The sequence below is a fragment of the Streptosporangium sp. NPDC049078 genome (assembly GCF_040648855.1).
Lineage (GTDB): Bacteria > Actinomycetota > Actinomycetes > Streptosporangiales > Streptosporangiaceae > Streptosporangium.
In genome coordinates this window covers 283996-341666 of sequence record NZ_JBEZEL010000007.1, presented here as the reverse complement: position 1 = coordinate 341666, position 57671 = coordinate 283996, and the positions used below count along the sequence as shown (strand labels likewise).

Annotated in this window: 46 protein-coding genes (2 of these 46 only partly in view); 27 read left to right on the top strand and 19 right to left on the bottom strand. The window is 71.2% G+C overall.

What is annotated here, in order from left to right; genetic code table 11:
* The 4 genes from AB0B90_RS14440 to AB0B90_RS14425 all read left to right on the top strand — a co-directional run.
* Positions 1 to 678 carry the end of an RAMP superfamily CRISPR-associated protein gene (locus AB0B90_RS14440; RefSeq protein WP_362922787.1) on the top strand. Its footprint begins 939 nt before the window's first position, so the window shows 678 of its 1617 coding nt (coding positions 940-1617); its start codon lies beyond the left edge, outside the window; it ends in the stop codon at positions 676 to 678.
* Positions 675 to 1277 (top strand): CRISPR-associated protein Csx19, encoded by a 603-nt coding sequence (gene csx19, locus AB0B90_RS14435; RefSeq protein ID WP_362922785.1) that lies wholly within the window; start codon positions 675 to 677, stop codon positions 1275 to 1277. Before AB0B90_RS14440 ends, csx19 begins: the two co-directional genes overlap by 4 nt.
* Positions 1277 to 3622 (top strand): TIGR03986 family CRISPR-associated RAMP protein, encoded by a 2346-nt coding sequence (locus AB0B90_RS14430; protein WP_362922783.1) that lies wholly within the window; start codon positions 1277 to 1279, stop codon positions 3620 to 3622. The genes csx19 and AB0B90_RS14430 overlap by 1 nt, the downstream gene beginning before the upstream one ends.
* 145 nt (positions 3623 to 3767) lie before the next feature.
* Positions 3768 to 6086 carry a hypothetical protein gene (locus AB0B90_RS14425; RefSeq protein WP_362922781.1) on the top strand — a complete coding sequence of 773 codons (2319 nt, stop codon included), beginning with the start codon at positions 3768 to 3770 and terminating at the stop codon, positions 6084 to 6086.
* Between the two features lie 1261 nt (positions 6087 to 7347).
* Here AB0B90_RS14425 and AB0B90_RS14420 read toward each other — a convergent pair.
* Together AB0B90_RS14420 and AB0B90_RS14415 are read right to left on the bottom strand one after the other, a co-directional pair.
* Positions 7348 to 8445 carry a DUF5685 family protein gene (locus tag AB0B90_RS14420; RefSeq protein ID WP_362922779.1) on the bottom strand — a complete coding sequence of 366 codons (1098 nt, stop codon included), beginning with the start codon at positions 8443 to 8445 and terminating at the stop codon, positions 7348 to 7350.
* 169 nt (positions 8446 to 8614) lie between these two features.
* The gene (locus AB0B90_RS14415; RefSeq protein ID WP_350947778.1) at positions 8615 to 9223 is read right to left on the bottom strand and encodes a TetR/AcrR family transcriptional regulator; all 609 of its coding nucleotides are present in this window, start codon (positions 9221 to 9223) and stop codon (positions 8615 to 8617) included.
* A gap of 86 nt (positions 9224 to 9309) precedes the next feature.
* Here AB0B90_RS14415 and AB0B90_RS14410 point away from each other — a divergent pair, with 86 nt between their 5' ends.
* Positions 9310 to 10050 (top strand): SDR family oxidoreductase, encoded by a 741-nt coding sequence (locus AB0B90_RS14410; protein WP_362922776.1) that lies wholly within the window; start codon positions 9310 to 9312, stop codon positions 10048 to 10050.
* A 99-nt stretch (positions 10051 to 10149) separates the two neighbouring features.
* On the opposite strand, the gene AB0B90_RS14405 is transcribed toward AB0B90_RS14410, so the two are convergent.
* A complete protein-coding gene (locus AB0B90_RS14405) occupies positions 10150 to 13014 on the bottom strand; it encodes a BTAD domain-containing putative transcriptional regulator (protein WP_362922774.1) in 2865 nt (954 codons plus the stop codon).
* A 216-nt stretch (positions 13015 to 13230) separates the two neighbouring features.
* Here AB0B90_RS14405 and AB0B90_RS14400 point away from each other — a divergent pair, with 216 nt between their 5' ends.
* Both AB0B90_RS14400 and AB0B90_RS14395 read left to right on the top strand, forming a co-directional pair.
* Complete coding sequence (locus AB0B90_RS14400) at positions 13231 to 13674, top strand: hypothetical protein (RefSeq protein WP_362922772.1); 444 nt, start codon at positions 13231 to 13233, stop codon at positions 13672 to 13674.
* A 361-nt stretch (positions 13675 to 14035) separates the two neighbouring features.
* The gene (locus tag AB0B90_RS14395) at positions 14036 to 15991 is read left to right on the top strand and encodes a Xaa-Pro dipeptidyl-peptidase (protein ID WP_362922770.1); all 1956 of its coding nucleotides are present in this window, start codon (positions 14036 to 14038) and stop codon (positions 15989 to 15991) included.
* Positions 15992 to 16042: 51 nt separating this feature from the next.
* Here the strand turns inward: AB0B90_RS14395 and AB0B90_RS14390 are convergent, their stop codons facing one another.
* Both AB0B90_RS14390 and AB0B90_RS14385 read right to left on the bottom strand, forming a co-directional pair.
* On the bottom strand, positions 16043 to 17302 hold the full coding sequence (locus AB0B90_RS14390; RefSeq protein ID WP_362922768.1) for an MFS transporter: 1260 nt from the start codon (positions 17300 to 17302) through the stop codon (positions 16043 to 16045).
* Between the two features lie 39 nt (positions 17303 to 17341).
* Complete coding sequence (locus AB0B90_RS14385; protein ID WP_362922766.1) at positions 17342 to 18166, bottom strand: MBL fold metallo-hydrolase; 825 nt, start codon at positions 18164 to 18166, stop codon at positions 17342 to 17344.
* Positions 18167 to 18661: 495 nt separating this feature from the next.
* Here AB0B90_RS14385 and AB0B90_RS14380 point away from each other — a divergent pair, with 495 nt between their 5' ends.
* The gene (locus AB0B90_RS14380) at positions 18662 to 19843 is read left to right on the top strand and encodes an AAA family ATPase (RefSeq protein WP_362922764.1); all 1182 of its coding nucleotides are present in this window, start codon (positions 18662 to 18664) and stop codon (positions 19841 to 19843) included.
* Positions 19840 to 20439, top strand: a complete 600-nt coding sequence (locus AB0B90_RS14375) for a DUF4276 family protein (protein ID WP_362922762.1) — start codon at positions 19840 to 19842, stop codon at positions 20437 to 20439. The genes AB0B90_RS14380 and AB0B90_RS14375 overlap by 4 nt, the downstream gene beginning before the upstream one ends.
* Before the next feature lie 18 nt (positions 20440 to 20457).
* Here AB0B90_RS14375 and AB0B90_RS14370 read toward each other — a convergent pair whose 3' ends face one another.
* Entirely contained in the window at positions 20458 to 22071 is a 1614-nt protein-coding gene (locus AB0B90_RS14370) for an amidohydrolase (protein ID WP_362922760.1), read from the bottom strand.
* Between the two features lie 284 nt (positions 22072 to 22355).
* Positions 22356 to 23756 (bottom strand): FAD-dependent oxidoreductase, encoded by a 1401-nt coding sequence (locus AB0B90_RS14365; RefSeq protein ID WP_362922758.1) that lies wholly within the window; start codon positions 23754 to 23756, stop codon positions 22356 to 22358.
* A gap of 178 nt (positions 23757 to 23934) precedes the next feature.
* Between AB0B90_RS14365 and AB0B90_RS14360 the strand changes: the two genes are divergently transcribed.
* Complete coding sequence (locus AB0B90_RS14360) at positions 23935 to 24966, top strand: GNAT family N-acetyltransferase (RefSeq protein WP_350947768.1); 1032 nt, start codon at positions 23935 to 23937, stop codon at positions 24964 to 24966.
* A 210-nt stretch (positions 24967 to 25176) separates the two neighbouring features.
* Positions 25177 to 26211 (top strand): adenosine deaminase, encoded by a 1035-nt coding sequence (gene add / locus AB0B90_RS14355; protein ID WP_362922755.1) that lies wholly within the window; start codon positions 25177 to 25179, stop codon positions 26209 to 26211.
* Positions 26212 to 26250: 39 nt separating this feature from the next.
* Here add and AB0B90_RS14350 read toward each other — a convergent pair whose 3' ends face one another.
* From AB0B90_RS14350 to tkt, 7 genes are all read right to left on the bottom strand, one after another.
* Positions 26251 to 26388: a hypothetical protein gene (locus tag AB0B90_RS14350; protein ID WP_362922753.1), complete on the bottom strand. Its 138-nt coding sequence runs from the start codon at positions 26386 to 26388 to the stop codon at positions 26251 to 26253.
* Between the two features lie 135 nt (positions 26389 to 26523).
* Positions 26524 to 27276 (bottom strand): 6-phosphogluconolactonase, encoded by a 753-nt coding sequence (gene pgl, locus AB0B90_RS14345; protein ID WP_362922751.1) that lies wholly within the window; start codon positions 27274 to 27276, stop codon positions 26524 to 26526.
* Between the two features lie 57 nt (positions 27277 to 27333).
* Positions 27334 to 28245, bottom strand: coding sequence for a glucose-6-phosphate dehydrogenase assembly protein OpcA (locus AB0B90_RS14340; protein ID WP_350947765.1), 912 nt, complete (start codon positions 28243 to 28245; stop codon positions 27334 to 27336).
* Positions 28246 to 29769, bottom strand: a complete 1524-nt coding sequence (gene zwf / locus AB0B90_RS14335) for a glucose-6-phosphate dehydrogenase (protein ID WP_350947820.1) — start codon at positions 29767 to 29769, stop codon at positions 28246 to 28248.
* 169 nt (positions 29770 to 29938) lie between these two features.
* The gene (locus tag AB0B90_RS14330; protein ID WP_350947764.1) at positions 29939 to 31567 is read right to left on the bottom strand and encodes a glucose-6-phosphate isomerase; all 1629 of its coding nucleotides are present in this window, start codon (positions 31565 to 31567) and stop codon (positions 29939 to 29941) included.
* Positions 31568 to 31574: 7 nt separating this feature from the next.
* Positions 31575 to 32678 carry a transaldolase gene (gene tal / locus AB0B90_RS14325; RefSeq protein ID WP_350947763.1) on the bottom strand — a complete coding sequence of 368 codons (1104 nt, stop codon included), beginning with the start codon at positions 32676 to 32678 and terminating at the stop codon, positions 31575 to 31577.
* A gap of 2 nt (positions 32679 to 32680) precedes the next feature.
* Positions 32681 to 34792 carry a transketolase gene (gene tkt, locus AB0B90_RS14320; RefSeq protein ID WP_350947762.1) on the bottom strand — a complete coding sequence of 704 codons (2112 nt, stop codon included), beginning with the start codon at positions 34790 to 34792 and terminating at the stop codon, positions 32681 to 32683.
* Positions 34793 to 35094: 302 nt separating this feature from the next.
* Between tkt and AB0B90_RS14315 the strand changes: the two genes are divergently transcribed.
* On the top strand, positions 35095 to 36048 hold the full coding sequence (locus AB0B90_RS14315; RefSeq protein ID WP_350947761.1) for a heme o synthase: 954 nt from the start codon (positions 35095 to 35097) through the stop codon (positions 36046 to 36048).
* Between the two features lie 346 nt (positions 36049 to 36394).
* The gene (locus tag AB0B90_RS14310) at positions 36395 to 37657 is read left to right on the top strand and encodes a PrsW family intramembrane metalloprotease (RefSeq protein ID WP_350947760.1); all 1263 of its coding nucleotides are present in this window, start codon (positions 36395 to 36397) and stop codon (positions 37655 to 37657) included.
* Positions 37658 to 37905: 248 nt separating this feature from the next.
* Here the strand turns inward: AB0B90_RS14310 and AB0B90_RS14305 are convergent, their stop codons facing one another.
* The gene (locus AB0B90_RS14305) at positions 37906 to 38910 is read right to left on the bottom strand and encodes a COX15/CtaA family protein (protein ID WP_362922748.1); all 1005 of its coding nucleotides are present in this window, start codon (positions 38908 to 38910) and stop codon (positions 37906 to 37908) included.
* A 242-nt stretch (positions 38911 to 39152) separates the two neighbouring features.
* Between AB0B90_RS14305 and AB0B90_RS14300 the strand changes: the two genes are divergently transcribed.
* The 11 genes from AB0B90_RS14300 to AB0B90_RS14250 all read left to right on the top strand — a co-directional run bounded on the left by AB0B90_RS14300 (position 39153) and on the right by AB0B90_RS14250 (position 50455).
* Complete coding sequence (locus AB0B90_RS14300; RefSeq protein WP_362922746.1) at positions 39153 to 40397, top strand: FAD-dependent oxidoreductase; 1245 nt, start codon at positions 39153 to 39155, stop codon at positions 40395 to 40397.
* A 106-nt stretch (positions 40398 to 40503) separates the two neighbouring features.
* The gene (locus AB0B90_RS14295) at positions 40504 to 40983 is read left to right on the top strand and encodes a (2Fe-2S)-binding protein (protein ID WP_362922744.1); all 480 of its coding nucleotides are present in this window, start codon (positions 40504 to 40506) and stop codon (positions 40981 to 40983) included.
* A gap of 7 nt (positions 40984 to 40990) precedes the next feature.
* Complete coding sequence (locus AB0B90_RS14290) at positions 40991 to 42505, top strand: FAD-dependent oxidoreductase (RefSeq protein WP_362922742.1); 1515 nt, start codon at positions 40991 to 40993, stop codon at positions 42503 to 42505.
* Complete coding sequence (locus AB0B90_RS14285) at positions 42502 to 43395, top strand: dihydrodipicolinate synthase family protein (protein ID WP_350947755.1); 894 nt, start codon at positions 42502 to 42504, stop codon at positions 43393 to 43395. The genes AB0B90_RS14290 and AB0B90_RS14285 overlap by 4 nt, the downstream gene beginning before the upstream one ends.
* 130 nt (positions 43396 to 43525) lie before the next feature.
* Positions 43526 to 44527 carry a proline racemase family protein gene (locus tag AB0B90_RS14280; protein WP_350947754.1) on the top strand — a complete coding sequence of 334 codons (1002 nt, stop codon included), beginning with the start codon at positions 43526 to 43528 and terminating at the stop codon, positions 44525 to 44527.
* 377 nt (positions 44528 to 44904) lie between these two features.
* On the top strand, positions 44905 to 46077 hold the full coding sequence (locus AB0B90_RS14275) for a branched-chain amino acid ABC transporter substrate-binding protein (protein ID WP_362922739.1): 1173 nt from the start codon (positions 44905 to 44907) through the stop codon (positions 46075 to 46077).
* Positions 46074 to 46967, top strand: coding sequence for a branched-chain amino acid ABC transporter permease (locus AB0B90_RS14270; RefSeq protein ID WP_350947752.1), 894 nt, complete (start codon positions 46074 to 46076; stop codon positions 46965 to 46967). Before AB0B90_RS14275 ends, AB0B90_RS14270 begins: the two co-directional genes overlap by 4 nt.
* The gene (locus AB0B90_RS14265; protein WP_350947751.1) at positions 46964 to 47998 is read left to right on the top strand and encodes a branched-chain amino acid ABC transporter permease; all 1035 of its coding nucleotides are present in this window, start codon (positions 46964 to 46966) and stop codon (positions 47996 to 47998) included. The genes AB0B90_RS14270 and AB0B90_RS14265 overlap by 4 nt, the downstream gene beginning before the upstream one ends.
* The gene (locus AB0B90_RS14260) at positions 47995 to 48906 is read left to right on the top strand and encodes an ABC transporter ATP-binding protein (protein WP_362922736.1); all 912 of its coding nucleotides are present in this window, start codon (positions 47995 to 47997) and stop codon (positions 48904 to 48906) included. The genes AB0B90_RS14265 and AB0B90_RS14260 overlap by 4 nt, the downstream gene beginning before the upstream one ends.
* Positions 48899 to 49624 (top strand): ABC transporter ATP-binding protein, encoded by a 726-nt coding sequence (locus tag AB0B90_RS14255; protein WP_350947749.1) that lies wholly within the window; start codon positions 48899 to 48901, stop codon positions 49622 to 49624. The genes AB0B90_RS14260 and AB0B90_RS14255 overlap by 8 nt, the downstream gene beginning before the upstream one ends.
* Positions 49625 to 49762: 138 nt before the next feature.
* Positions 49763 to 50455 (top strand): GntR family transcriptional regulator, encoded by a 693-nt coding sequence (locus tag AB0B90_RS14250; protein ID WP_350947748.1) that lies wholly within the window; start codon positions 49763 to 49765, stop codon positions 50453 to 50455.
* Between the two features lie 224 nt (positions 50456 to 50679).
* On the opposite strand, the gene AB0B90_RS14245 is transcribed toward AB0B90_RS14250, so the two are convergent.
* From AB0B90_RS14245 to AB0B90_RS14230, 4 genes are all read right to left on the bottom strand, one after another.
* Positions 50680 to 51597 (bottom strand): EamA family transporter, encoded by a 918-nt coding sequence (locus tag AB0B90_RS14245; protein ID WP_350947747.1) that lies wholly within the window; start codon positions 51595 to 51597, stop codon positions 50680 to 50682.
* Between the two features lie 228 nt (positions 51598 to 51825).
* Positions 51826 to 53253: a glycosyltransferase family 39 protein gene (locus tag AB0B90_RS14240; RefSeq protein ID WP_350947746.1), complete on the bottom strand. Its 1428-nt coding sequence runs from the start codon at positions 53251 to 53253 to the stop codon at positions 51826 to 51828.
* A gap of 179 nt (positions 53254 to 53432) precedes the next feature.
* Positions 53433 to 54200, bottom strand: coding sequence for an ABC transporter permease (locus tag AB0B90_RS14235; protein WP_350947819.1), 768 nt, complete (start codon positions 54198 to 54200; stop codon positions 53433 to 53435).
* 35 nt (positions 54201 to 54235) lie between these two features.
* Positions 54236 to 55144, bottom strand: a complete 909-nt coding sequence (locus AB0B90_RS14230) for an ABC transporter ATP-binding protein (RefSeq protein ID WP_350947745.1) — start codon at positions 55142 to 55144, stop codon at positions 54236 to 54238.
* 240 nt (positions 55145 to 55384) lie between these two features.
* On the opposite strand from AB0B90_RS14230, the gene AB0B90_RS14225 reads away from it, so the two are divergent.
* The 3 genes from AB0B90_RS14225 to sufB form a co-directional block, all read left to right on the top strand.
* Positions 55385 to 56617, top strand: a complete 1233-nt coding sequence (locus tag AB0B90_RS14225; RefSeq protein ID WP_350947744.1) for a multidrug effflux MFS transporter — start codon at positions 55385 to 55387, stop codon at positions 56615 to 56617.
* Between the two features lie 105 nt (positions 56618 to 56722).
* Complete coding sequence (locus tag AB0B90_RS14220; protein ID WP_350947818.1) at positions 56723 to 57502, top strand: metalloregulator ArsR/SmtB family transcription factor; 780 nt, start codon at positions 56723 to 56725, stop codon at positions 57500 to 57502.
* Positions 57499 to 57671, top strand: partial view of a Fe-S cluster assembly protein SufB gene (gene sufB / locus AB0B90_RS14215; protein ID WP_344920891.1) — the 5' portion only. The gene runs 1240 nt beyond the window's last position; the window shows 173 of its 1413 coding nt (coding positions 1-173); the start codon lies at positions 57499 to 57501; its stop codon lies off the right edge, out of view. Before AB0B90_RS14220 ends, sufB begins: the two co-directional genes overlap by 4 nt.

Genomic DNA, 57671 nt, shown 5'->3' with positions numbered 1-57671 from the left:
GCGCCTTCCGCCGATCCCGGCGCTTCGGCGGGGAGGCACAGCGCGGTGTTCAGAGCGCAGCTCGACCAGTTGCCCGCCGTACGGGCGCTGTTCGGCTCGGCCCGCGACGACGGCGCGGACCGGCGGGCGGGCGCGTTGCGCGCGGAGGAGTGCATCGCGCAGACGATCGTCTCCGAAGCGCTCTGGGACCTGGTCACCGGGGCCGAGGGACCTGCGGAAGCGAATGGTCGACACCCCGAGCTGACCGAGTCCGTGCACGACCGGCTGGAGGACCTGGGCATGGCGCAGGCCGACCACGTCGCCCTCGACCGCTGGACCGGCGGAGCGGCCGACGGACGCCTGTTCAGCGTGCTGGAACCGCACGCGGTGAACTGGGAGCCGATCCGGCTCTGCATCGATCTCACCAGGCTCGACACCGAGCGCGAAAGCGCGTTGGCCCTGCTGCTGCTCACCCTCAGGGACCTCGCCGCCGGGCGGATCCCACTCGGTGCCCTCACCAACCGGGGGTTCGGCGACATCGACGTCACCGAGATCATCCTGACCGGTGGCCCGTGGCCTGAGCCGGTCACGCTCTCCGGGGCACTGGGCTCCCCGGAGATCTCGGCCATCGCCCAGGCCTGGACCGACTACCTGGCGCGGGAGCTCGTGGAGACCTCCGCGCGGGAGGGACTTCGATGACCATCCTGTACGGCGGCGCCGCCGTCGGCGCCACGCTGCCACGGGCAGTCCAGGCGGCCGGGCTGGTGGGGGGATGCGCCCTGCTGACCGCGCCCTCGGCCCACCACGTGGCCAGGGTCGAGGAGCATGGCTGCGCGACCCCGACCGGTCCTGTCGACCTGTCCTGCGTCTACGAGGCGCGGGTGTTCACCCCGAAGGTGGAGCTGCGCTGGGTGGAGGCCGGGTACGCGGTCCTGCTGACCGAGGATCGGAGCCTGCTGCCCGCGTTCTTCGGTGAATCGGTCGCACCCCTGTCCGCCGTGGCGACCCCGGATGCCCACTACCTGCTCTGGGGCGAGGTCGGTGCGCCCGCTTCAGATGGCGGGCGCGATTCCGGACGGGTCTCGGGGAAGGCGGAGGTCGCCGCGCAGGGCTGGGTCACGCTTCGCAGTGCCCGGATCGGCACCCTGACGGTGCCCATGGCGCCTTTCCCCGTGAAGAACCGGGTGCGGCTGGTCGCCCGCGAGTACGTCGTCGCGGACGAGGTGCACGGCAACGCCTATGTCGCGGAGGAACGCCTGATGGGATTCGAACCTTACGCGCCGGAGGAGGACGCGTGATGAGCGATGACATGAAATTTCTTAATCCCTACACATTCGTCCCGGCGTTTCCCAGGAAAGGACTGCCGGAGCCGCTCGGCGACGGATCGCCGCTCGGCGGAGAGGCGGGGCAGGTGGCCAGGGGGCGGCTGCACCCGGACCGTTGGACCGGGAGGATCGGGGTGAGGCTCATCGTGGAGACGCCGCTGCTCCTGCTGGACACCGCGCGCAGGACGGCGCTGTCCGAGGGGGCGGACGCCCACCGGGTCTATCCCGTCCAGGTGCGCGGGGGGCGTCCCCATCTGGCCGCGACCTCGCTCAAGGGCATGTTGCGCTCCGCGTACGAGGCCGTCACCAACTCCCGGTTCGGCGTCTTCGACGGACATGACACGCGGCTGGGCTTCCGTCGTGGCGCGGACTACGCGCTGGGCATGGTGCCCGTGCTCGTCGGATCCGGCGGGATGGTGTACGGGTTCGAGCAGGCGGCCCTGGAGATGTACGACCGTGACTCCGGCGAGAGCGTCTATCCCCGTGACGGCCAGGAAGTCCCCCGGCATCTGGAGCGGCTCCAAGCCGTGATCAGGAGCAAGGGAGGGGCGACCAGCGTGGTGCGATTCGTCCGTAAGGGAGGTCCCGAGAAGCTGGTCGTGGCGGACGGGGAACGGGTGGTGGAGGGGATCGCCTTCATCACCGGCCCCAACATCGAGAAAAAGACCTCCGAGCGGCTGTTCTATCTGGACGGGCCGGAGCCGCGGAGGATTCCGCCGGCCAGGGCGTGGAGCGAGATCGAAAAGCAGTGGAACGACCTGATCGCCGACTACGGAAAGGCGCACAAACCCGCCGAACTGTACGACCGCGAGCGACCCGACGGAAGCATCGCGGGACCGGGGGAGCGGATCGGTGACGGTCCCGGCCAGCTCGCCTGGAGCCCTCACCTGCACGACGAGAGCAGGAAGGACATAAAGGGCGGAAGGCTCTGCTATGCCCGTCTCGTGTGCGATGACCGCGCTGAGCGGCGCTGTGCCGGTCGCCTCGAATGCGACGGCGGTAACAGGGACTGCGCCGACCGTCTCAGGAAAGAAGGCCGCGTCGACCGGCTCTACCCGGTCCTGATCCCCCGAGACCTTTACCCCGTCTCCCCGGCCGAGTTGCTGGACGAGTCGCTCTCCCCCGCCGCCCACATCGGCGAGCTCTCCCCTGCAGATCGGGTGTTCGGCTGGGTCGCACCTGACGGGAAGGGCGTGCGGCCCTCGGCCTACCGTGGGCGGCTGCGCGTCGGCCCGGTCACCTGCGAGCAGGACACCGACGAGGCGGTGGAGCGGTTCGGCGGCGACGGGCTGCCGCTGGCGATCCTGGGGCGGCCCAAGCCCCAGCAGGGACGTTTCTATCTCGCGGAGTCGATGGAGGAGCCCGATCGGCCGATCAAGGACGGGACACCGAAGGAGAAGCTGTATCGGCCCGGCCATGGACTGCGTGGCCGGAAGGTGTACTGGCACCACGCCGGGCTGAACCGGCGAGATCACTGGAGCGAGGGGCAGGGAACGCACGACCCCACGCAGGTCCGGATCAACGGCTACTACCGCGAATACCGGCGCCCCCGCGCCCCGTACGACGATAAAGGCACTCCGACTCCCGACGGGAAGCGCTACCGGACGAAGGAGACCGAGCAGCAGCGTGACACGCAGAACCGGTCGATCAAGGGATGGGTGCGGCCGGGCACGACCTTCAGGTTCGTCGTCGAGGTCCGCGATCTCGACGACCACGAGCTGGGAGCGCTCGCCTGGCTGCTCACCCTGCCGCCCGGGCACTTCCATCGGCTCGGGCTCGGCCGGCCGCTCGGGTTCGGCAGCGTACGGCTCGACATCGACGAGGAGAGCACCGAACTGCACTCCGGAGCGGAGTACGCGGACCACTACCGGAGCCTTTCCGACACCCTTCCGGACACCGACGGCGTGAAAAGGCTGATCGGTGCGGGGGAGACGTTCAACCGGATGGTCGAGGGCGTGGACTCCCTGAGGAAGGTTTGTGACGCGATGCTCGCCGTTGCGCGTGGTAATCCGAAACTCCCGGTGCACTATCCCCGTACGCGCCCTGACTGGGCTCAGGAGGGCGTTCCCGCGCCGCCGGATCCGCGCGGTGGCAACTACGCGTGGTTCACCGAGAACGAGAGATCGGAGGGCAGGAGGATCGCCCCGGACAGGGGACGGTCGCTGCCCGCTCCGGGCGAGGCCGCCACGCCGCTGGTCGTCTACCCGGTCAAAAAGGAAGACGAGCAGCCGAAGAAGGGAAATAGGACCAGCAAAGGCGCCTCTCATTACAAATGGGGAGAAAAAGGGCAGAAAAGCGGTGGCAGGAAACGGTACTGACATTCAGTACCACTCGTGATCACGTCCACCGGACCGATGGGTGAGAAATCCCATGGACAACATTCGCCGCTGATCGCTGTTTATCTCACGATTTCACCCTGAGTTCCATCGGAGATGACTTACCGTTAACCCGGTTGGTTCCTTTTTGCCTGCTACGCAGGGGGACGCGCTGGTGGACAAGACCGAGGGCACGCTGCTCGTGCACGCGATCGGCGGCGGGGATCTGGGGTTCGCGGGGGAGCGGAACCTCGCCGGGGTCACCCCCGACTTCGAAGGCGACCCCGGCGCGTCGGGCAAGGACCGCCGTCCGCTGCGGAAGATCTTCGAAGGTCTGGCGGCGGCGGACCTCCCGGTCTCCATGGTCGTCCTGCTGGGCACGACCAACACGTACGGCTCCGGAGGCGAGACCTTCGCCGGTTGGGCCGACAAGATCCGGGCGCGGCTCGTCTCGGAGACGGGACTGTGCGGTGCGCGCTTCGACCCGGAGGCGGTCTTCATCGTCCGGGTCGAGGCTCCCCGGCTCAAGGAGACCTCGAAGGCGCTGAGCCGCTGGCTGGCGGAGCGTCATCCCGAGGACATCCTGGTCACCTGCGGTTCGGGGGCGTTCGCGCTCAGCACGGGCGCTCTGTGCGCTGCTCTGGAGACCCGCCGTCCGGCACGGATCGTGCACATCGACGATCCGGGGCGACCGTACTCGCTGGACCGGCCACGGGACATGGACGCGCATCTGGAGTCCTGGCTGCTTCGCTACCGGTTCTGGGACGCGTTGGCCGAGGTGGACCCGGCCAACCGAACGCTCTGGGAACTGCTCGCGGCCAGGCAGGCCGGGGACACGGAAACCGCCAGAAGACTGAAGAAACGCCCCTCGGTCCCCGAGATGCCGGGTCTCACCCCGGGAAAGATCGATGACTTCACCAGGCCGTGGCTCACCGTGCGGGCGGCGCTCTTCGAACGACTCGGCCGCGGAGAGGCCGCTGACTACGGTCTGTTCCGCGCCTGGTTCGCCGAGCATCTCCGGAGGTTGTTCGAGGTCGAGCAGGAGAAAAGAGACGAACGGGGCAGGAAGGTCCTGTCACCGCACACCGAGCGGGAGATCGGAGACCTCGTCGCCGACCTGGGCGATCGGGCCAAGGGGGAGGGCAGGCTGGCCGAGCGGATCGCGACGACGGCTCGCGCCGTCATGAGCGACATCACCAGCGCCAGCGCCAGAATGATCAAAGACGCCGAGCTCACCTCGCTGTACCGGGCGGCTTCCAGCCATCGGGCGCACCTGAAGCCGGAACGCCTCGACGCCGGGCCATTGCCGCCGACCCTGCTGGAGGCGGCGGCCCAGTGGGAGCGGGGCGACCCCGGGGTCAAACTCGTCGCCGAGACGGGCAGGGTCGGCTGGCCCCTGCTGGGCAGCGGCGACGTCCTCGGCCTGCTCGCCGTCGGGCTGGAGCGGCAGGGCAGGGAGAGCGAGGACCGGCTGGCGGTGACGACGGTCCTCAATGAGCTGCACGCCCGGCGCGAGTCGCTGCTGCACCGGGGGAGGTTGCGGCTGCGCCTGCTGGCCAGCGCCGAGACCGTGGAACGTGCCCGCCGGCTCGCCGCGTCCTTCGACGGTGCGGCGGACGTGGATGTGCGGGTGATCGAGATCGTCTCGGAGGATCTCGGCTCGATCAGGGACGCCCTGGTCGCCGCGCTGCGATCCGAGGCGGCCCCCACCGGACGGCCCGGTTCCGGCAGCCTGCGTGACGTCGACGAGGTGGTGCTGGTGCTCAACCCCGGGCTGCCGCTGACGAACTACGGCATGATCGCGGCGGCGGTGGAGTGGTCGCTGACCGCCGCGTGCCCGCTCTGGGTGACGGAGCTGGTCCGCAGCCAGGTAGGGCGGTCCGAGCTGCGCAGCGGCCAGCCAGTGGTGGCGCGTCTCGGCGCGGACCGGGTGCTGGCCGGTCTGGCGGCCGACGCTGTCAGACGGCTGGACCTGCGCACGGCCCGCCGCCTGATCGAGCGCGGCTCGGACACGCTGCGCGAGGTGCTGCCCACGCTGGCGAGGCTGGAGAACGACCTGTTCGGCCCCAGGCAGGACGGCTGGAGCGAAAGAGAGTTGTCGGCCGTCGCCCGGCGGCGGCTGCTGCTGGTCGCCGACGTGTGGCGTGACCGCCCGGCGCTGGCCGCGTACCTCGCGGTGGCGGCCCTGCGTCCCGCGCTCTTCGGGTGGGAGGCGTGGAAACGCCTGTGCAAGGAGCGTCCCGCCCTGAAGGACCTCGGAAGGAGGGCGAACGGGGCGTTGCAGGGGCATGCCCTGGACCAGCGAGAGCGCGGGGAGCACCGTGCGCGCGGCCACGCGGACGTTCGGGACCTGCTACAGCGGGCGGTGCGGGAGCTGGGAGGGCCGGCCGAAAACGACAACGCACTCATTGTTCACCATGAATCGGTAATAAACGCGCTTGATGCCATGTATCGGGAAACCGCTTGACCCTCTTCGCACCTCCTGACAGCCTGGTTTCCGTTCAACGGCGATGCCCGCGAGCTTGAGTGGTTCATGACCGCTCCTTCTGAGGGCCTCGGTTTTCGAGGCCGATGTGATGAGAACGCGTCTTACGGCGCGTTCTTCCGCCACGCCTCGGAAGGGCCGCATGATGAACCTCGCCGCCGTCGCCTCCCCTCACCCGGAGATCTCGTTTCCCGCCTTCTCCGCCCTGGTCGCTCCCGCCGTGCGTGACCTCGCGCGCGGACCGCTGCGCCGGGCTCGCCACGACGGTGGGCACTGTGCCGGAGTCGAAGGGAGGACGCGCTGGTGTGACGAGTGCGAGGTGACGATCAACGAGATCCTGCTCGGCGTGCACACCAGGCTGGGCGAGGCCCTGGCGGGCTCGCCGCTCCTGACCCGGTCCGGTGAGCCGGTGCGTGAGATGAAGCTGATCGTCGAATGGCTCACCTCGCCCCAGGCGATCACCGAAGAGGTCGGTCCCGCGGCCCGCCGTCTTCGCGGGCGTCCCACCGCCGGGGAGCCGGCCGGGCTTCGCGCGGCCCGCGCCCAACTCGTTCACCATCCGCTGAAGAGCCTGGAGGCACGCGTACGGCGCGAGATCGCGGTGAGCCGTGGCGCCTCCGCCAAGCCGGAACGGGATCTCAGGACGTCGAAGTGGGCCTCGCCGCTGCGTGAGGACGAGGTCGCCTTCGAGTTGCTGGTCGACGCCCTGACCCGGTTGCGAAACGGTGCCCGTGACCCCTACGAGATCCCCGTCGGTCGTCACGGACTCGACCCGCTCATCGCGGTGCGTTCGCTTCGCGCCGCGCTGGAGAGACTCCGCGCGCTGCGGCCCGACTTCTACCAGGTCAACGTGACCGTTCACCTGGAGCGGGGGGCGTTCTTCACCGAGTCGTCTCCCGCGTCGAGCCCGTCGCCCGAGGACCTTCTCATCCACGACGAGGAAGCCGAGCTGGCCCGTCGTACGCTGACCATGCTGCTCGCCGGGGAGCGCGCGGCGGACCGGCATGTTCACCACCGGCTGCTGCTGAGCGGCATCTCCGCGGACGTCCCGATGTGCGGCACCGACCTCATCGCCTACGCCGCCCAGAACCTCGGGCTCGATTCCACGGCGGCGGAAAAGTTCGTACGGTGGCTCATCCGGCTCGCCTCCCTGGCGGGAACGGACTGGGTCGCCGAGCGGGCGGAGGCGTCGAAAAGCGACGACACCGCAGGTGAAGTGGATCCGGCGAGTTCGCCGGTGCGGTCAGCCGCAGTCGCAGTTGCAGCACTCACAGCAGTCGCAGCACCCGGAGCAGCCGTTGCAACACTGCCCGCAGGCGTCGCAGCCGGTGGGGTCGCAGCGCTCGCCGCACGACCGGTAGCGGTCCTCGTCCCACGGCGGCCGGTACAGGCCGCAGGTGCAGCAGGCCGCCGACATGCACAGCAGCGACAGCAACCCACCGGGATCCGGCTTCAGTCGTGGGTCACGAGAGGGGGCCTCGGGGCTCTCCCGCTCGGCCTCGGCGAAGATCCGGTCGACGGCACGGCCGGTCTCGGTGACCAGCAGGGCGTTGACCAGGCGACGTCGCTCCAGGTCAAGCTCGGCCGTCGCGAGGCGCAGCCCGTGCACGGCGTCGTCGCAGTGCCGCCGCGCGGCGGCCAGGTCGGTGCCCGAGGCCGTCAGCGGGTTGTAGGCTCCGCGCTCGTGGTCGCGGGCGAGGTCCTCGACGGCGTCCAGCAGGTGTGCCAGGCGGCCGAAGTAGCGTCCGGCCTCCTGCAGGGTCTCCCGGTTGTGCGGCTTGCCGGCCAGGACGGCGGTGTGCCCGAAGGCGGCGGCGACCGCGGCCTCGGTGGGGGCGGTGAGCTGGAGCAGGCTCGGGTCCGGCAGGCGTTCCAGCCGGGTCTGCTCCTCGACCGCGCCGAGGAGCGGGGCGGGGTCGAAGCCGAGGGCGGCGGCCGTACCCGATCCGGCGGCCGACCAGCGCGCGGCCACCCGCCCGGCGCCGGCCGCCACCAACCGGCGGGCGTAGACGCCGTCGCCGTCCTCGACGTGGTCCTTGACCTTCCCCGCGGCCAGGATCAGCGAGACCGCGGCGGCGAGCCGTACCCCCTCGGCCTGGGCGACGTCGGCGCCCTTGAACCCGCGCAGCGCGCAGGCGGCCGCACGCCGGTACGGGGAGGGGGCCGCTGCCTGTGCCTCGGTGAGCACGGACACCAGCAGGCCGTCGTAGTTGGTCACCAGCCGGGAGGCGTGCCCGTGCTCATCCCGCAGGGCCAGGCAGAGCCCGCACAGGTGCGCCATCCACTCCTTGAACAGCCCGCCGCACATCCCGTGCCTGCATGGGCGAACGATCCCAAACATATGCCCCTCTTCCGCCTGCGACCGATGCCCAGCCTGACGGCCCCCACTTGTCGCACACTTGCGGATGGCGGGTCAGCCTGTCAGAGCGCCCATGCCGCTCCGGGATCTTGGACTCATTGTCGGGGCCGCGAAACGTACATTATCGGTCTGATGTTTCCGGTAAGCCGTTTTATCGGGCACCGCCGATCCCGGCGAGCAGGTTCCGGACGAGGGCCTCGGCGAACTCGTCGGTGAGAGGCTGGTCGGGGATGAGGAGGCGGTGGTAGCAGGCGCCCCAGAGCTGGTCGACGACCACCTCGGGGTCGACGTCCTCGCGTAGCTGCCCGCGCCGCTTGGCGCGCTCCAGCGCCTCGACGGCGAGTGCTCTGCGCGGTGCCGAGTAGCGCTCGCGGAGCAGCGCCGACAGCTCGGGGTCGGTCTGGGCGTGGCCGACGAGCTCGGGCATCACGCGCCCGGCCTGGGTGTCGCGCATCAGGTGGACGAAGGCCCGCAACTGCGCGGTGAGGTCGGCGGCGATGTCGCCGGTGTCGGGGAAGGCCAGGGTGGGGCCGACGGCGGCGAAGTAGCCGTCCAGCGCGAGCGCCCCCTTGGACGGCCACCACTTGTAGAGCGTCACCCTGCTCGCGCCCGCCAGCGCTGCGACCCGTTCGATGGTGAAGGCGGCCATCCCCTCGGTGAGCAGGAGTTCGCCGGCCGCCCGCAGGATCTCGCGGCGCACCTCGGCGGCCGGGCGGCGTCCGCGCCCGCGACGCTCGGGTGCGGGGGATTGCTGCGTCACCGTCCACCTCCGTGGAATATATGGACATTGTGTTTACATTCGTATATATACATAGTGTACATAAGTTCTTGGAGGAGTGACCGATCATGAGCAGCACAACAGCTCGCGTCGCCGTCGTCACCGGAGGCTCACGCGGCATCGGGCGCCAGGTCGTGGGCAGGCTCGCCGCCGACGGATACGCGGTCGTGGTCAACTACGCGAGCAACGACACCGAGGGCAAGGCCGTCGTCGCGGAGATCGCCGACGAGGGCGGCCGGGCGATCGCGGTCCGAGCCGACGTCGGTGACGAGCGGGCGGTCGCGGAGCTCTTCGACACGGCCGAGCGGACCTTCGGCGGCGTCGACGTCGTCGTGCACGCCGCCGGGATCATGAACCCGCCCACCCCGGTCGCCGAACTCGACCTGGACGTGCTGGACCGCGTGCTCCGCGTCAACGTACGCGGCACCTTCGCCGTGGCCCAGCAGGCCGCCAGGAGGCTGCGCGAGGGCGGCGCGCTGATCACCTTCTCCACCTCGGTGATCGGACTGGCCGCTCCCGGTTACGGCGCCTACGCCGCATCCAAGGGCGCCGTCGAGGGGCTGACCCTCATCCTCGCCCGCGAGCTGCGCGGCAGGGACGTCACGGTCAACACCGTCGCCCCCGGGCCCACCGCCACCGATCTCTTCCTGGAGGGCAAGGACGAGGAGACCGTCGCCAGGCTGGCCGCCCAGCCGCCGCTGGAGCGGCTGGGCCTGCCCACGGACATCGCCGAGGCGGTTGCCTTCCTCGCCGGTCCCGCCCGCTGGGTCAACGGCCAGGTGCTGCGGGTCAACGGCGGACTCGTCTGAGCCGAGACCGGCCAGGAAGGGGACCTGCCGCCTGTCGTACATCGATCCGGGGCGGAGACGACACCGCTCGTCGCCGTGGTGGCCGTCGGCCGTGCCGGCTCACGGGGGCGCGCACGCGAGGCCGATGACGTCGGTGTTCCTCGCCCCCCGTTCGAAGGCCAGGGAGTATCCGCACGCCCCGAGCGCGTTCTTCATCAGCCGTTCGGCCTCGGCGTGGGCGTCGTGAAACGGCCGCAGGCCGATGAGCGCCACCCCGGTCGTACGCCGTAGCCGGTGCGCGGCGCCGAGCAACTCGGCGGCGCGGTCGTGACGGCCGGTGGCGGCGACGGTCCAGGCGAGTGTCTCAAGGCCCCACACCGGTCCCCAGCGGTCGTCGATGTCGTACTGGCGGCGCAGCGAGTCGCGGAACAGGGTGGCGGCCCGTACCGGGTCGCCGTGGCGCGACTCGGCGAGACCGAGGCCCCACAGCGCCCAGGAGTGGGCCCAGGTCCCGCCGAGGGCCTCGGCGTCGGCGAGGTAGGTCTCGGCGGCGGTGACGGCGAGCTCCCGGTCTCCGAGGAAGGCGCAGGCCATCGCCCAGAGCATGGTGGCCATGTGGGCGTCACCGATCGCGCCGTCGGCGAGGAACCGGTCTCTCGCCTGCGCCAGCAGCGGGATGGAGCGAGGGCTGCCGTGGACGAGCATCGCGTGGGCGCCCTCGACGCAGGTGACGGCGGCGGGGACGTCGGTGTCGGGGAGCTGTGCGGCGAGGCGGCGGCAGCGGGCCATGAAGGCGTCGGCACCCTGCCTGTCGCCCTGGCAGAGGGCGATCCAGGCGACCATGGCCACCGCGCCGACCTGGAGGGGATCCGGCCGGCGGGGGGAGAGCGCGAGCCCGCGCTCCAGCCAGTGACGGCCCTCGCCGATGGTGCTGTCGAAGAACCAGAACCGGGTCCTGGTGAGATTGACGGTGATCTCCAGACCGCTCCGCGCCTCGCCGGGCTCGGTGAGGCAGAAGTCCAGCGCCGCCCGCAGGTTGGGGAGCTCCTGCCGCAGTCGTGACAGCCATCCGACCTCGTGAGGGCCGCACCAGTCGGCCGCGGCCCGTGCGGCGGTGCTCCGAAAGTGGTCACGGTGACGCCGCCGCATCACGGTCTCCTGGCCGAGGTCGATCAGGCGCCGTCTGCCGTACCGGCGGATGGTCTCCAGCAGGCTGTAGCGCGTCCTGCCGTCCTGGCCGTTCACGACGAGGATCGACTTGTTCGCCAGGCCCGTGAGGAGGTCGAGGACGTCGTGGCGGTCGATGCCCGTCCCCGAGCACACCACCTCGGCCGCCTCCAGGTCGAACTCACCGGCGAAGACCGACAACCGGGCCCACAGCAGCCGTTCGTGTTCGGTGCACAGGTCGTGGCTCCAGTCGACGACGCCGCCCAGGGTCCGGTGGTGGCGTGGGGAGTTCTCGGCGTCGGTGTCGGCGAGCAGCCGGAAGCGGTCGTCCAGCCGGTCGAGTATCTCCTGGACGGAGAGCGTTCCCAGCCGGACCGCGGCCAGCTCGATCGCGAGTGGCACGCCGTCCAGCCGTCCGCACAGCTGCGCGACGACATCGCGGTTGTGCCGCGTGATCCGGAAGTCCGGTGCCGAGGCCGCGGCGCGGTCGGCGAGCAGTCTCACCGCCTCGTAGTGGGTCAGCGCCGGCTCGGCGTCCGTGTCCGCCGATGTCGTGGGCGGTACGGAGAGGGGCGGCACCGGCAGGACGTGCTCGCCCTGGACGCCGAGCCGCTGCCGGCTGGTGGCGAGCACCCGCAGACCGGGCGCCGAGCGCAGGAGCGCGGTCACCAGCGTCGCGGCGGCGTTCACCAGGTGCTCGCAGTTGTCCAGCACCAGCAGTGTCCTGCTGTCGCTCAGGTGCTCGACGAGGATGTCCAGGCAGGGGCGCGCGGAGTGGTCGCGGATTCCGAGAGCCTGGGCCACGGTCCGGTCGAGCAGAGCGGGGTCGGTCAGCGGGGCGAGGTCGGCGAGCCACGCTCCGCCCGGGAAGGTGGGCGACACCTGCGCGGCCAGTCGCAGCGCCAGCCGGGTCTTGCCGACTCCGCCCACCCCGGTCAGCGTGACCAGGCGGCTGGTCTCCAGCAGCCGCGCGGCGTCGTCGAGCTGCCGCTGTCTGCCCACGAACGTGGTCATCTCGCCGGGGAGGTTGCCGGAAGATCTCCTGGCGGTGAGCGCGGGATCGTCGTCGAGAATCCGCTGGTGCAGTTTCCGCACCTCGGTGCCGGGGTCGACGCCGAGCTCCTCGGCGAGGACCTCGCTGAGGGATTGGTAGCAGCGCAGCGCCTCGGCCTGGCGTCCCGACCTGCACAGCGCGAGCATCCGCTGCGCCCAGAACCGCTCTCTGAGCGGATACGCGGCGGTCAGCCGGCGCAACTCGGCGAGCACCTCCTCGTGGCGGCCCAGTGCGAGGTCGGCCTCGATGCGGGACTGGAGCGCGTCCAGCCCGCGCTCGGCCAGCACGGGCACGACCTCCCGCCGCAGGGTCTCGGACGGCACGTCCTGCAGTGGCTCCCCGCGCCACAACCCCAGGGCCTCGGCCAGCAGCGCGGCGGCCCGCTCCGTCGCGTCCGCGGCGAAGGCGGCCCTGGCACGGAGGGTGAGGGCCTCGAAGCGGTGCAGGTCGAGCCGGTCGTCGGCCACCCTGAGCAGATAACCTCGCGGGCAGGTGAGCAGCGGACCCTCGTCCCCGGCGCACCCCAGCAGGCGCCTGATCCGCAACACGTAGTTCTGCAGGGTGTTTCTCGCCCCTGTGGGCGGGTCGTCTCCCCACAGATGGTTCGTCAACGTCTCGACGGAGACCGTCTTGTTGGCGTCGAGCAACAGCGAGACGAGCAACGTCCGGAGCTTGGCCGCCCGGATCGGCACCGGGACGCCGTCCCGCAGCACCTCGAACGGCCCCAGAATCCTGAACTCGAGATCCGAGCCTCTCGTTTCCATTACTCAATGTAATCATAAAATCGCCGTTCGTGATCAGGAGTGTACGTCAAATGCGCCTTGAATGCGCGGCAATCGCTTGGCGTGACAGGCTCCCGCGAAGGTCAACCGTGACTCTGGGTAATCACGAAGTGACCGTCGAGTGAGTGGCCCGCGGAACGGTGTGTGACGGCGGGGCGACATGTCCCGCTGATCCTCACGCGACAGGAAGGGCATCTCATGTTCAAGCGCGTAACCGGGATCGTGGCGGCGGTGATCGCGGCGGCGGTGATGGTCACCGCCGCTCCCGCTCCCGCCGGCGCGACCTCGTTCTCCCGGGAGCTCGCGGCCGCGGCGCGGGCCGCGGGCGTCTCGGAGGCGACGGCCCGCTCCATGGCGATGTCGCTGGTGAGCGGCGACCCGCAGGACGAGTACCGCTTCCCCGACGAGGAGTTCCAGGACGCCCCCCGCTCCTGGAGCGCGATCGTGGCGTTCGTCAAGAGGTTCTGGCGCCAGATCGTCGACGCGGCGAAGGCCGCCGGCGAGTGGGTGTGGTGGAAGGCGGGCAGGTGCGCCACCGGTGCCGTGAGCGAGGTCTGGAACAGGTTCGGCACGGACCTGACCGACCCGCAGGCGGTGCTGGCCGTGGCCGTCTACGGATGCCTGAAGGGTCTGCGCGGCTGATCGTCCCGTCCTGTGGGCGGCATCCCCGATCACCGGATCGGGGGTGCCGCCCCTGAGTCCGGGAAGTGGTGGGCGGCCTGCCGGGCCGGGTCTCGCTCGCTTGTCGGATGGTCCGGGGCTCGCCGTGCGCCCTGTGATGTCCCGGGGGCGCCCGGTTCCTGATCTCCCCGGAGGTGGTCGATTCACCGATATCTAGCTCGATAGATGTCGAAATTATCCTGATCAAGACAGGGTGCTCATCCATAGACATTTCGTACTTCCGACCCATAACATCAAGCCTTCTTGGGGCAGTCTTTACTGTCCCTTGAACTTTGGTCGGGGTTTTTTCCCGCCCCGAACTGATCGTTCTGGAAGGTTTTTGATGTCTGTACCACCTCTGGCGACGGGCCCTGGGGCGCCGGCCAACCTCCGCAGTTCGAGATCGACGCGTCGTGGCGCGGCGGCGCTGGGTCTCGCCGTCGCCATGACCCTGGCCGGGGTCGCGGCGCCCTCGGCCTCCGTCGGCGCGGCCGCCGACCCCACCGTCGGACCGGTCTTCGTGGACGGCATGGCCCAGCCGGTGTTCTCGACGAACCGCAACGACTGGATCCGCGAGGAGATGTGGGTCGAGACCTCGAGCGACAGTGACGGCGACGGGCGGAACGACCGGGTACACGCCGAGGTCACCCGGCTGCGGGAGACGGAGACCGCCGGTCTGAAATCACCCGTCGTGTACGAGGTGAGCCCCTACTACGCGGGCGGCAACGCGGTCGCGAACCACAACGTCGACCACGAGCTCCACGAGGCGCTCCGCCCGGGCAAGGGCTGGATGAACCGCGGTGGTCCGACGAAGGACCCGGCGGCCGACGAGCGGCTCGCCGCCGCCGGTGTGGCCGAGGCGGCCAGGGGTGACGAGGCCGTCACGGGCACCGGGCCGCAGCCCGTCATCAGCACCAGCCACGAGGCCAACTGGCTGCCTCGCGGTTTCGCGGTGGTACACGCCGAGTCGCTGGGCAGCGGTAAGTCCGACGGCTGTCCCACCACCGGTGGGCGCAACGAGACCATCGGCGCGAAAGCGGTCGTCGACTGGCTGAACGGTCGCGCGAAGGCGTACGACGCCGCGGGCAGAGAGGTCAGCGCCACCTGGACGACCGGCAAGGTCGGCATGATCGGCACCTCGTACAACGGCACCCTGCCCAACGCGGTCGCGAGCACCGGCGTCGAGGGTCTCGAGGCCATCGTGCCGATCTCGGCGATCTCCAACTGGTACGACTACTACCGCGCGAACGGCGCCGTCGTCGCGCCGGGCGGCTACCAGGGCGAGGACGCCGACGTGCTCGCGGAGTACGTCTACACCCGCGCGGACAGGCAGGCGTGCCGGAGCGTCATCGAGGAGCTCGCCAAGGAGCAGGACCGGGTCACCGGCGACTACAGCGCCTTCTGGGACGAGCGCAACTACCTGAACGACGTCGACAAGGTCCGCGCCGCGACGCTGGTCGCGCACGGGCTCAACGACTGGAACGTCAAGACCAAGCACGCCGCGCAGTGGTACGAGGCGCTCAAGGCGCGCGGAGTGCCGCACAAGATCTATCTGCACCAGGGCGGGCACGGCGGCTCCCCGAGCGTCAACGTGCTCAACCGCTGGTTCACCCGCTACCTGTGGGGCCAGCAGAACGGCGTGGAGAACGACCAGCGGGCGCTGATCCAGCGCGAGAACAGGACGCTGGTGGAATACCCCGAGTGGCCGGAACCGACCTCGGCGGACACCGAGCTCAACCTCGCGCCCAGCACGGACGGCACCGCCGGTGTCCTCACCGCCGACAAGACCCGCCAGGGCAAGCCGGTGACCGAGACGATCGTCGACGACGCCTCGAAGCGGGCGCTCGCCCTCGCCGACGCGGTGACGTCCCCCAACCGCCTGGCCTACAAGTCGGGGGCGCTGACCGACGCGGTCCGGCTCAGCGGCACGCCGCAGGTGTCCCTGCGGATGTCCTTCGGCCAGCCGGCCGCCAACGTCACGGCGCTGCTCGTCGACTACGACCAGAACGGCAAGGCGAAGATCATCACTCGCGGCTGGACGGACCCGCAGAACCGCAAGTCGATCTCGAAGACCGAGCCGGTCAAGCCGGGCAGCCCGTACCGCCTCGACTTCGACATGCAGCCGCACGACTACGTGTTCGCGGCGGGGCACCGCATCGGCGTCGTGCTGCTGTCGAGCGACTACGAGTACACCATCCGGCCCACCCCCGGGGCGAAGCTGCACCTCGACACGACGAAGAGCACGGTCACGCTGCCGCTCGTCGGCGGGGCGACCGCGTTCACCGCGGCGAACGGCTGATCCGTCGCTCCCCTCGACAGGGCGAGATCGCCCTGTCGAGGGGAGCATGCCTCATGAGGTGGCGGGCCCCGGGCGTTCGGGGGCGGGCCGGCGGATGGGGGTGAAGAGCGCGACCGTCGCGAGCAGGAGGCAGGCGGTGCCCGCGAGCAGGCAGATCACGGTGACGCCGTAGCCGCCCGCGCCCCAGGTCAGGACGGCCGCGCCCACCGGGCCCAGGGAGAAGTGGATCGTCCAGAACGCCGAGGTGACGCGGCCCAGCAGATGGTCGGGGGTCACCTGCTGGCGCAGGGACATCGAGCAGATCCCGGCCACGCTGACGCCGCAGAGATAGACGGCCATCAGGGCGGCGATCACCGGGACGCGGCCCGAGAGTCCGACGCCCGCCATCGCGAGCCCGCTCGTCGCGAGGGCGCCGATCCAGGTCACGCCGAAACCGAGCCTGCGGCGGACGGGTGCCACGAGCACGGCCCCGGCGATCGTGCCCACCGCGGCGACCGCGAGGACCGTGCCGACGGTGCCGTCGGAGCGGCCCAGGTCGTGCTTCAGGTGGTAGATCAGCACGTCGGTCATGCCGAGCGTGAAGAAGATGAAGAAGGAGAGCAGGACCGTCAGGGAGCGCAGCACCGGGTGCCGCCAGAGGAACCGGGCACCGGCCAGCATCTCCTGCCAGGGCCGCTGGCGCGGCGGCGCCGCCGCGCCGGCCTCGGGCCGCCTGAACCGGACGAAGTACAGGCCCGCCGCCGACAGCGCGAAGCTCGCCGCGTTGACGGCGATCGCCGCGGTCGGGCCGAACTGCCCGGAGACCACTCCGGCGAGCAGCGGGCCGCCGACACCGGCCGCCGCCGCGGTCGCGTAGAGCCGCCCGTTCGCCTCGGTGATGCGGTCGCCCTCGACCAGGTTGCGCACCGCGGTCACGTAGGTGACCTGGAAGACCATCCCGATCGCCTCGCTGAGCGGCAGCACCACGTACAGCAGCCAGACCTGCGGGCCGAACGCCCAGACGAGCGGGATGAGCCCGTACAGCGCCAGGCGTGCGAGATCGCAGCAGATGAGCAGGGTGCGCCGGTCGAGCCGGTCGGCCAGGATGCCGGCGAAGATCCCGGCGAAGACCGACGCGGCACCGGCCACGCCGGTCAGCAGGCCCATCTGTGCGACCGACCCGGTCACGTTCAGCACCAGCAGCGGGATGGCGATGTAGGCGAACGAGTCCCCGGCGACGGAGAGCGTCTGGGAGCCCCAGAAGACGTTGAAGTTGCGGTCGCGCCACAGCGGGCGCCCGCCCTCGCCCTCCAGCCCTCCTGCCTGTGCCACGGGGTGACTATCGCGCATCCCGGGCGAGCTTCCCAATGATTAAAAGGGTGTATTGGGGGATTCGTCCAGGGCGAAGGAGAGGTAGCGGTCGGCGGAGCGGCGGACGGCCTCGGCGCCGTCGGCGCGCACGATCCGCTTCCACCAGCCGCCGTAGACGCGGTCGAAGGCGTACGGCTCCAGCAACGACAGGGCGCGGCGGACGGTCGCGGGGCGCTCGGGGATCAGGTTGGGATAGCTGTACATGAAACTGACCCAGCGGCGGTCCTGGACGACCTGGAGGATGTCACCGGAGAACAGCGAGCCCCGGCCGTCCTCGGCGTCGCGCCAGTGCATGACCTGGCCGCCGTCGAAGTGCACGCCCGCGTTGACCAGCGTCACCCCTTCGAGGATCTCGTGGGTGTCGCCCTCCCAGAAGAGCACCGACTCGTCGGGACGGGCCACCCAGTCGCGGTCGGCCGCGTGGATGTGGATCGGCGCGTCGAAGGCGTGTGCCCACTCGACCATCGAGCCGTAGAAGTGCGGGTGGCTGATCGCGATGGCGTCGACCCCGCCGAGCTCGCCGACCTGCCTGATCAGCTCGTCGTCGAGGTGGGTGACCATGTCCCACAGCACGTTGCCCGCGGGGGTGCGGACCAGCAGGGCGCGCTGCCCGATGGCGGTGGCGGGATCGGTGCCGATGCCGACGACCCCGGTGCCCTCCTCGGCGAGGTGCGCCCTGTGCCCGCTGTCGCGCAACTCGTTGAGGGAGGTCCAGCGCTGGCCCTCCCAGCCGACGTACTGCCGCTCGTCCTCGCAGATCGGGCAGTCGTCCCGCGCCTCGGCGTACTGGACCCCGCAGGTGACGCAGATGGGCAGATCGTTCACGGCGGCCTCCGCTGATCGGCTGGCGGGGAATGGTAAGGCGTCGTTGTCTTACGGTAGTCGCCGTCGTTGCGCTGCCCGGTGCAGCGTAAGGGAGTGACGTCGTCGTCGCCGGTCGCGGGGGGCGTTGTGTCGGCTGGTCGTTTTCCGGTCGCTTCCATCGGCGGGCTAGGTGTGAGGACCGCTGTCATTGACAATGGGTTGATGGTTCATCGCTCTTGTTGCCTCGCACTCGAAGAATCACGCGATGGCCGTCCTCGTTTCACGACGCCACGCTCACTACCTGGGGAAACCCGTACACCACCTCCATGGACGCAACCGTGTCCCCTGATCCCACGCGTATCGCTCCCGGAGATTTGAGGGCGCCTGGAAGCAGACCGCCATGCCGATCTCCGGACCGGTCGAACCGCTATCGTGGTGGCGCCGGTTTCCTGGCGGAACGCAGGTGGGCGCCGGTCACGGTCGCTGCCACAGGACAGATCGACATGGCGGGGTGTGATGGGGCAGGTTGTACCGTTTCTGCGACGTGTGAAGGTGGAGAACTACAAGAGCATCGCGTCGTGTGACGTCACCTTCACGCCCCTCTTGGTTCTGCTCGGTCCCAACGCGGCGGGGAAGAGTAATTTCCTCGATGCGCTCAGCTTCGTGGCGGACGCGCTGGAGACGACGCCGGCCGACGCCCTGATGAGGCGCGGTGGCCTGGATGAGGTGAGCCGACGAGGGCAGGGAGATACGGAGGGGTTCGGTATCTTGCTGGAGTTCGTGATCCAGCCGGATGAAGAGCCGCTGTCGGTCACGTACAGCTTCACCATCAGCCGGGACCCCGCCGTCCGCCGTCCGCTTCTGGTGCTCGGAGAGCAGTGTCTCGTCCGGGGCACGCGGCCGCAGTCGAGTTTCAAAGAAGCGGGCTTCGTGATGACCCATGGCTTCTTCAACAAGAAGGGAGCGGGGGGTGTCGAGCCGGACCGGCTATACCTCCCGTTGGCCGCCACCCAGGGCGTTTTCAGTGAGGTCTACCGCAGTCTGCGCCGCATGCTCTTCTATCACCTGGATGTGGGCCTGATGCGGCAGGTTCAGTCCAGGTCCGCCGGCATCACGCTGGATGACGCAGGAAAGCAGCTGGGATCGGTACTCGGGGCCCTCGAGCAGCGGTATCCGGCGTTCAAAGCACGGATCGACGACTACATGGGCGCCATCGTTCCCGGGGCCGCGGGGATCGATGAGCGGCTTCTGGACCCCTATTCCACCGTCGAGCTCTTCACCCGTCACGCGGATCGCGAGATGGTGTTCGGCCCTGAGGCCATGTCCGAGGGGACGTTGCGTGCGGCGGGGCTGCTGGCCGCGCTGTTCCAGCCTGCCGTACTCGAAGGCGAGGCGACCCTGCTGGGATTCGAAGAACCAGAGACCTCGTTGCACCCGGCAGCCGCAGGGGTGCTGTTCGACGCGCTGAGCGAGGCGAGCGAGCACGTCCAGGTGGTGGTCACCACGCAGAGCGCGGACCTGCTCGACCGAGACGACTTCGATCCGGCATCCGTACGCGTCGTGACCATGACGGATGGGCTCACCACGATCGGTGAGATCGACGACATCAGCCGCCGCCTCGTCGACGACCGGCGAGCCACCATCGGAGAGCTGATGCGGGGCAACCAGCTTCGGCCCAGCACGGGGGAGACCGAATGACCGAGGCGGTCACCATCGCCGCCATCGTCGAAGGGGAGGGAGAGGTCGCCGCGCTCCCCGTCCTGCTCCGCAGGATCGCGGAGGAACTCTCGGCCTGGGCGGTACGGATTCCGACACCGCGCCGGGTTCCGCGTTCCAAGCTGGTCGCTCCGGGAGGGATCGAGAGCGCCGTACTTCAGGCCTCCTACCAGGTCGCTGGGCGAGGTGGGATCCTGTTACTGATCGACGCTGATGACGACTGTCCCGCGACGACCGGTCCGGCGCTCCTGGAGCGGGCCCGACGGGCGCGGGACGATCGGGAGATCTCGATGGTCCTCGCCAATCGGGAGTTCGAGGCGTGGTTCCTTGCCGCAGCCACGTCGCTCGCGGGCCGACGAGGGCTGGCGGACCCCCTCGAACCACCCGCTGATCCTGAAGGGCCCCGCGATGCGAAGGGATGGCTCTCGGCCCGCAAGACCGATGGCACCTCCTACCGCCCAACGGCTGATCAAGCGGCCCTGACCGCGATTTTCGACATGGCACAGGCACGCAAGAACGCGCCTTCCTTTGACAAATTCTGGCGCGATGTCGAACGCCTCATACGGGGCGGTCCGTAGGCGACCGGGCTCGCGAGGTCAGCGCTGGTAGACCTGTTCGCCGTCGAGGAAGGTCATCGCGACCTTGGTGCGCCAGATGTCGGACTCCGGTTCGGTGAACGGGTCGCGGTCAAGGACGACGAGGTCGGCGCGGTTGCCGGGGACGATGGTGCCCGCGTCGTCGTCGCGGTTGATCCTGGCCGAGCCCGCGGTGTAGGCGGTCAGCGCGGTGGCCAGCGTGAGTCTCTGGCCGGGCAGGAACGGGGTCTGCGCCGTCGGGTAGCCCGCGTGCAGCGAACCGCCGGGCTCTGTGCGGTTGACGGCCACGTGCATGCCCTGGATCGGGTCGGCCTCGGAGACCGGCCAGTCGCTGCCCGCGCAGAACAGGGTGCCGTGGCGCAGCAGGTCGGCGAACGGGTACTGCCAGCTGGAGCGCTCCTCGCCGAGGAAGGGGAGGGTGAGCTCGTCCATCTGGGCGTGGTGGGTGGCCCAGAGCGGCTGCAGGTTGGCGGTCACGCCGAGCTTGGCGAAGCGCGGCACGTCGGACGGCTCGACGATCTGCAGGTGCGCGATGTGGTGCCGGTTGGCCGGGTCGGTCCCCTCGAAGCTGTCCAGCGCCTCGCGGACGGCCCGCTCGCCGATGGCGTGGAAGTGCACCTGGAAGCCGTGCCGGTCCAGCTCGGCGACGCACTCCTTCAGCAGCACGGGGTCCACGTACGACAGGCCGGTGCCGCCGCAGCGGCAGTAGGGCTCGATCACCGCCGCGGTGAAGTTCTCGGCGATGCCGTCCTGCATGATCTTCACCGAGGTCGCGCGGAACCGCTCCAGTCCCTCGGCGGAGCGGCGCCGCTCCAGCAGCTCGGGGATCTGCTCGGCGCCGCGTGCCCGGTCCCACCACAGCGCGCCCACGACGCGGGCGCGCAGCGCGCCGGAGGCCGCCGCCGAGACGTACGTGGGCAGCTGGTCGTCGTAGCCCGCGTAGGAGCCGACGATGGCGTCCTGCCAGCCGGTGATACCGAGGGAGAACAGGTGGTCCTGGGCCGCGAGCAGCGCCTGGTGCATGTCCTGGGCGCTGGGACGGGGGGTGAGCAGGCCGACCAGGTCCATCGCGCCCTCGTGCAGCACGCCGCTCGGCGTGCCGTCGGCGTCGCGCTCGATCCTGCCGTCGGCGGGGTCGGGGGTGTCGCGGGTGATCCCGGCCAGCTCCAGGGCCCGGCTGTTCACCCAGGCGGCGTGGTGGTCGCGCTGGATCAGGTAGACCGGGCGGTCGACGACGTCGAGCTGGGAGCGGTGCGGCAGGCCGCCGGGGAATGCCGACATGTCCCAGCCGCCGCCGTCGATCCACTCGTGGCCGGGGTGGGAGTCGGCGTAGGCGGTGATCAGCTCCAGATACTCCGGCAGGCCGTAGACCCCGGACAGGTCACACCTGGCCCGCTCCAGGCCCGCCTGGACCGGGTGGATGTGCGCGTCGGTGAACGCCGGGGTGAGCAGGCGGCCGTCCAGGTCGACCACCTCGTGGCCGGGGGCGGCGAGGCCCGCGACGTCGGCCTGCGTGCCGACGGCGGCGATCCGGCCGTCACGGACCAGCACCGCTTCGGCGAAGGCGTCCGCCGCGAGGAAGACCCGGCCGCCCCGGAAGAGCAGGTCGCTCACTTTCGTACCATCCTTTTGCCGATGTCCCGAAGGCCGCTGAGGCCACGGAATGCCGCTTGATCACCACATTGCACGCTCGACCGGCCGAGGTCCAGCATGAGTTTTCTCCCGGCGTCGGCCGAGGTACGGAGACGTCGGCCCACACTCACCGACGGCCGCCGCCCCCTCCACCACCCGTCGCTGCCCGTTCACCGACGTCCGCCGACACTCATCGACGTACGCCGACGTTCGGTGTTCGAGGGGCGGTGTCGTCCGGGGCCGCCCGAGGAGCGTCCGCCCCGCGTTCAGCGTCCGGTGATGGAGTCGGCGACGCGGGCCAGCACCGAGGTGCGGCCGAGCCCGGCCTTCTCCCTGGCGTCGGCCCGGCGGTAGAGGTCGTACATGGTGTGCACGCCGATCCACCGCAGCGGTTCCACCTCCCAGCCGCGCACCTTGCGGTCCACCCAGGGCAGGGAGGTCAGGTCGGTGTCCTCGCGCAGGACGAGGTCGCGCAGGGTACGGCCGGCGAGGTTGGTCGTGGTCACCCCGTGGCCGGTGTAGCCGCCCGCCCAGCCGATGCCGGTGGTGTGGTCGACGTGCACGGTGGCGCACCAGTCGCGGGGCACACCGAGCACGCCGGACCAGGCGTGCGCGACGCGGGAGGCCCTGACCGCGGGGAACATCCCGGTGAGCAGCTCCCAGAGCGCCTCGATCGTCCACTCGTGGGTGCGGCCCCGGTCGTCCACGCGGGATCCGTACAGGTAGGGCTTGCCGCGCCCGCCGAACGCGATCCGGCCGTCGGCGGTGCGCTGGGCGTACATGTAGTAGTGCGCCATGTCACCGAGCAGCTCGTTGCCCTCCCAGCCGATCTCGTCCCACAGCGCGCCCAGCGGCTCGGTGACGATCATGGAGCTGTTCATCGGCAGCCACGTCCGGTGATACTGCCTCAGCTCGGCGGTGAAGCCCTCGGTGGCGCGGATGACGTATTCGGCGCGGACCGTCCCCTGCGGCGTGCGGGCCTCGCGAGGGGCGATCTCGGTGACCGGGGTGCGCTCGAAGATCTCTACCCCGAGCCTCCTCACGGTCTCGGCCAGACCTCTGGCCAGCTTGGCGGGCTGGATCCTGGCGCAGTGCGGGCTCCAGATCGCACTGACCGCGCCGTTCACCCGCAGGCGCCCTTCCCGCTCGGCGGGGTCGAGCAGCCGCACGTCCTCCTCGGTCCAGCCCCAGTGGCGCTCGTGGGCGAGCAGCCGGTGCAGCCGCCGGTCCTGGGCGGCGTTGGTGGCGACCGTGGTGACACCGCCCTTGACGATCTCGGCGTCGATGTTCTCGTCCTTGGCGACGGCGACGACCTCGTCGATCGTGTCGAACATCACCCGCTGCAGCCGCCTGGCCGCGTCCGCGCCGTGCGTCTTGGCGTAGCGCTCGGGGGTGCCCGCCAGCTCGCCGACCAGCCAGCCGCCGTTGCGTCCGGAGGCGCCGTATCCGGCGAACTCCTTCTCCAGCACGACGATCCGCAGACCGGGGCTCGCCTTCTTCAGGTAGTAGGCGGTCCACAGGCCCGTGTATCCGGCGCCGACGATGGCGACGTCGGCGTCGAGGTCTCCGGTGAGAGGGGCGCCGGGGGAGGGGATGCCGAGGGAGCGATACCAGAAGGAGACGTCTCCGTTGACGAAGTCCCCGGCCAGGGGAACGCGCGTGCTCATGGCCTCACATTCTGCTGTATCCGTCTATCTGGGTGCACCTGTCAACGGAAACCGTTGCAGAAACGCCGTCCGGCCGCGTAATGAGTGATCTTCTCAGACGTAACGATGGGCTCACTCATGTGTAGCAGTCCCGTAACAGCTCCAGGACAGGCTATGCCCTGACGGAAGGGGCATTCTGATGGGGTTTCTGAGGATTCGTACGACCGTTGACGAGAGGCCGGGACGGCTGGCCTCGCTGACCGCCGCGCTCGCCGCCAAGGGCGGCAACATTCTGGGCCTGAGCGTGCAGACCGACGTGGACGGCACGGTCGACGAGTTCGTCACGGACATCCCCGCCGGAGCCGAGGCGGTACGCGAGGCGCTGGAGGCCGCCGGGGGACGGCAGGTCCAGGTCGTCGCCGCCACCGCCCACGAGCTGACCGACGAGCCCACCCGCGTCCTGCTGCTCGCCTCCCGGCTGCGCATGACGCCCTGGCGCCTGCCGGAGCTGCTGGGAGAGCTGCTGCGCGCCGACGACTCCCGCTGGGTCTACGGTGCGGAGATGAGTGATCTTCCGGACCCGACCCTGCTGACCGTGCCCGTGGCTCCGCGCCGCGCGATCAGGGTCCGCAGGGCCGAGCTGCCCTTCACACTGACCGAGGCCGCCCGTGCGGCCTCCTTCGTCCGCCTGGCGCAGCCACCCGTGGAGGAGTCCGGGGCCGACCGCGACATCACGCTCTCCGACGGCGTCGAGGTCAACGTCCGCCCGCTCACCCGCCTCTACCGCGAGGCCGTACGCGACCTGCACGACCGCTGCTCGCCCGAGGCCCGCAGGTTCCGCTACTTCACCTCGGCGCCGGTACTGCCGCCGAAGGTCTTCGAGCGGCTCTGCGACCGGGCCCGGGGGCAGTCGGTCGTCGCCGGACACGACGGCCAGGTCGTCGGTCTCGCCAACCTGATGTTCACCTCCGACCCGGGCACCGCCGAGATGGCGTTCCTGATCGAGGACCGCTGGCAGGGCAGGGGGCTGGGAACGGCTCTGGCGGGAATGCTCGTCCGCCAGGCCCGCGACCTGGGCTTCGCCGAGGTCAGGGCGACGCTGCTGTCCGACAACATCCGCATGCGCAGGCTCCTGATCTCGCTCGGCGCGACCTTGAGCTACACCGAGGACCCCGGCGTGGTGGAAGCCAGGCTGGCCGTGGGCGTGATGGCGACGGCATCCCCGAGCTGAGCCCCATCACGCGACCTTCCCGTTTCGAGATCGCTCAGGGATCCCGAAGCGGGGAGGTCGCACCTTTCGGTTTCTCCGTGGAGCCACAGTCCTCCTCGGGAGAGGTCGGGGTGCGCGGCCTCGACCTCTCCCGGGGAAAAATGACATTTTAGTGTCAGCTTCGTGGTAAATGGCTTTCGTGGCCGGGGGCGGCGTGCGTAGGGTCCCCGCATGACGATCAACACCTTCATCGACGCCCTCCCCAAGGTCGAGCTCCACGTCCACCTGGTCGGCTCCGCCTCCGTGCCCACCGTGCTCGAACTCGCCCGCCGCCACCCCGGCGGCGGCGTCCCCACGGACGAGGAGGAGCTGCGCGCCTTCTACAGGTTCACCGACTTCCCGCACTTCGCCCGCATCTACCAGGCGATCAACGCCCTCGTCCGCGAGCCGGAGGACGTGGCCACCCTGGTGCTCGGCCTCGCCTCCGACCTCGGGGGGCAGAACGGCCGCTATGTCGAGCTGACCGTCACGCCGTACGCGCACCACGTCGTGGGCATGCCGATGCGGGAGGTCACCGAAGCGCTCGACCTCGCCGCCCGCCGCTCCCACGAGGAGCACGGGGTGCGGATGGCGTACGTGTTCGACATCCCCGGCGAGTACGGCGCCGAGGCGGCCCGCGTCACCCTGGACCACGCGCTCGGCGAACCTCCCCAGGCGCTGGTAGGTTTCGGGCTGGCCGGCATCGAACAGGACCGCCCGAAGTATCGGGACGCCTTCGCCGACGCCTTCCGCGCCGCCACCGCCGCCGGGCTGCGCAGCCTGCCGCACGCGGGCGAGATGACCGGCCCGGAGACCATCTGGGAGGCCCTCGACCTCCTGGGCGCCGAGCGGATCGGCCACGGCATCGCCTGCATGGACGATCCCCGCCTCGTCGCCCACCTGCGCGAGACCCGGACCCCCCTGGAGGTCTGCCCCACCTCCAACGTCTGCACCGGCCAGGTCGCCCGCATCGAGGAGCACCCGCTGCCCCGCATGATCGAGGAGGGCCTGTTCGTCACCCTCAACAGCGACGACCCGCCCATGTTCGCCACCACGCTGAGCCGCGAGTATCGCGTCGCCGCCGACCACCTCGGCCTGGACCACGCCACCCTCGCCACCCTGGCCCGCAACGCGGTCGAGGCTTCGTCCATGGATCCGGCGGGCAAGCAGGAGATCCTCGCCGAGATCGACACCGTCGCCGCCCGGCACTCCGAGACGGCACCCTGACAGCCTGCGACGGCCGTCTCGAAGATCGCGATCGTCAGGTCATGCCGATTCGCGATAGACGCGCCGTCGCCGCGCGGCCTGGCGGAGCACGGGTGCCTCGTCCGGCTCGTCGAGTGAGGCGACCAGCTCGTCGAACTGCTCGGCGGGCATCAGCGTGACGTCGGACGGTTCGGACACCATCCCCTCCATTCCGCGGTGTGCGTGCGGCCCTTCCGATGGCCACCGTAGCGGTCATCGCTCGATCGCACACCGTGAGCACGGTGTTCGGCGTGGCCGGATGTGAAGGACCGGGCTCAGCGGGGGAGATACGGCTCAGGGGGAAGGGATCTTGGAGGCGGCGGCTCTGTCCAGCAGGAAGAGGGTGTTCCGGCTGCCTCGGGCGCCGGCCGCGGGGACCTGCATCGTCCCCGAGTCCGACAGCGCGAGCCGTACCGCTTCGGCCTTCTCCTCGCCGGCGGCGATCACCCACACCTCGCGGGCGCCCTGGATCACCGGCAGCGTGAGCGAGATACGGGTGGGCGGGGGCTTGGGGGAGTCGTGCACCGCCACCACGGGTCGGGTGTCGTGCAGGGCGGGCAGGCCGGGGAAGAGCGAGGCGACGTGGCCGTCGGGGCCCATGCCCAGCATCATGAGGTCGAAGGACGGGGCCGGGCCGTGGTCCTCGGGACGGGCGGCCTTGCGAAGCTCCTCGGCGTAGGCCTCGGCCGACTCCTCGGCGGTCATGCCCGAGTCGGGGCCGCGCATCACGTGGACCCGCGCGGGGTCGAGGTCAAGCTGGTCGAGCAGGGCCTCGCGGGCGCCGGTCTCGTTGCGCTCGGGGTCGCCGTCCGGCAGGAAACGCTCGTCGCCCCACCAGATGTCCACGTTGCGCCAGTCGACGGCGTCCCTGGCGGGGGAGGCGGCGATCTCGGCGAGGGTGGCGATGCCGACACTCCCGCCGGTCAGGACCAGGTGGGCCGAGCCCTTGGCCGACTGGGCGTCGACGAGTCGGACGATCACCCGGGCGGCGACGGCCTTGGCGAGCACGTCGGCGTCGCGGTGGGTGATCACAGTGGGAACGCTCACGGGGCTTCTCTTTCGAAAGGAGGCGCCCCGCGGCGATCGCCGCGGGGCGCTCACGGCTCAGGACTTGTGGGTCCGGGCGAGTCGCTGGATCGCCGACGCGTAGATCTCGTCGGGGTCCAGCCGCCGCAGCTCCTCGGCGAGCAGCTCCGACGTCGGGCGCCGGGCCAGGGCGACCCTGCGGTCAGGCTGGCCGGGACGCGACAGCGTGCCCAGCCGGCCGTCGGGGCGGGTGATGGTGATGTCGCCGTCCGCCGCGATCAGCTTGACCATGGTCAGGCCGGGCCCGCTGGAGTCGGAGACCTTCACCGGGGCGTCGAGACGCTCGCCGAGCCAGGCCGCGAGCAGCAGGGCGCTGGCATGGCCGGGTACGGCCTCGATGGCGCCCCGCTTGACCTTGCCCACCGGCTGGTCGAACGCGGCGGCCAGCAGGCTCCGCCACGTCGTCAGCCGGGTCCAGGCAAGGTCGGTGTCGCCGGGCACGTAACCGCGGGCCCTGCCGACGATCGCCTTGACCGGGTCGGCCGCCGACCGCGCGTCGACGATGCGACGCTGGGCCAGCATGCCGATCGGGTCCTTGGACGGCACCTCGGGGCCGTCGGTGGGCCACCAGGCCACCACCGGGGTGTCGGTGAGCAGCAGCGGGCTGACGACCGAGTCGGCGTGCCTGGTCAGCTCCCCGTACAGGCGCAGCAGGATCACCTCGCCCGGGGTCGACTCACCGAACCGGATCTCGGCGTCGAGCCGGTTCGGCTCCTCGGAGTCGCGGGGAATGACGACCAGGATCCGGGAGGGGTGCTCCCTGGCGGCCTCGGTCGCGGCCCGGACCGCGTCGTACTGGTCGCTCTCGCCGCAGACCACCACGAGGGTCAGCACCATGCCGACCGCCGGGGTGCCCATCTGGTGGCGCAGGTGGGTGAGCTGCGAGGAGATCTTCGAGGCGGTCGTGCCGCTGAGCATGAAGCTGGTCATCTACAGCCGCCTCCAGACGCGCCCGTCGCGGGCCATCATCTCGTCGGCCGAGGCCGGCCCCCAGGTGCCCGAGGGATACTCCTCCGGCGGGCCCTGGGAGCTCCAGAAGTCCTCGATCGGGTCGAGGATCTTCCATGACAGCTCGACCTCGCGCTGGTGCGGGAAGAGCGGCGGGTCGCCGATCAGCACGTCCAGCAGCAGCCGTTCGTAGGCCTCGGGGGAGGACTCCATGAACGACTCGCCGTAGGCGAAGTCCATCGAGACGTCCCGCACCTCCATCGCGGTGCCCGGCACCTTGGAGCCGAATCGCACCGTGATGCCCTCGTCCGGCTGAACCCGGATGACCAGTGCGTTCTGCCCCAGGATCTCGGTGTCGTCCTTGCTGAACGGCAGGTGCGGCGCCCGCTGGAACACCACGGCCACCTCGGTGACCCGGCGGCCGAGCCGCTTGCCGGTGCGCAGGTAGAACGGCACCCCGGCCCAGCGCCGGTTGGCGATCTCCAGCTTGATGGCCGCGTAGGTCTCGGTGATCGAGTCGGGCGGGATGCCCTCCTCCTGGGTGTAGCCGATCACCGGCTCGCCGCCCTGCCAGCCGGGCCCGTAGCGGCCGCGCGCGGTGGCCTGGGACAGGTCGGACGGCAGCCGCACCGCCTTGAGGACCTTCTCCTTCTCCCTGCGCAGCGAGTCGGCCCCGAACGACGTCGGATCCTCCATGCCGACCAGGGCGAGCAGCTGCAGCAGGTGGTTCTGGATCACGTCGCGGGCCGCGCCGATGCCGTCGTAGTAACCCGCCCGGCCTCCGATGCCGATGTCCTCGGCCATCGTGATCTGCACGTGGTCGACGTAACCGCGGTTCCAGATCGGCTCGAACAGGTTGTTGGCGAACCGCAGCGCCAGGATGTTCTGGACGGTCTCCTTGCCCAGGTAGTGGTCGATGCGGAACACCGAGCTCTCCGGGAAGACCGCGCTGGTGATCGCGTTGAGCTCCTGGGCGCTTCGCAGGTCGTGCCCGAAGGGCTTCTCGATCACCACCCGGCGCCAGGATCCGGGAGGGCCGTCGGCGAGGCCGGTCCGCTTCAGCTGCTGGACCACGACCGGGAAGAACTTCGGCGGCACCGAGAGGTAGAAGCCGTAGTTGCCGCCGGTGCCCCGGGTCTGGTCGATCTCCTTGAGCATCATCGCCAGCGTGTCGAACGCACCGTCGTCGGTGAACTCGCCACGGCAGAAGAAGATGCCCTCCGACAGCTGCTTCCAGACCTCCTCGCGAAACGGCGTCCGCGCGTGCTCCTTGACCGCGTCGTGGGTCAGCTGCGCGAAGTCCTGGTCCTTCCAGTCGCGGCGGGCGAAGCCGACCAGGGAGAAGCCAGGGGGCAGCAGCCCGCGGTTGGCGAGGTCGTAGATCGCCGGCAGCAGCTTCTTGCGCGCCAGGTCGCCGGTCACACCGAACAGCACCAGCACGCACGGCCCGGCCACGCGCGGCAGGCGCTTGTCGCTGGGGTCGCGCAGCGGGTTGGCCTCGATCATGGCCTCGGTGACACCGGCGGTCGCGACGTCGGTGGCCGTGATGGTCGTGGGCGTGTTGTCCCCCTGCGCGTCCGTCGCGGGGACGACCGTGTCGGCGGCCGACGCCGGGGCGCCGGCCGCGTCGCCCGCCCGGGAGCTCCCCTTGCTCATGCGAACCTCCGGCGATCCATCAGACCTCCCGCGAGGCGGCGAGCAGGCGCGCGACTCCGGCGGCGCGGTCGGTCAGGTGCAGCCGTACGGCGGGACGCCCGCGGCTGGCCAGCGCGCCCAGGTCGCCCAGGGCCTGGGCGAGCTGGAGCCGGCCCAGGGTGTAGGGCTTGCCGGGAACCTCGACGTCCTCCTCGACCGCGCCGGTGATCTGCAGGAACACTCCGTTCTGCGGGCCGCCCTTGTGGTACTGGCCGGTGGAGTGCAGGAAGCGGGGCCCCCAGCCGAAGGTGACCGGGCGGTCGGTGCGGACGGCGAGCAGTCCGCGCAGCGTCGCCGGGTCGGCGCCGCTCCACACGTCCGTCATCTCCTCGAACGAGGCGCCCTCGGCGTAGGGGGCGTCGAAGGCCGCCTCACGGTCGAGGTAGGCCATCACCGCGAGGTAGCCGCGCTCGGGGATCGCCTCCAGCAGCCGGGTGAACACGTCCGACAGGTCCTTGACGTCCTCGGAGCCGGGGAACTCGCCGTACACCTCCACCGGGCCGTCGACCAGGATCGGGGTGCCGACCGGCAGCTCGGCCTGGTCGAGCAGCTTGGCGGTGTTCTCCTTGGACTCGGCCACGTTCGGCTGGTTGAACGGGTCGATGCCGAGGACGCGGCCCGCGACGGCCGTGGCGTACTCCCAGACGAGGAACTGCGCGCCCAGCGGGCCGGCGACGGTCACGACGCCGTCGGTGTCGATCCCGGCGAGCAGCTCGTCGTCGGCGTCACCGGGGTCGGCGCCCACGACGGGCAGGATGCCCTTGCCGGACTTGCCGGTGGACTCGGCGACCAGCTGCTCGATCCAGTCGGGCAGTCCGTTGATCTCCGACAGGCTGTCCTCGATCACGAGCTTGTCGCGCCCGGCCGCGGCCGCGGCGCCCAGGGCCGCGCCGAGGTCGAGGCCGGGGTTGCCCTCGGTCCGCGACAGCAGCGGCGCCACCTCGGCCGCGTCGTCGAGCAACCGCTCGACGTCGGCGCCCGCGAGCGCGCTGGGCACCAGGCCGAACGCGGTCAGGGCGCTGTAGCGGCCGCCCACGTTCGGGTCGGCGAGGATCACCTGGTAGCCCGCCTCGCGGGCGCTCGCCTCCAGGGGCGAGCCGGGGTCGGTGACGACGACGATCCGCTTCGCCGGGTCGATCCCGGCGTCGCGGAAGGCCTTCTCGTAGATCCGCCGGTGGCTGTCGGTCTCGACCGTGCCGCCGCTCTTGCTCGCGACGACCAGGATCGTGCTCTCCAGCCGGTCCTCGAGCGCCCGGCGCACCTGGCCGGGGTCGGTGGTGTCGAGAACGGTGAGGGGCACGTCGGCGGAGGTGGTGATGACCTCGGGCGCGAGGGAGGAGCCGCCCATGCCGGCCAGGACCACGTGGTCCAGGCCCTCGGCGCGGGCCCGCTCCACCAGCGCGCCGATCTCGGGAAGCAGCTGCCTGCTCGTCAGCGGGAGGTTGAGCCAGCCGAGCCGGATCGCCGCCTCGGCCTCGGCCTCGGGACCCCACAGGGTGGGGTCGCCGGAGGCGAGGGCCTGGGGGACCCCCTCGGCGGCGAGCTGTCCTGCCGTCTCCGCGGCCTGCTCGGTGAAGTCGTCCTCGCTGAACGTCACGGACACTGACATATGGTCCTCACGCCTTCTTCAGCTCGGAGGAGACGGTCTCCAGCAGCTCTTTCCAGGAGGCCTCGAACTTGCTCAGGCCGTCCTCCTCCAGGAAGCGCACGACATCGTCGTAGTCGATGCCGGCGTCCTTGAGCGCCGCCATGGTGTTCCAGGAGTCCTCGTAGGAGGAGCGGACCGTGTCGCCGGTGATGTTGCCGTGGTCGCCCGTGGCGTCCAGGGTCTTCTCCGGCATCGTGTTGACCGTGCCGGAGGTGACCAGCTCGTCGACGTAGAGGGTGTCGGGGTAGTCGGGGTTCTTCGTCCCGGTGGAGGCCCACAGCGGACGCTGGGCCCGCGCACCGGCCGCGGCGAGCGCCTGCCAGCGCGAGGACGCGACGACCTCCTCGAAGGCGGCGAAGGCGAGGCGGGCGTTGGCGACCGCGGCCTTGCCCTTCAGCGCGAGCGCCTCGGGGGTGCCGATCTTGTCCAGGCGCTTGTCGATCTCGCCGTCCACGCGACTGACGAAGAACGAGGCGACCGACTCGATGGCCGACAGGTCCAGGCCGGCCTCCTTGGCCTTCTCCAGACCGGTCAGCCAGGCGTCCATCACGGCGCGGTAGCGCTCAAGGGAGAAGATCAGCGTGACGTTGACGCTGATGCCCTCGGAGATCGCCTGCGTGATGGCGGGCAGACCCTCGACGGTGGCGGGGATCTTGATGAACAGGTTGGGCCGGTCGACCATCCACCACAGCGCGCGCGCCTCGGCGACGGTCTTGTCGGTCTCCCTGGACAGGCGGGGGTCGACCTCGATCGACACCCGGCCGTCCACCTGGCCGGTGGCGTCGTAGACCGGCCGCAGCACGTCGGCGGCCCAGCGGATGTCGTAGGTGGTGATCGCCCGCACGGCCTCCTCCACGTCGACGCCGCGGATCTTCAGGTCGTGCAGCTGGCCGTCGTAGGCGTCGCCCTTGCTCAGCGCCGACGCGAAGATCGTCGGGTTGGAGGTGACACCGACCACGTGCTTGTCGTTGATCAGGGACTGCAGGTTGCCCGTGCGCAGGCGCTCGCGGCTGATGTCGTCCAGCCAGATGGAGACACCCTGCTCGGAGAGCTTCTTCAGGATCTCACTCATGATCAGTTTCCCGTCGTCTCGCCCTTGTCGGCTCCGGTCTTGGCGAGGCTCGCCTTGGCGGCGGCGGCCACGCGCTCGGCGGTCAGGCCGAACTGCTCGTAGAGGGTCTTGTAGGGGGCCGAGGCACCGAAGTGCTCCAGGCTCACCACCGCGCCCTCGTCTCCCACGAACTCCCGCCAGCCCAGCGCGATTCCCGCCTCGACCGCCACGCGCGCGCGCACCGCCGTGGGCAGCACCGTCTGCCGGTAGGCCGCGTCCTGGGCCTGGAACCACTCCACGCACGGCATCGACACGACCCGGGTGGCGATGCCCTCCGCCTCGAGGAGCTCGCGGGCCTCGACGGCGAGCTCGACCTCGGAGCCGGTACCGATCAGGATCACCGAGGGCTGCCCGTTGGAGGCGTCCCGCAGGACGTAGCCGCCGCGGGCGACCTTGTCCGCGTCGCGGGTGCCCTCGTAGACCGGAAGGTTCTGGCGGGTGAGCGCGAGCGCGGCCGGGCGGTCGTTGTGCTCCAGCACGACCTGCCAGGCGGCGGCCGTCTCGTTGGCGTCGGCCGGGCGGACCACGTCGAGACCGGGGATGGCGCGCAGCGCCCACAGGTGCTCGACGGGCTGGTGCGTCGGGCCGTCCTCGCCCAGGCCGATGGAGTCGTGCGTCCACACGTAGGTGACCGGCAGCTTCATCAGCGCGGCCAGCCGCACGGCCGGGCGCATGTAGTCGCTGAACACCAGGAACGTGCCACCGTAGGGGCGGGTGCCGCCGTGCAGCGCGATGCCGTTGAGAATCGCGCCCATGCCGTGCTCGCGGATGCCGAAGTGCAGCGTGCGGCCGTAGGGGCCGCCGGGGAAGTCCTTGGTCTGGAACTCCTCGGGGATGAAGGACGGCTCGCCCTTCATCGTGGTGTTGTTGGACTCGGCGAGGTCGGCCGAGCCGCCCCACAGCTCGGGCAGCACCGGCGCGAGGGCGCTGAGCACCTCACCGGAGGCCTTGCGGGTGGCGACGGAGGAGCCGATCTCGAAGGTCGGCAGCGCCCCGGTCCAGTCGGCGGGAAGCCGTCGCGCGGAGATGCGGTCGAACTCGGCGGCGCGCTCGGGGTTGGCCTCGCGCCAGCTCTGGTAGAGCTTGTCCCACTCCGCCCGCGCGGCCCGGCCGCGCTCGACGACCTCGCGGGCGTGCTCCAGGACCTCGGAGGGGACGTCGAAGCTCTTCTCGACGTCGAAGCCCATGACCTTCTTGGTGGCGGCGACCTCGTCGGCGCCCAGCGCCGAGCCGTGGATCTTGCCGGTGTTCTGCTTGTTGGGCGCGGGCCAGCCGATGATCGTGCGCAGCCGGATGAACGACGGCCTGCCGGTCTCGGCGCGGGCGGCCTCCAGGGCCTCGTACAGCGCTTGGACGTCCTCGACGTACTCGCCCGTCCGCGTCCAGTCGACCGTCTGGGTGTGCCACCCGTACGCCTCGTAGCGCGCGACGATGTCCTCGCTCAGCGCGATCTGGGTGTCGTCCTCGATCGAGATGTGGTTGCTGTCGAAGACGACGGTGAGGTTGCCCAGCCTCTGGTGGGCGGCGAGTGCGCTCACCTCGTGGCTGACGCCCTCCTCGATGTCACCCTCGGAGGCGATGCACCAGATGTTGTGGTCGAACGGGCTCGCGCCCGGAGCGGCGTCCGGGTCGAACAGGCCGCGCTCGCGGCGGGCGGCCATCGCCATGCCGACCGCGTTGCCCAGGCCCTGGCCGAGCGGGCCCGTGGTGGTCTCGACGCCGACGGTGTGGCCGTGCTCGGGGTGGCCGGGCGTGAGGCTCTCCCACTGGCGGAGCCCCTTGATGTCGTCCAGGCTCAGGCCGTAGCCGGAGAGGAAGAGCTGGATGTAGAGGGTCAGGCTGCTGTGACCAGCCGAAAGGACGAAGCGGTCACGGCCCGCCCACGAGGGGTCTGACGGGTCATGTCGCATCACCTGCTGGAACAGCAGGTAAGCGGCCGGCGCCAGGCTCATCGCGGTGCCGGGGTGACCCGATCCCGCCTTCTCTACCGCGTCCATGGCCAGGGTGCGTACGACGTCGACCGCGCGGCGGTCCAGGTCGCTCCATTCGAGGGCTGGCACGAGTTCAGTGCTCAAGTGCTCGATCTCCGGATCTAATCGTGTGATGGTGGCGCCGGTCTGGTATTTCCCGCCCACACCGGACCCTAACGGGTTCGACCTGGCTACCGGGGCGTAGGTCGGCCCGAGGCGGGTCCGGGGGTCGGCAGGCGGCGCGCCTCCCCCGCGGGGAGTCCCCTCGCGCCGCTTCCGCACCCCGTGCCGGGACCGGCCTCCCCTGCAACTACAGTGAGTCCTCAGGGCCGGCTGGTGCCCGCATTCACGGATCCGCTCTAATCAGAGGTTACGCGTTGACCCCGCACGTGCTGGAAGCACCTTAGATGGTGCTCACCGACAAGCAATCGACGGCCCCGCCCGAGGCGGGCACGGCCACCGAGGCCGCGCCGCGCTCCTTCGGCGACGTCGTGAAGGCCTACGTCGCCCTCACGAAGCCGCGGATCATCGAGCTGCTGCTGATCACGACGCTGCCGGTGATGTTCCTGGCCGCCAAGGGGCTGCCGCCGCTGTGGATCGCGGTCAACACCCTGGTGTTCGGCACCCTGTCGGCCGGCAGCGCGAACGCGCTGAACTGCTACATCGACCGCGACATCGACGCCGCCATGCGCCGCACCCGGCGCCGCCCGCTCGCCCGCGACCTGGTGCCGCCGACGAACGCGCTGATCTTCGGGCTCATCCTCGGCGTGGTGTCCACCGTTGGGCTCGGCCTGGCGGTGAACTGGCTCGCCGCCGGCCTGTCGCTGGCCGCGAACCTGTTCTACGTGCTCGTCTACTCGATGATCCTCAAGCGCCGGACCTCGCAGAACGTGGTGTGGGGAGGCCTCGCCGGCTGCATGCCCGTGCTGATCGGCTGGGCGGGTGTCACCGGCCGCCTCGACTGGGCCCCCGTGGTGCTCTTCGGCGTGGTGTTCTTCTGGACGCCGCCGCACACCTGGACCCTCGCGATGCGCTACCGGGAGGACTACGCGGCGGCGAAGGTGCCCATGCTCCCCGTGGTCGCCACCGAGCGCCGCGTGGTGCTGGAGAGCATCGTCTACACCTGGGCCACGGTGTTGTGCTCGCTGCTGCTGTGGCCGGTGGCCGGGACCACCCTTCTCTACCCCGCGGTGGCCGTCGTCCTCGGCGCCGCCTGCCTGTGGGAGGTCCACCGCCTCCTGGCCCGGGTCAACGCGGGCAAGACCGGTGTCGACCTGCGCCCGATGCGCTTCTTCCACTGGTCCAACGCCTATCTGGCGCTGCTCTTCCTGGCCGTCGCCATCGACTCGATGCTCGTCTGAGACCCGGATCGTCTCGCGCGGTCTCCTCGGACGGTGCCCGTTTCCGTGCCCCGGCGACGGGGGAGACGTCTCCCGGGGGAAGATGTTCTCTTGACCGGCCTGGGGTGGGCCTGACCGTGGGGAGGGTGTTTCGTGGTCTTCGGTAAATCCCGGGAGCCTGATTCCGGTTCCGGCCGCGAGCGCGGCTCATCGCCCGGCACGGTCCACGGATTCGAGTTTCCCGTCCGGCCTCGTCCGTTTCTTGGCGGGGGGCGGCCGAGGGGTGGCGGGGCGAGGTGTGGCAACCTTCGGCCGATAATCTCCCGATTCGAGTCGTGGGGTGGACACCAAGGGTTACGGTGGCCACATGGCCGGCCGTGACCCCCGCTGGGTGCTCAGGGACCGTCCGTCGGTCGGACTGATCGTCGGGCTCGTCCTCACCGGGGTGTGCGCCCTGGTGTCGTTCTCCTTCGACGTGCTGAACGGCGATCCGGTCTACTTCTTCATCGCCCTGTGCCTCGCGCTGGCGCCCGTCCCGGTGCTGCTGGCCGCGGTGCTGGCGCTCGACCGCATCGAGCCCGAGCCGCGCGGCAACCTGATCTTCGCGTTCGCCTGGGGCGCGGGGGTCGCGGTCCTGGTCGCCGGAGTGATCAACTCCTTCAACCTCGTCTACATCGAGAACACCGTCCAGCTGGGCTACGACTACGCGCGCAACATCGCCGCCACCTTCGGCGCGCCCGTGGTCGAGGAGACGATGAAGGGCCTGGTCCTGCTGGGCCTGCTCAGGTTCAGGCGCGCCGAGCTGGACGGGCCCACCGACGGCATCATCTACGCCAGCATGGTCGGCCTCGGCTTCGCCATGAGCGAGAACGTCAGCTACTACGTGGCCGCGCTCAACGAGCTGGGCGCACAGGGCCTGGCGGTGACCGTGGTGCTGCGCGGCGTCCTCTCGCCGTTCGCCCACCCGCTGTTCACCTCCATGATCGGTGTCGCGGTGGCCTACGCGGCGCAGCGCCGGGGGCCCGGGCGGCTCTTCGTCATCGCGGCCGGGTGGGTCGGCGCGATGCTGCTGCACGGCATCTGGAACGGCTTCGTCTCCTACGCCGGCCTCGGCGGCCTGGCCGTCGCCTACCTGCTGCTGATGGTCGTGCTGTTCGTGCTGATCTGGATCATCTTCCGCGACCGCAAGCGCATCATCGGGCTCATCCAGACCTACCTGCCCGCCTACTGGGCGACGGGGCTGGTGTCCGCGGGCGACGTGGTGATGCTCTCCTCCCTGCAGGGGCGCCGCCACGCCCGGCAGTGGGCCAAGCAGCACGGGGGCAGGACGGCTCTGCGGGCGATGAGCGACTACCAGCTCGCGGCCACCGAGCTCGGTCTGCTCCACGAGCGGGCCAGGGGCCACGTGATCGACGAGCCCACCTTCAACGAGGAGCAGCGGGCGCTGCTGGAGTGCATGGCCGGTGCCCGCGCCCAGTTTTCCGGGCCGCCCGTCACGGGGAACGCTCCGGCCGGCCACGCCTCCGGCCCGTCCTACCCGCAGGACGGCCCTCCTCATCCGCAGGGTGGCCTCCCCGGTCATCCTCAGGGGGGTCCCGGTCGCCCGCCGCCGGGCGGGCCGTTCCACTAGTTCCACCGGGCTGGTTCCACCGGGCGTGTTCGCACCCGCGACATCCGTCCTGTCGTCGCGGGTCGGTGGCCGCGTCCGATCCGGTGTGGAGGATCCCTTTCCCGCACCGGATCGGAGCGCGGGGCCGGGCCTCGGACCGGCTCGGACGCGGGCGCGCGTCACGGTCGGCTCATGCGCGGGGAGATGGGGGACGCGGCCCTCGTCCGCGGGGGCGCGTCACGTCCGCGTCACGTCCGCGTCACAGGGCCTCAGACGCGGACGGCGTCGAGCTCGCCGGTGATCGCCTCCGAGGCGTCCCGCGGCCCGGGTGAGCCGGTCGCGAAGACCACCCGCAGCGTGCAGACCCAGACCAGGGTCGCGCCGAGCACGTGCAGGTTGACCAGGGCCGCGGGCACGCCCAGGAAGTACTGGACGTATCCGATGACCCCCTGCGCGGCCTCCACGCCCAGCAGCGTCCACGCGGCCCGCCGGGCGTACCCGGGCGCGTCGGTGATGTGCAGCGCGAACGCCAGCGCGAAGGTGAGGCCGATCACCACGTAGGCGACGTCGGCGTGGATCCTCGCCACGGTCTCGATGTCGAAGCCGAACCTGGAGGCCATCTCGTCGCCCGAGTGCGGCCCGGTGCCGGTCACCACCACGCCCACCACGAGCAGGGTGAACACGGCGGCGACGAGCCCGAAGACGAGCGTGCGGACATGGCGGTGGATCCGCTGCCGGGGTGGGGAGCCGTCGCCCGGGCTCTCGCTGCGGCCGGTGCGGGCGTACAGCGCGTACGCCGCGGCGATCATGCCGACGGAGGCGAGGAAGTGCACGCTCACGGTGACCGGGTTGAGCGCGCTGCGCACGACCAGGCCGCCCCAGAGTCCCTGGAAGGCCACGCCGATCGGCTGCAGCCAGGCCAGCCTCACCAGGTCGGGGCGGCGGGCCGGTAGCCGCAGGGCGGCGATCAGGCAGGCGACGCCGACCGCGAGCACCAGGAAGGTGAGCAGCCGGTTGCCGAACTCGATCGCCATGTTCAGCGGTGAGATCTCGTCGTGGGCCACCGGGATGAAGCTCTCCGGCGTGCACCGTGGCCAGGTGGGACAGCCCAGGCCGGATCCGCTGACCCGCACCGCGGCGCCCGTCACCGTGATCCCGACGTTGACGACGACCGCCGCCAGCGCCCAGCGGCGCAGGGTGAGGAAGGTCGGCGGCCCCACGATTCGCGCCGATCCGGCGGCATACCGGCGAGCCTGGTCAAGGAGGTGGTTCACGGCTCACATGCTAGGCGGCGAGGGGGGTGGTCCCACCGTGGCCCCCGGCGGACCCCGGCGGACCCCGGGTGGCGGCCACCGGGCGCGAGGCGCGTACCACGGGACGGCGTGCCGTACGCCCCTGAGGGTAGAGGTGGGCTTGAGCCGAAGTTTTGCGCGTGATGTCCGTTTAGGTGTATTGATCCGTTTAAAGGTATGTGACATAGTACTGACGGGCCCGAGGTGCGGGAACGAGGTGAGAGATGCCGGACGTCGTGGTCGTCGGTGCCGGGGTCGTGGGGGCCGCCTGCGCCTACTACGCCGCCCGCGCGGGCCTGGACGTCGTGGTCGTCGACCGGGGGGCGGTGGCGGGCGGTACGACCGGTGCGGGCGAGGGCAACATCCTGGTCTCCGACAAGGAGCCGGGACCCGAACTCGACCTGGCACTGCTCTCCAACCGGCTCTGGCGTGACCTGGCGGGGGCCGCGCCAGAGGGCGGGGCCCGAAACGGCGCGCCGGGGGACGAGCGCGTCGACGCCGGACCGGGCGGTGCGGGAGCGGGCGTCGTGGACCGGCCCGTCACGGGCGGCGGGTTCGAGTTCGAGGCCAAGGGCGGCCTGGTGGTGGCCGAGACGGACGAGATCCTGGCGGCGCTCACCGACCTGGCCGGAAAACAGGGGGTCGAGCACGTCGCCGTCGCCGCGGGGGAACTCGGCGACTACGAGCCCCACCTGGCGAAAGGGCTCGCCGGTGGCGTGTTCTACCCGCAGGACGCCCAGGTCCAGCCCATGCTGGCGGCGGCCTCCCTCATCCGGAGAGGCGCGGAACGGTTCGGCCGCGGCGCCCTGATGCTGCGCACGGGCGTCACGGTGACGGGCTTCGTCACGGGCGGCGACCGGATCGCCGGGGTCACCACCGACCACGGTGACATCCTCGCCGGAGCCGTCGTCAACGCCGCGGGCACCTGGGGCGGCGAACTCGCCGCGCTCGCCGGCGCGCACGTCCCGATCCTGCCCAGGCGCGGCTTCGTCCTGGTCACCGAGCCGCTCGCCGGGCCGTTGATCAGGCACAAGGTCTACACCGCCGCCTACGTCACCGCGGTGGCCAGCGACTCGGAGGGGCTCCAGACGTCCGCCGTCGTGGAGAGCACCCCGGCGGGGCCCGTGCTCATCGGCGCCAGCCGCGAGCGGGTCGGCTTCGACCGCACGATGTCGGTCCCGGTGCTCGAACGTCTCGCCCGTCAGGCCGTGGAGCTGTTCCCCGCCCTGGCGGCATACCGGGTGATCCGCGCCTACTGCGGTTTCCGCCCCTACTGCCCGGACCATCTCCCGGTGATCGGGGAGGATCCCCGAGTTCGGGGGCTCTACCACGCCTGCGGTCACGAGGGGGCGGGCATCGGCCTGGCCCCGGCCACCGGCCACCTGATCGCCCAGCTCCTGATCGGCCTCGGCCCCGACCTGGACCTCACCCCCTTCCGCCCCGACCGCTTCACCCGGGAGGCGTCTTGACCTGCTCCCCGAGCCTGGACCGGAACCCGAGCCGAGGTCCGGAGCCGGAGCGGAGCCCGAACCCGAACCGGAGCCACCACCGGGATCCCTCCCACGGAGGTGCCCGATGAGGGATCCGTACCGTCTGGTGGGGGCGCGGCCCGAGCCGGAGTTCGAGATCAGCGTGGACGGGGTTCCCGTCCCGGTGATCCCCGGCCAGAGCCTCGGCGCCGCCATGCACGGCGCGGGCATCCGCTCCTGGCGCACCACCAGGTTCGCCGGGCGAGCGCGCGGGCTGTTCTGCGGCATCGGGGTCTGTTTCGACTGCCTGGTCACGGTGAACGGAACCCCCTCCCTGCGCGCCTGCCTGACCGAGGCGCTCCCGGGAGACCGGGTGACCACCGGCGGTCCTCCATCGCCGTCCCAGGGCGCGCAGGAGGCCCCGCGAGACCCCGGGCAAGAAGCCGGAGCCGGACCGGGGGAGCGGGCGTACGCTCCGGATGCGGACGTCTCCCATGATTCCGGCACCTCCGGCACAGAGGAGGACATCCCGGGCGCGCACCCTTCTCGTGCTCCCGGCGTCTCCGACACGCGGAGGGAGGGATGAGCGGCCGATGACGCGGATTCACGATCTCGCCGTGATCGGTGCCGGTCCCGCCGGGGTCGCGGGCGCGCTCACCGCGGCCCTCTCAGGGCTGGACGTCGTACTGGTCGACGGGGCCGCCAGGCCGGGCGGCCAGTACTTCCGGCGCCCCGCCGAGGGCTTCCGCGCCGAGCGGCCCGGCGCGCTGCACCGCGGGCTCGACAGGTTCACCCGCCAGTGGGAGACGCTTCGCGAGCGCGCCGAGGTGCTCCTGCGCCACCGGGTCTGGGCGGTCGAGCGCGCGGACGGCGCGATCACCGTACGGTGCCTGGAGGGAGACCGCGAGGAGCGGCCCCGCACGGTGACCGCGCGAGGGTTGCTGATCGCCACCGGCGCGTACGACCGGCCGCTGCCGTTCCCCGGCTGGGACCTGCCGGGGGTGCTCACCGCGGGCGGCGCGCAGGCACTGCTCAAGGGCGACCTGGTCGGTGCGGGAAGCAGGGTCGTGGTCGCCGGTACCGGCCCGTTCCTGCTGCCCGTCGCCGCGGGCCTGGCGGACGCCGGGGCGCGGGTGCTCGGCGTCCACGAGGCGAACGGCGGGTTCGGGCTCGCCAGGCACCCGCTGCTCGCCGCGGGCCGGGTGGGGGAGGCCCTCGGGTACGGGGCGCGCCTGGCCCGCCACCGGATCCCGTACCGCCGCCGCGAGGCGGTGGTCGCCGCGCACGGCGACACCGCGCTGACCCACGTCACGGTGGCGAGCCTGGACGGCGACTGGCGGCCGACGGCGACGAGGACCGTCGAGTGCGACACCCTCGCCTGCGGCTACGGATTCGTCCCCCAGCTCGACCTGCCGGTCCAGCTGGACTGCGCCACCCGCCGCGACCCCGACGGCAGCCCGGTCGTCGCGGTGGACGCGGGCATGCGCACCAGCGTGCCCGGCGTCTACGCGGCGGGGGAGTCCACCGGTGTCGGCGGGGCCGTGCTCGCCGAGGTGGAGGGACGCGTCGCGGGCCGGTCCGCCGCCGCCGACCTGGGCCGCCCGGTTCCTCCGGATCCGGCCCTGACCCGGCGCGCGGCCAGGCTCTCCGCCTTCGCGTACGCCCTGCAGGAGGCCTACCCGGTACGGGCCGGCTGGCAGGACTGGCTCCGCGACGACACCCTCGTGTGCCGCTGCGAGGAGGTGCCCCTGTCGGCCGTACGCCGGGCACAGGCCATGGGGGCCGCCGACGCGCGCTCCGTCAAGCTTCTCGCGCGCCCGGGGATGGGGTGGTGCCAGGGCAGGATGTGCGGCTACGCGGTCGCGTGCCTCGCCGGGGAGGACCCCGCGCCGCCCCGGCGCCCGATCGCCCAGCCCGTCAGGCTCGGCGACCTCGCCGCGGCGACGTCCGCCTCCCCCGGCCGAGGGGAGGCCCTGCCGGCTCCGGAGGAGGCGGAGAGCTTGGCGGAGACGGGCGCACCGGAGGTTCTCCCGCGTCCGGCACATGCGGAACCTCCGCCGGTCCCGGCGGCGGATCGGCCCGAACCCCCTCGGAAGGACGAACGATGACGACCCCCGCGAAGCCCTGGCACGGTGTGACGGTGGCCACCGCGCTGCCCCTGGGCGAGGACCTCTCCGTCGATCTGGACGGCTACGCCGAGCACTGCCGGTGGCTGGTCGCCTCCGGGTGCGACGGCGTCGTGCCGAACGGATCGCTGGGCGAGTACCAGACGCTCACCTCCCGGGAGCGGGCGTCGGTCGTGGAGACCGCGGTCGCCGCCGTGGGCGGCGACCGCGTCATGCCGGGTGTCGCGGCCTACGGCGCCCTGGAGGCCCGCCGCTGGGCCGAGCAGGCGGGTGAGGCCGGGTGCCGCGCGGTGATGCTGCTCCCGCCGAACGCCTACCGCGCCGACGACAGGACCGTGGTGGAGCACTACCGCGAGGTGGCCGCGGCCGGTCTGCCGGTGGTGGCCTACAACAACCCCTTCGACACCAGGGTGGACCTCACCCCCCGGTTGCTGGCCACCCTGCACGCCGAGGGCCTGATCGTCGGGGTGAAGGAGTTCAGTGGTGACGTCCGGCGGATCTACGAGATCGCCGAGCTCGCCCCCGGGCTGGACGTGCTGGCCGGGGCCGACGACGTACTGCTGGAGCTGGTCACCGCCGGGGCGGTCGGCTGGGTGGCCGGATTCCCCAACGCGCTGCCCGAGTCGACCGTCGCCCTGTACCGGGCGGCGGCCGCGGGGGACACGGCCACCGCGCTTCCGCTCTACCGCGCGCTGCACCCGCTGCTTCGCTGGGACTCCAGACCGGTGTTCGTCCAGGCGATCAAGCTCTCCATGGACCTGGCCGGCCGCCGCGGTGGCCCGTGCCGCCCGCCCAGGCTCGCCCTGGTGCCCGAACAGGAGGCCGCCGTACGCGCCGCGACGGAGAAGGCCCTCGCCGAGGGACTGCGTTAGTGGGCCGTCCCCGAACGTCGCCCCGGTATCGCCGCCCGGTGACCGGCTCCCGCAGGATCTGCCCTCCCCCGGCAAGGTCGTGTGACGGTCCGGTGGGGCGCCCCCACATCCCTTCCCGTGAGGAGCGTCGATGAGAACGAAGAGGATCTTCCACGCGGTGGACTCCCACACCGAGGGCATGCCCACCCGAGTGATCACCGGGGGAGTGGGGGTCATCCCCGGCTCGACCATGGCCGAGCGGCGCGAGCACTTCCTCGCCGAGATGGACCACGTCCGCACCCTGCTCATGTACGAGCCGCGCGGTCACTCGGCGATGAGCGGGGCCATCCTGCAACCGCCCACCCGGCCGGACGCCGACTTCGGCGTGCTCTACATCGAGGTCTCCGGTTGCCTGCCCATGTGCGGGCACGGCACCATCGGCGTCGCCACCGTCCTGGTCGAGACCGGGATGGTCGAGGTCGCCGAGCCGGTCACCGTCATCCGGCTGGACACCCCGGCGGGGCTGGTCGTCGCCGAGGTCAGGGTCGAGGACGGCGCCGCCACGGAGGTGACCATCACCAACGTGCCCTCCTTCAGCGCCGGGCTGGACCGCGCGGTCAAGGTGCCCGGCCTCGGGGAGGTCGTCTACGACCTGGCCTACGGCGGCAACTACTACGCGATCCTGCCCATCGAGTCGGTGGGCCTGCCGTTCGACCGCGCACACAGGCAGCGGATCCTCGACGCGGGCCTGGCGATCATGGAGGCGATCAACGAGCGGGACGAGCCCGTCCATCCGCTGGACCCCGGCATCCGCGGCTGCCACCACGTGCAGTTCGTCGCGCCAGGTTCCGACGCCGGGCACTCGCGGCACGCGATGGCGATCCACCCCGGCTGGTTCGACCGCTCGCCGTGCGGCACCGGTACCAGCGCCCGGATGGCCCAGCTGCACGCCAGGGGCGAGCTTCCTCTGGAGACCGGCTTCGTGAACGAGTCGTTCATCGGCACCCGCTTCGTCGGGCGGCTCGTGGCCCGGACGGAGGTGGGGGGCCTGCCCGCGGTGGTTCCCACGATCACCGGGCGTGCGTGGGTCACCGGCACCGCCCAGTACTTCCTCGACCCCCGCGACCCGTTCCCCGGAGGTTTCCTCCTCTGACGACTTCGACCCGGGCAGGGATCCGGTTCGCCGTCCGACGGTGGGAATGCCGGCGAACGCCTCCCGGGGGGATCCGGACCATCGCCTGACCGGCCGCGGTGTCTTCGCCCGGATCCGCCGATCCCGCCGGTCGGAGGCCACTCCGCGTGAGGAGCCCACGATCGGCGTCCCGAGAGCACCGGGTTTCACCGAGAGGGGGCACAGGACCGATCCATGCCATCTGAACTGCGAATACGTCTCCGCTTCCGATGCTCCCCGCGCCGGGTCCCGCATCGCGGGGAAACGGCGTCCCAACGTTAACGGTCTTGTTTCGGCCCTTGACGTGTCCCTGCATTACACATGCAATATCACACATCACTAGATGTGAGGAGCCGCACATGCGTGCCACCCCCCTGAAGTGCTTCACGTCGCTGGCCGTCCTCGGTCTCCTGGTCACCGGATGCGGCCAGGGGCTGCTCGGTGACGGAGGCGCGGGTCAGGCGACCGCGGAGAAGGACGAGCCGATCGTCCTCGGCATGCTGATCCCGCAGTCGGGCAGCGAGGCCGCGATCGGCCCCTACATGAGCAACGCGGCGCAGCTCGCGATCGACGAGATCAACGCCAAGGGCGGTGTGCTCGGCCGACGGCTGGAGCTGAAGACCGCCGACGACGCCTGCGACGCCCAGTCCGCGGCGGCGGGCGCGAACAAGCTGGTCACCGAGGGGATCGACGTCTCGGTGGGCGGCTACTGCTCCGGTGCGACGCTCCCCACCCTGCCGATCTTCGGCAAGGCGGGGATCCCGATGATCATCCCGGCCGCCAACTCCCAGGAGCTGGTCGACCAGAAGCTCAAGCACGTCTTCCTGATCAACGGCACGGGCTCCCAGCAGGCCGCGGCCGCGGAGAAGTGGATCACCAAGCAGGGTTCCAAGAGCGTCGCGCTCATGCACGACAACACCAGTTACTCCAAGGACATCGCGCTGCGCACCCAGGCACTCCTGGAGGCCCCCGGCGGAGCCGAGGCCGTGATCACCGAGGCGGTCACCCCGAAGGAGAGCGACTACAGCGCCAACATCACCAACGTGCTGGCCAAGAAGCCCGACTTCGTCTACTGGACCGGCTACTTCCAGGAGGGCGGCCTGATCGCGCGTCAGCTCCGGCAGGCCGGATACAAGGACTCCATCATGGTGGGCGACGGCTCGGTCTCCCCCAAGCTGGTCGAGATCGCCGGAGACGAGGCCGCCGAGGGCCTGTACGCGACGATGACCCAGACGCCCGACACCCTCCAGGGCGCCGAGGGCTGGATCGAGGCGTACCAGAAGAAGTACTCCTCCGAGCCGGGCCCGTACTCCAACCAGGCCTACGACGCGGTGCGGCTCGCCGCCGAGGCGGTCACCAAGGCGGGCGCCACCGACGGCGACAAGGTCATCGCGGCGCTTGAGGCGATCGACGGCTTCTCGATGTTCTCCGGGCCGCTGAAGTTCACCCCCGAGCACACCCTGGCGAACGGCGGCTTCCAGATCCTCGTCGTCAAGGACGACAAGTTCGCCCTGCAGGACGCCCTTAAATGACGCAGCTCGTCTGGAACGGGCTGTTCGTCGGCTCGTTCTACGCCCTGGTCGCCCTGGGGTACAGCATGGTCTACGGGATCATCAAGCTGCTCAACTTCGCCCACGGCGACCTGTACATGCTCGGCGCGTTCGCCGGTTTCGCCATCCTCGGCGCGGTCGGCGGCGTGTCCTCCTCGATGGCACTGCCGCTGCTGCTCGCGGTGCTCCTGGCGACCATGGTCGCCACCGGCCTGGCCGGGGTGGCCCTGGAGCGGATCGCCTACCGCCCGCTCCGCCGCGCCCCGAGGCTGTCCCTGTTGATCACCGCGGTCGGGGCCTCCTTCGCGCTGGAGTACGGGATGCGCGCGGTGGCCGGGGCCGACCCGCGGGTCTACCCGGTGCGGCTGGGCGGCACCTCGCTGGAGATCCTCGGGGCCCGGCTCACCGTGCAGCAGATCGTCCTGATCGGCGTGGCGGTGCTCCTCATGGCCGGGCTCAACCTGCTGGTCACCCGCACCCGCGAGGGCAGGGCGATGCGGGCCATCGCGCTGGACCCGCGCACCAGCGCGCTGATGGGCATCGACGTCAACGCGGTGATCTCCCGCACCTTCTTCATCGGCTCGGCGCTCGCGGGGGCCGCGGGCGTGATGGCCGGTGCCTACTACGGCAAGATCGATTTCATGATGGGCTTCCTGATCGGGCTCAAGGCCTTCACGGCGGCCGTCATCGGGGGCATCGGCAACATCCCGGGCACGATGCTCGGCGGTCTGCTGCTCGGCCTGCTGGAGTCGTTCGGCACGTTCTGGCTGGGTGGTGAGTGGCGTGACGTGTTCGCCTTCGGGGTGCTGATCCTGTTCCTGACGGTGCGGCCCACCGGCCTGCTCGGCGAGCGCGTCACGGAGCGCGTATGAACGGGACCACCGGTCCCACCGGACCTGCTGAACCCACCGGGCCTGCTGGGACTGCCGGGCCCGCGGGAGCCACGACGACCAAGGTCCGCCGCCTCGGCACCGACTCACCGCCCAGCAGGGCGTCGAAGCTGATGCAGAACCGGTGGGCCGGGCTCGCCGGGCTGCTGATCGCGCTGCTGGCGCCCTTCGTCAACGCCACGCCGTACGCGCTGTCGGTCATGACCAGCGCGGCCATCGCCGTGATGCTCGCCGCCGGGCTGAACATCGTGGTCGGCTACTGCGGCCTGCTCGACCTGGGGTACGTCGCCTTCTTCGCGGTCGGCGCCTACACCAGCGGCGTGCTGGCCACCCGCTTCGACCTGCCACTGCCGGCCACGATCCCCGCGGTGCTCGTGGCCACGGTCATCGCGGGGATCGTGATCGGCGCCCCCACCCTGCGCCTGCGCAGCGACTATCTGGCCATCGTCACCCTCGGCTTCGGTGAGATCATCCGGATCACCGCCAACAACCTGGACGTCACCGGTGGCCCCTCGGGGATCTACGGCATCCCGCATCTGGTCGAGAGCCCGGTGCTCTTCTACTACCTCACCGTGGTCGTCGTCTCGCTCGCCGTCCTCGGCGCGGCGCGGCTGGGCCGCTCCCGCCTGGGCAGGGCCTGGCGTTTCGTCCGGGAGGACGAGGACGCCGCCGAGGCGATGGGCGTGCACACCTACCGGGTCAAGCTCGCCGCCTACATCGCGGGCGCGGTCTGGGGCGGCATGGCCGGGGTGCTGTTCGCCGCGCAGCTGTCGGCCGTCTCACCGGGCAGCTTCACCTTCCTGTCGTCGGCGCTGGTGCTCATGGCCGTGGTCCTGGGCGGCATGGGATCGACGCCCGGCGTCGTCGTCGGGGCCGTGGTGATCAGCATCCTGCCGGAGATCCTGCGCGACCTCGCCGACTACCGGTTCTTCCTGTTCGGCGTGCTGCTCATCGCCTTCATGATCCTGCGGCCGCAGGGGATCTGGCCGGCCCGTTCCAAGGAGGTCCCGTGAGCCTGCTGAGCGTGACCGACCTGCGCCTGACCTTCGGCGGGCTGGTGGCGATCGACGGCCTGTCGTTCTCGGTGCGCGAGGCGGAGATCGTCTCCGTGATCGGGCCCAACGGGGCGGGCAAGACGTCGGCGTTCAACTGCGTCACCGGCTTCTACCGGCCGACCTCGGGCCGGATCACCCTGCGCGGCAGGGACCTGCCGGGGCTGCGGCCCTCGGCGATCGCGGGTCTGGGCGTCGCGCGGACCTTCCAGAACCTGCGGCTGTTCGGCGAGCTGTCGGTCCTGGACAACGTACGCGCGGGATCGCACCTGTGGCTGCGCCAGAGCGTCCTGGACGCCCTGCTGCACACCCCGCGCTACCGGCGCTCCGAGCGCGAGTGCACCGAGCAGGCCCATCACTGGCTGGACTTCGTCGGCCTGCGCGGCGACAGGTACGGACAGGCGAGGAACCTTCCCTACGGGGAGCAGCGCCGCACCGAGATCGCCCGTGCCCTCGCCCGGCGCCCCGACCTGCTGCTGCTCGACGAGCCCGCGGCCGGGCTCAACCACGGCGAGAAGGCCGAGATGCTCGACCTGATCCGGCGCATCCAGGCGCTGGGGGTGGCGATCGTGCTCATCGAACACGACATGGGCCTGGTCATGGAGGTCTCGGAACGCGTGGTCGTGCTCAACTTCGGCAGGGAGATCGCCGACGGCCGTCCCGAGGACGTCCGGCGAGATCCGGCCGTCATCGAGGCATACCTCGGTGGCGACACCTCCGCGAACGACGGGACCGGCGAAGCCACGACCATGGAGAAGGACGGCGCGGTCGAAGAGGGCACGGACAAGGACAGCGCGAAGAACAGCGCGAAGGACAACGAGAAGGACAGCGCGACGGGTGACGCGGCCGGGGGAGGCGCCGATGCTTGACATCGACGGGCTGGACGTCCACTACGGCGGCGTACACGCCCTGCGCGGACTGTCCCTCGGCGTCGCCGAAGGCGAGATCGTCGCGCTGCTGGGCAACAACGGCGCGGGCAAGACCACCACGCTCTGCGCGGTCTCGGGACTGCTGCGGCCCAGTGGCGGCAGGGTGCTCTTCGAAGGGAAGGAGATCACCGGGCGGAAACCGCACAGGATCACCGCGCGCGGCCTGGTGCACGTGCCGGAGGGCCGCAGGATCTTCAGCACGCTCAGCGTCCACGAGAACCTCCAGCTGGGCGGCTACCTGGTCCGCGACCAGGCGGAGATCCGCGCGCGGATCGACCGCGTCTACGAACTGCTGCCGCGCCTGGCCGAGCGGCGCGCACAGCAGGGCGGCACGCTGTCGGGCGGTGAGCAGCAGATGCTCGCGATCGGCAGGGCGCTCGTCACGGGCCCTCGGCTGCTGCTGCTCGACGAGCCCTCCATGGGGCTGGCGCCCCTGGTGGTCGCCTCGATCATGGAGCTCATCGCGGGCGTCAACGCCCAGGGCACCTCGGTGCTGCTCGTCGAGCAGAACGCCGTCGCCGCCCTCGGGATCGCCCACCGCGGCTACGTGATCGAGAGCGGGAGGTGCGTCCTGGAAGGGCCCGCCGCCGAGCTGCGCCGGGACCCCCGGGTGGTCGAGGCATACCTCGGCGGAACCGGGGGGAGCGAACGCGGGTGACCGGCGGATCCGCCGTCGGCGCCGTACCCCGCGGATCGGCCCCCGGGTGTTCGGAGGCAGGCGGACGGCCTGGGAGGATGGGAGGGTGGCGGGTTCCGCCGATCAGGCGTGGACGTGAGCGACGCGAGAGGCTCCGGTATGGCTCCTAGGGCGGACGGCCGGCTCGACCTGCCGCTCGTGAGCGAGCGGCAGAGCCTGCGGGAGCAGGTGGCCCACGCGCTCAGGGCGGCCCTGATCACCGGCGAGATGAGGCCGGGCATGGTCTACTCGGCCCCGGTGCTCGCCGCCCAGTTCGGCGTCTCGGCGACCCCGGTGCGCGAGGCCATGCTCGACCTGGCCAAGGAGGGCCTGGTCGAGGCGGTACGCAACAAGGGCTTCCGGGTCACGGAGCTGTCCGACAGGGATCTGGACGAGCTGACCGAGATCCGCAGGCTCATCGAGGTGCCCACGGTGGTCCAGCTGGCCGACGCCGGGCGCGCACCGAGCTTCGAGACACTGCGCCCGCTCGCCCAGGCGATCGTCGACGCCGCCGAGCGTGGCGACCTGCTCGCGTACGTCGACGCCGACATCCGCTTCCACCTGGACCTGCTCGCCCTGGCGGGCAACTCCCGCCTCGTGGAGGTGGTGCGCGACCTGCGCAACCGGGCCCGTCTGTACGGCCTGTCCTCCCTGCACCGGCAAGGTGCCCTCGCCGACTCCGCCCGAGAGCACCTCACGCTGCTCGCGCTGCTGTCGGAGGGGGACGCGAGCGGTGCCGAGCGGCTGATGCGCGACCACATCCGGCACGTCCGCGGCATCTGGGCGAGCCGGCCCGAGCAGCCCGAGAATTGACATCCTCTCCCTCGTGAACGTCGTGAACGCGGGGGTCCGCGGTCGCCCGTGAGGGGGCCCGCCTCATTCCGGTGGCCCGCCCGAGAGGATTCTCGTCGAGGCATCGCACCGGCTCCACCGGCGTCTCACCTCTGCGCCGGGGCCATGGTCCGGAGAAGCGTCGGGGCGGGTCGGAAGGGCCGTGGGGGCGCCGTCACCGAATCGGTGGCGTGGGACCCGAGAGTTCAGCCGGTGCTGCGGGTGGCGCCGACGCTGGCGATGACCACGCAGCCGATGGCGGCCCACTCGCGCATCTGGAGCACCTCGCCCAGGAGCAGCAGCCCGGCCAGCGCGGCCATCGCGGGCTCCAGGCTCATCAGGATGCCGAAGACCCGTTTGGGCATCCTGCGCAGCGCTTCCAGCTCGATCGAGTAGGGGATGACCGACGACAGCAGTCCCACCCCGAGCCCGATCAGCAGCAGCTCGGGCTGGAGCAGGTCGGCGCCACCCGAGGCGATCCCGACGGGGGCGACCAGCAGGCAGGAGACGATCATCGCCAGGGCGAGGCCGCTCGTTCCGGGGAAGCGCCGGCCGACCGAGGCCGACAACAGGATGTAGCCGGCCCAGCAGACCGCCGCCACCAGGGCGAAGGCGATCCCGGCCCAGCTGATCCTGGAGGCGGTCCCGCCCCACGGGGCGAGCAGCACCACGCCCGACCCGGCGAGCACCACCCAGAACAGGTCGAGGCGGCGGCGCGAGGCCGCCACCGCGACGCCGAGCGGGCCGAGGAACTCGATCGCCACCGCGATGCCCATCGGCAGCCGGGCCAGCGCCTCGTAGAACGACAGGTTCATCACGCCCAGCGTCACGCCGAACGCCACCCCGGCGCCGATGTCCGCCCTGGACAGGCCGCGCAACCGGGGTCTGACGACCGCGCCCAGGATCAGGGCACCCGTCGCGATCCGCAGGAACACCACGGCGCTCGGCGGCAGCTGGGAGAACAGGTCCTTGGCCAGGCCCGCGCCCACCTGCACCGACATGATGGCCAGCAGCACCAGACCGGACGGCGGGATGGCGTCGGAGGCCGCTCTCAGCAGCGTTCCGGGCCTGGGCAGCCTCGGCTTGTACGGCTCGGCGGGCCCGTGCAGGGCATCGGCGGTCACGACTCTCCTTGGTCATGCGCAAAACGACATATGACACCTTACTTGTCGAGGTCGTCGTTTTCACGGCTGTCCGTGATGTGAGACGGCACCTGATCGGTGGCGGGCCGGGGCGTGCGACGACCCCGTGGGGGGCTTCCGGCGGTTCGCCCTCCGCCGGAAGGACGCTCCCATGGTTCGTCAGGCGACGAGCCGGACCTCACCGGGAGGCGTTCACCTCCATCCTCACTGTCAGGGAAGGGGGGTCTCGCCGGTCGTGCGGCGTCCGGCGTCCGGCGTCCGGGTGTAGAGCGCGACGGTCATGCCGGGTACCCGACCCGTCCGCCAGGACCTGGCCCGGACGAATCCCTCCTTGACCAGGGTGATCACCCGGCCGACGCGCGAGGCCGCCTCCGCCCCGCCCCGCCAGATCACCCAGACCCGCTCGCGCCCGGCCACGGCGGTGGCCACGTCGGAGCGCTCCGGGTAACCGAAGGAGTGGGACAGGGGCGCGGGCCCGGCGAGCAGCACGTCGTCGGGCAGCCCTTTACCGCCGTGCCGCGTCCGGTCGTAGTAGCGAAAGCCCTCGCGCAGGGAGGAACGTCCGTAGAGGAGGGCGTCCCCCGGCCGGCCCTCGCTCGCGAGGATCCGTACCGCCCGGGGGAAGTTCTCGTGGTGCCCGTCCTCCCCTCGCAGGTCCAGCTGGCCGGGGAGCCCGGCCGCCAGGACGCCCGCCAGCGCGATCCCGGTGACCAGGTGAGGCAGCGCGGCGAGGGTGAGCCCGGCCAGCAGCGCGTACGCGGGCACCGTCGCGAACAGGTAGCGGTCGACGTAGACCGGCGAGACCAGGTGGGAGAGGGTGAACAGCAGCAGGGGCGGCAGAGTCGCCCAGGAGCCGAGCAGGACGATCCAGAGCCGGTCGGCGCCGTGTCTCCGGCCCAGGAACGGAGCGGCGGCGGCGACGGCGAGCACCACGCACCCGGCCAGGGCGGTGCCCCCGGCCATCTTGGGCAGGGCGAGGAACACGTCGGGTCCCGGCAGGGTGATCCAGCTGATCGCGTGCCGCTCGGCGAAGCCGACCGCCGTCCAGACGGCCCCAGGGACGCAGCCCACGGCCATGCAGGCGAGCACCCTGGGCAGGACGCCCCGCCCGTACGACCCGACCGCGAGCAGGTGGGCGGCGAGGACGAGCAACGCGAACACCTGCGTGCAGCCCAGCAGCGCGACGGCGGCCGCGTATCTCCACCAGGCGCCGCGCCGTCCCGGCTCCTCGATCGCCCGGTACAGCGTCCAGGTGGCCAGGACCGCCGCGGCGGCGGCGAACGCGTAGGAGCGGATGTTCTGCCCGTGGTAGGAGACCGAGGGCAGGAAGACGTAGACGGCGGCGGCGGCCAGTCCGGCGGGCTGCGAGCTCAGCCGGCGGCCCAGGTCGGCGATGAGCGCGGTGGCCGCGCCGGTCGCGAGCGCCGAGGGCAGGCGCATCCACCACTCGGCCTGCCCGAACTCCAGCCACAGGTGCATGAAGGCGTAGTAGGGCAGGAAGTGCCCGTCGATGTGCTGGGCCAGCTCCCAGAGTCCCGCGGCGCCGCGGCGGGCCGCGCTGAGAGTGGCGAGTTCGTCCCCCGACTGGGAGACCGTGGACGAGCCTGCGACGGAGACAAGCGTGGCAACGATCCCCATGGCCAGAGCTGGCCAGATTCGCCCCGTATGTCGTGTCGCCGGACGGGATGAAGATCGCGTTCCGGTAATGATCACCTGGAGGATGGTAGATCTTGGAGATCATTCTGGTTGATCTTTTGCGGTGATAGGTGGAGAAATTCCCGATTTAGGCGATCTCTGGTAACCGGTTTCCGGGCGGGTCACTCCCAGCGGAACGTCCGGGAGGTGAGGAAGAGCGACACAGCCGCCCACGCCGCGAGGATCGCCACGGCGGCGAGCGGTGCTCCCGTGCCGTCGCTCAGGACCGCGCGGAGCCCTCCGGTCAGCGCCGAGATCGGCAGCAGCTCCAGCACCGGCCGCACCGCCTCGGGAAACCTCGCCAGCGGGAAGGCGACCCCGCCGCAGGCGAGCAGGAGCAGGTAGACGAGGTTCGCCGCGGCGAGCGTGGCCTCGGCGCGCAGCGTCCCCGCCATCAGCAGGCCGAGCCCGCTGAACGCGGCGGTGCCCAGCACGATGAGCGCCAGGACCGCGAGCGGCGAGCCCGTGGGGTGCCAGCCCAGGGCGAGCGCCACCGCGCAGATGACCGTCACCTGGACGACCTCCACCGCGATCACCGCGAGCGTCTTGGACAGCATCAGCCCGGTCCGCGACAGCGGGGTCGCGCCCAGCCGCTTCAGCACGCCGTAGCGGCGCTCGAAGCCCGTCGCGATGGCCTGCCCGGTGAAGGCGGTGGACATCACGGCGAGCGCGAGCACGCCGGGGGTCATGAAGCCGATCCGGGAACCGCCGCCCACGTCGATGATCGGGGCGGAGGAGAGGCCGACGAGCAGCAGCACCGGGATGATCATCGTGAGCAGCAGCTGCTCGCCGTTGCGGAGCATCGCCCGGATCTCCGCTCCAGCCTGGGCCGCCACCATCCGGCCCAGCGGCGCGGCTCCGGGGGCCGGCGTGAGGTCCAGGGTCGTCATCATTGGGCTCTCCTGCGGTCTGGGTTTCGAGGGCGTCACCGGAGCTCACGCCCGGTCAGTTCCAGGAAGACGTCCTCCAGGGTGCGCCGCTCGATGCTGAGGTCGTCGGCGGTCACGCCCTCGGCGGCGCACCAGGTCGTCACCGTGGCCAGGAGACCGGGTACGACCTGCCCCTCGATGATGTAGTGCCCGGCCGGCGACTCCTTGGCCGTGCTGCCGGCGGGCAGGGCGGCGAGCAACTCGTCCAGGCAGAGGCCGGGGCGGGCGCGGAAGCGCAGCTGCCGCTCGGCGCCGGTGAGGGAGGAGGGCGTGCCCTCGGCGACGACCCTGCCGCGGTCGATGATCACGATCTGGTCGGAGAGTCTCTCCGCCTCGTCCATGTGGTGGGTGGTGAGCACCACCGAGACCCCGCTGGAACGCAGGTCCTTCACCAGCTCCCAGCAGGCGTGCCTGGCCTGCGGGTCCAGGCCCGCGGTCGGCTCGTCGAGGAAGACCAGCTCCGGGCGGCCGATGACCGCTCCGGCCAGCGACAGGCGCTGCTGCTGGCCGCCCGACAGCCTGCGGTACGGGGTGCGGGCGTGCTCGCTCAGCCCCAGCCGTTCCAGCAGCGCCGCGGGGTCGAGCGGGTGGGCGTGGAAGCGGGCCATCAGCCGCAGCCACTGCCCGCAGCGGGACGCGGGGGGAACGCCGCCCGCCTGGAGCATCACCCCGACCCTGGCCCGCAGTTCCGGCCTCGACGGGTCGAGCCCGAGCACTCGCACGGTGCCCCCGTCGGCCCGGCGGAACCCCTCGCAGATCTCCAGGGTGGAGGTCTTGCCGGCCCCGTTGGGGCCCAGCACCGCGGTGACCGCGCCGCGGGCGGCGTTGAAGGTCAGGCCGTCGATCGCGGTCGTCCCGCCGTATCTTTTGACCAGGTCGACGATCTCGACGGCTGGGGAGTCCATGGCCACGAGTTTAGGGACCGTGCCCGCCGGTCACGCTGCCGGACCACGCGTCCGCGGCCGCCGGGAACCCGTTTCCCGCGCGGCGCCCGGCCGCCCTCCGTTCACACCTAAAGGTTTTTTCGAGGAAATTTCCGAAAAGCAGGAATTCGGATGACCGGTTGTTGGTTGGGACGCTTCGGCCCCTGTGGGCCGTCATCGCCCGTCAGTGGGGGCGTGGCCTGCGAAAAAGGGGATACGGGTATGACCGCGGCCGCCGTCGAGCCGGAGGTGGCGCCGATCGTACGGCGCAGGGGACTGCTGCTCGCCATCCTGGGAGCGCTGTCGGCGGTCGGCCCTCTCGCGATCGACATGTATCTTCCCGCCTTTCCCTCCATCGCCGCCGACCTGGGCAGCGGGCAGGCGCAGGTGCAGCTCACCCTCACCGCCTGCCTCATCGGATTCTCGGTCGGGCAGGTCGTCGCGGGCCCGATCAGCGACACGCGCGGACGCCGGGGCCCGCTCCTGATCGGCATCGCCGCCTACGCCGCGGCCTCCCTGCTGTGCGCCTTCTCGCCCTCGGTGTACGGGCTGGTCGGCTTCCGCCTGCTCCAGGGCGTCGCGGGCGGCGCCGCGCTGGTGATCGTCCGCGCGATCGTCCGCGACCTGTACGAGGGGGCGGCCATCGCCCGCATCTTCGCCACCCTCATGCTCGTGACCGGCCTCGCCCCGATCCTCGCCCCGATCGCGGGCGCGCAACTGCTCGCCCACACCTCCTGGCGGGGCGTGTTCGTCGCGTTGAGCGTCGCGGGCCTGCTGATGCTGGTCTTCGCGCTGTCCGGGGTACGCGAGACGCTTCCCGCCGAGCGGCGTGAGAGGGGCGGGCTCAGGCACACCCTCACCACCTTCTGGCACCTGCTCCGCGACCGCCCCTTCATGGCCGCGACCCTCGCCGGAGGGCTGAACTTCGCGGCCATGTTCGCCTACATCTCCGGGTCGCCCTTCGTGCTACAGGACGTCTACGGCACCTCGGCGCAGACCTTCTCGCTGGTGTTCGGGCTGAACGCGCTGGGCCTGACCATCGCCGCCCAGGTCGGCGGGCGCCTCGCCGGGCGCCTGGACCCGGCCCGGCTCATCCTCGCCGGGCTGTTCCTGGGCGTGGCCGGAGCCGCCGGGGTGCTCGCCGCGGCCCTGTTCCACCTGCCGCTGCCGGTGCTGGTCACCGCGCTGTTCACGATGATGTGCGGGGCGGGCCTCGTCCTGCCGGGCAGCGGCGCGCTCGCCCTGGCCGGTCAGCCCGCGCGGATCGCCGGGAGCGCGGCCGCGCTGACGGGCGTGCTGCAGTTCGCCCTCGGCGCCGTCGCCGCACCGCTGGTGGGGCTGGGCGGGGAGGGATCCGCACTGCCGATGGCCGTCGTGCTGGCCGGTTTCACCCTCGCCGCGCTCGCCGCCTTCGCCGGGCTGCGTGGGACCGCGCGGAGCGTTTCCCCAGCTTAGGTAAGCCTTACCTGCGTGATGAACCACATTCCGGACGACCGTACATCGGGTTTGTAACTCGGGAAGCAATTACGGCACACTGATGTTGTGAAATACGTGACCGGGATGCAGGACACCGAGGGAGCCGCCATCGCGCGGCCCTCCGGCGTGTCCGCCGAGCGCAGCACGCGAGCGCGTGTCGCCCGGCTCATCCTGGAACACGGGCCCATCACCGCCGCCGCCCTCGGCGAGCGGCTCGGCCTCACCCCCGCCGCCGTCCGCAGGCATCTCGACGCCCTGCTGGCCGAGGGGATGGCCGAGGCCCGCACCGCGAGGCCGCGAGGCCAGCGCGGGCGCGGGCGACCGGCGAAGCTGTTCGCGATAACCGACGCAGGCCGCAGCGCCTTCGAGCACGCCTACGACGGCCTCGCCGGGAGCGCGCTGCGCTTCCTGGCCGAGCGCGTGGGTCCCGAGGCCGTGGCCGAGTTCGCCCACTCCCAGGTGGCCGGCCTGGTCGACCGCCTGAGACCGAGGATGAGCGAGGTCCCCGCCGACCAGCGGGTCCGTGTCCTCGCCGAGGCGCTGTCGGCCGACGGCTACGCCGCCTCGGCGAGCAAGGCGAGCCTCGGCGGCGAGCAGCTGTGCCAGCACCACTGCCCGGTCGCGCACGTGGCCGCGGAGTTCCCGCAGCTGTGCGAGGCCGAGACGGAGGCGTTCGCGCGCATCCTCGGCACCCCCGTGCAGCGGCTCGCGACCATCGCCCACGGCGACGGCGTGTGCACCACGCACGTCAGCCCCCACAGAACACCGGGGCCGGGCGCAGGAGACTCCCCGGCACCCGATCCGGCGCGATCGCCGGCAATCCACGAAACGATCGACACATCGAGCAAGGAGACCGGAAGGTGACTGTCACCGACCGCCCGGAGCTGGAAGGCCTCGGGAATTACAAGTTCGGCTGGGCCGACTCGGACGCCGCGGGAGCGACGGCCCGGCGTGGCCTGTCCGAAGAGGTCGTCCGCAACATCTCCGCGCTGAAGAGCGAGCCGGAGTGGATGCTGGACCTTCGTCTGAAGGG

Coding starts and splice junctions, on each gene's coding strand:
- tal (WP_350947763.1), bottom strand. CDS start 32,678: ATGAGTGAGATCCTGAAGAAGCTCTCCGAGCAGGGTGTCTCCATCTGG.
- AB0B90_RS14300 (WP_362922746.1), top strand. CDS start 39,153: ATGCCGGACGTCGTGGTCGTCGGTGCCGGGGTCGTGGGGGCCGCCTGC.
- AB0B90_RS14235 (WP_350947819.1), bottom strand. CDS start 54,200: ATGACGACCCTGGACCTCACGCCGGCCCCCGGAGCCGCGCCGCTGGGC.
- AB0B90_RS14295 (WP_362922744.1), top strand. CDS start 40,504: ATGAGGGATCCGTACCGTCTGGTGGGGGCGCGGCCCGAGCCGGAGTTC.
- AB0B90_RS14430 (WP_362922783.1), top strand. CDS start 1,277: ATGAGCGATGACATGAAATTTCTTAATCCCTACACATTCGTCCCGGCG.
- AB0B90_RS14410 (WP_362922776.1), top strand. CDS start 9,310: ATGAGCAGCACAACAGCTCGCGTCGCCGTCGTCACCGGAGGCTCACGC.
- AB0B90_RS14265 (WP_350947751.1), top strand. CDS start 46,964: ATGAACGGGACCACCGGTCCCACCGGACCTGCTGAACCCACCGGGCCT.
- AB0B90_RS14405 (WP_362922774.1), bottom strand. CDS start 13,014: ATGGAAACGAGAGGCTCGGATCTCGAGTTCAGGATTCTGGGGCCGTTC.
- AB0B90_RS14275 (WP_362922739.1), top strand. CDS start 44,905: ATGCGTGCCACCCCCCTGAAGTGCTTCACGTCGCTGGCCGTCCTCGGT.
- AB0B90_RS14240 (WP_350947746.1), bottom strand. CDS start 53,253: ATGGGGATCGTTGCCACGCTTGTCTCCGTCGCAGGCTCGTCCACGGTC.
- AB0B90_RS14380 (WP_362922764.1), top strand. CDS start 18,662: ATGGGGCAGGTTGTACCGTTTCTGCGACGTGTGAAGGTGGAGAACTAC.
- AB0B90_RS14220 (WP_350947818.1), top strand. CDS start 56,723: ATGCAGGACACCGAGGGAGCCGCCATCGCGCGGCCCTCCGGCGTGTCC.
- AB0B90_RS14290 (WP_362922742.1), top strand. CDS start 40,991: ATGACGCGGATTCACGATCTCGCCGTGATCGGTGCCGGTCCCGCCGGG.
- AB0B90_RS14315 (WP_350947761.1), top strand. CDS start 35,095: ATGGTGCTCACCGACAAGCAATCGACGGCCCCGCCCGAGGCGGGCACG.
- zwf (WP_350947820.1), bottom strand. CDS start 29,769: ATGATCGAGGCCAACCCGCTGCGCGACCCCAGCGACAAGCGCCTGCCG.
- AB0B90_RS14270 (WP_350947752.1), top strand. CDS start 46,074: ATGACGCAGCTCGTCTGGAACGGGCTGTTCGTCGGCTCGTTCTACGCC.
- AB0B90_RS14285 (WP_350947755.1), top strand. CDS start 42,502: ATGACGACCCCCGCGAAGCCCTGGCACGGTGTGACGGTGGCCACCGCG.
- AB0B90_RS14230 (WP_350947745.1), bottom strand. CDS start 55,144: ATGGACTCCCCAGCCGTCGAGATCGTCGACCTGGTCAAAAGATACGGC.
- AB0B90_RS14280 (WP_350947754.1), top strand. CDS start 43,526: ATGAGAACGAAGAGGATCTTCCACGCGGTGGACTCCCACACCGAGGGC.
- AB0B90_RS14250 (WP_350947748.1), top strand. CDS start 49,763: ATGGCTCCTAGGGCGGACGGCCGGCTCGACCTGCCGCTCGTGAGCGAG.
- AB0B90_RS14375 (WP_362922762.1), top strand. CDS start 19,840: ATGACCGAGGCGGTCACCATCGCCGCCATCGTCGAAGGGGAGGGAGAG.
- AB0B90_RS14340 (WP_350947765.1), bottom strand. CDS start 28,245: ATGACCAGCTTCATGCTCAGCGGCACGACCGCCTCGAAGATCTCCTCG.
- AB0B90_RS14255 (WP_350947749.1), top strand. CDS start 48,899: ATGCTTGACATCGACGGGCTGGACGTCCACTACGGCGGCGTACACGCC.
- add (WP_362922755.1), top strand. CDS start 25,177: ATGACGATCAACACCTTCATCGACGCCCTCCCCAAGGTCGAGCTCCAC.
- AB0B90_RS14310 (WP_350947760.1), top strand. CDS start 36,395: ATGGCCGGCCGTGACCCCCGCTGGGTGCTCAGGGACCGTCCGTCGGTC.
- AB0B90_RS14225 (WP_350947744.1), top strand. CDS start 55,385: ATGACCGCGGCCGCCGTCGAGCCGGAGGTGGCGCCGATCGTACGGCGC.
- AB0B90_RS14330 (WP_350947764.1), bottom strand. CDS start 31,567: ATGTCAGTGTCCGTGACGTTCAGCGAGGACGACTTCACCGAGCAGGCC.
- AB0B90_RS14400 (WP_362922772.1), top strand. CDS start 13,231: ATGTTCAAGCGCGTAACCGGGATCGTGGCGGCGGTGATCGCGGCGGCG.
- csx19 (WP_362922785.1), top strand. CDS start 675: ATGACCATCCTGTACGGCGGCGCCGCCGTCGGCGCCACGCTGCCACGG.
- AB0B90_RS14395 (WP_362922770.1), top strand. CDS start 14,036: ATGTCTGTACCACCTCTGGCGACGGGCCCTGGGGCGCCGGCCAACCTC.
- AB0B90_RS14365 (WP_362922758.1), bottom strand. CDS start 23,756: ATGAGCACGCGCGTTCCCCTGGCCGGGGACTTCGTCAACGGAGACGTC.
- AB0B90_RS14420 (WP_362922779.1), bottom strand. CDS start 8,445: ATGTTTGGGATCGTTCGCCCATGCAGGCACGGGATGTGCGGCGGGCTG.
- AB0B90_RS14360 (WP_350947768.1), top strand. CDS start 23,935: ATGGGGTTTCTGAGGATTCGTACGACCGTTGACGAGAGGCCGGGACGG.